This window comes from Actinomycetospora sp., assembly GCF_036497585.1.
Taxonomy (GTDB): Bacteria; Actinomycetota; Actinomycetes; order Mycobacteriales; family Pseudonocardiaceae; genus Actinomycetospora.
Map to the genome: position 1 here is coordinate 1 of NZ_DASXJD010000043.1, position 41,672 is coordinate 41,672.

Here is a 41,672-nt window from a genome sequence, read left to right on the forward strand (position 1 = left end):
CAACCGCTCCGAGCGGTTCATAACACCGGACCGGCCCACCGGTCACGGTCTACATCCCGCCGGCCGGAGCCCCCACGATCAACTCAACCCCCGACCCCATGCCTTCGGGCATCGGGCGCAGCCCGGCTAGTGCTCACGAGCGCGGAGCGCACCTACCGGGCCTTGATCTCCTGACGGGCGACCGAGCGCAGGTGCACCTCGTCGGGCCCGTCGGCCAGGCGCAGCGCCCGCGCCCAGGCGTAGGCGTAGGCGAGCGGGAAGTCGTCGGACACCCCGGCCCCGCCGTGCACCTGGATCGCGCGGTCGATCACCGCGCAGGCCATCCGAGGGCAGATCACCTTGATCGCGGCGATCTCCGTCGCCGCGCCGCGCGAGCCGACCTCGTCGATGAGGTACGCGGTCTTGAGCACCAGCAGGCGGGCCTGCTCGATCTCGATGCGGCTCTCGGCGATCTGCTGCTGCACGACGCCCTGGTCGGACAGCGGCTTGCCGAAGGCGATCCGGTCGTTCGCGCGGCGCACCATCGCGTCGAGGGCGCGCTCGGCCATCCCGATCAGGCGCATGCAGTGGTGGATGCGGCCCGGCCCGAGGCGCGCCTGGGCGATCGCGAACCCGCCGCCCTCCTCGCCGAGCAGGTTCGAGACCGGCACCCGGACGTCGGAGAACTCGAGCTCGCAGTGCCCGTGCTGGTCCTGGTAGCCGAAGACGGGCAGCGCGCGCGTGATCGTCAGGCCCGGGGTGTCCCGCGGGACGAGGACCATGGACTGCTGGCGGTGGGTCGACGCGTCGGGGTCGGTCTTGCCCATGACGATGAAGATCGCGCAGCGGGGATCGGACGCACCCGAGATCCACCACTTCCGGCCGTTGATCACGTAGTCGTCGCCGTCGCGGCGGATCGAGGTCGTGATGTTGGTGGCGTCCGAGGAGGCCACCGCCGGCTCGGTCATCGCGAACCCCGAGCGGATCTCGCCGGCCAGCAGCGGCGCGAGCCAGTCCTGCTTCTGCTCGGCGGTGCCGAACAGGTGCAGCGTCTCCATGTTCCCGGTGTCGGGCGCCTGGCAGTTGATCGCCTCCGGCGCGATCACGGGCGACCAGCCGGTCACCTCGGCGACCGGGGCGTACTCCAGGTTCGACAGGCCGGACTCGGAGGGCAGGAACAGGTTCCACAGGCCGCGCTCGCGGGCCTCGGCCTTGAGCGTCTCGAGCACGGGAGGTGTGTCGTGCTCGGCCGGCGTCCCGCGCCGCGCCTCACGCCAGGACTCGTACTCCGCCTCCGCCGGGAGGATCGACTCGTCGAGGAAGGCGCGCATGCGCTTGGTGTAATCGTCCGCCACGGCGCTGGGTGCGAAGTCCACGCAACGGAGCGTCCCACCGGTCGGCGCCGCCCGCGAGGCCTCCCGGGGCGGGCCGTCCCCTCGACCCGGAGGACCTCCCCGGAAATTCCCGGCGATCACGGGGCGCGCAACCGCACCTGCGCCCCTAGACTCGCCCGCCGTGACGCAATTCCGGATCGCCGAGGCAGCCCGGCTGCTCGGCGTCAGCGACGACACCGTGCGTCGCTGGACCGACGGCGGCGCGCTGCCCGTCGAGATCGACTCCAGCGGCCGCAAGGTCATCGCGGGGGGCGACCTGGCCGGGTTCGCGCGGGCCCAGGCCCACGCCACCCCGGATCCCTCCGGGGTCGGCCGGTCCGCGCGGAACCGCTTCGTCGGGCTGGTCACGGACATCCAGAGCGACAAGGTCATGTCGCAGGTGGAGATGCAGTGCGGCCCGCACCGCGTCGTCTCGCTCATGAGCACCGAGGCCGTGCAGGAGCTCTCCCTCGAGGTGGGCTCGCTCGCGGTCGCCGTCGTCAAGGCCACCCACATCATCGTCGAGACCCCTGGAGGCACCGCGTGAGCACGCAGCCTTCCCCCCGGACGGCGCGTCGCAGTGCCGTCCTCGTCGCGGCCCTCGCCGCCCTGCTCGGGCTGGCCCTGGCCGCCTGTGGGGGGTCGGGCTCGTCCGACCAGGCCCAGCAGGACCCGCCGAAGACGCTCACCGTCTCCGCGGCCGCCTCACTCACCGAGGTCTACCAGGGGCTCGCGCAGCAGTTCCAGGCCGCCAATCCCGGCGTCACCGTGAAGTTCAACTTCGGCGGCTCCGACCAGCTGGCCCAGCAGGTGGTGCAGGGCGCCCCCGCCGACGTCCTCGCCACCGCGAGCACCAAGACGATGCAGACCGCGGTGCAGGCCGGCAAGATCCAGGGCGAGCCGGTCGTCTACGCGACCAACAAGCTGCAGATCGCGGTCGCCCCGAACAACCCCAAGCAGGTCGCCCAGCTGGCCGACCTGACCAAGCCCGGCGTGACCTCCGTCGTCTGCGCCCCCGCCGTGCCCTGCGGCGCGGCCGCCGTCGCCGCCGAGAAGGCCGCGAACGTGACGCTGAAGCCGGTCAGCGAGGAGCAGGACGTCAAGGGTGTGCTCACCCGGGTGGAGACGGGCAACGCCGACGGCGGCCTCGTCTATGTCACCGACGTCAAGAGCGCGGCCGGCAAGGTCACCGGCGTCGACTTCCCGCAGGCCAGCGCCCAGGGCGTCACGCAGTCCTACCCGATCGGCGTGGTCACGGGCAGCGCGGATCCCCAGCTCGCGCAGTCCTGGGTGAGCTTCGTGACCGGGCCGCAGGGCAAGGCGGCGCTCCAGCAGGCGGGTTTCACCACGAAGTGAGCGGGGTCCCCCGCGTCCTGTGGGTGCCGGCGGCGCTGGCGTGGCTGCTGGTCGCGGTCCCGGTCGCGGGGCTGATCGTCCGGGTCGACCTGTCGAACTTCTTCGGTCTGGTCACCTCGCCGGCGGCGCTCGCGGCCCTGTGGCTCTCGCTGAAGACCGGGCTCGCGACGATGGTCTGCTGCCTGGTCCTCGGCGGGCCGCTCGCGATCGTCCTCGCCCGCTCGCACCTGCCCGGGCTGCCGTTCATCCGGTCGGTGGTGCTGCTGCCGCTGGTCCTGCCGCCGGTGGTCGGCGGGCTGACGCTGCTGTTCCTGCTCGGGCGGACCGGACCGGTCGGCGGCTTCCTCTACGACCGCTTCGACATCACCGTGCCCTTCTCGACGACGGCGGTGGTGCTCGCGCAGACCTTCGTCGCGATGCCGTTCCTCGTGGTGTCGCTCGAGGGCTCGCTGCGCACGGCGGGGGAGCGCTACGAGGCGGTCGCGGCGACCCTCGGGGCCTCCCCGGTGACGACGCTGTGGCGGGTGACCGTCCCCGTCGTCCTGCCCGGGCTGCTGTCCGGCAGCGTGCTCGCCTTCGCCCGCGCGCTCGGCGAGTTCGGGGCGACGATCACCTTCGCCGGCTCGCTCCAGGGCACCACGCGCACGCTGCCCCTGCTCATCTACCTGCAGTCCCAGGACGACATCGACGGCGCCGTCGCGATGTCACTCGTCCTGGTGGTCATCGCGATCGTGGTGATCGTCGTCAGCCGCACCCGGGACCTGCGGTGAGCCGCCTCGACGTCGACGTCACCGTGGTGCGGGGCTCGTTCGAGCTCGACGTCTCGCTCGAGGTCGCGAGCGGCGACGTCGTCGCGGTCCTCGGCTCCAACGGCACCGGCAAGTCGACCCTCCTCGGCGCGCTCGCCGGACTGCACCGCCCCACCCGCGGCGAGATCGTCCTCGGCGGACGCACCCTCACCTCGCCGACGGTCGCGATCCCGGTGCACCGGCGCCACGTCGGGCTCCTGAGCCAGCAGGCGCTGCTCTTCCCCCACCTGTCCGCGCTCGACAACGTCGCCTTCGGGCCGCGCTCGACGGGTGCCGGACGGCGGGTCGCGCGCGCCACTGCCGAGCGCTGGCTCGCCGAGGTCGACGCCACCGAGCTCGCGGGTCGACGCCCCGCGCAGCTCTCCGGGGGCCAGGCCCAGCGCGTCGCGATCGCCCGGGCCCTCGCGTGCGAGCCCGAGCTGCTGCTGCTCGACGAGCCGTTCGCCGCCCTCGACGTGGACGCCACCCCGGCGGTGCGCTCGCTGCTGCGCCGGGTCGTGCGCGCGACCGGGGTGACGACGCTGATGGTCACCCACGACGTCCTCGACGCCGTCGTCCTCGCCGACCGCATCGTGGTGCTCGACGCGGGCCGCATCGTCGAGTCCGGGACGACGACCGAGGTGCTCACCCGGCCGCGGTCGGCATTCGCGGCCCGGATCGCCGGGCTCGACCTGGTGCCCGGTCGGTCGTCGGCGGACGGGCTGGTGACCGGTGAGGGCACCGTCGTCGCCGGCACCCACCCGGAGCCGGTCGACGACGGCGAGCGGGCGGTCGCGCTCTTCGCGCCCGCCTCGGTGGCGGTGTTCCGCGACAAGCCCGACGGGTCCCCCCGGACGACGCTGCCGGTCCGGCTGGCCGCGATGGAGCCGCACGGGGAGCTGGTCCGGCTGCGCGCCGCCACCGTCGACGGCGGGCCGGGCTGGGTCGACGGGCTCGCCGCCGACGTGACCCCGGCGGCGGTCGCCGAGCTCGGCGTCGAGCCCGGCGACCAGGTGTGGTTCGCGGTGAAGGCCGCCGAGGTGACGGTGCACCCGGCAGGGCGCTGAGTCCGAGGTCCCGCCACCGCGGTCCCGACGCCCCCCATCGCGCACCGAGGGGAGCCTTCGTGGGCGTAGAGCGGCCGGATCCTCCCCTCGCACCCCGGCCGTGGCGCTGCTGTGAGCGGATCGGCGCTGCCCGCAGCGGAGATCGTGGCGGGGCGGGCTCGCCTGGCGCGACGGTGGGCGCATGAGCGAATCGACCTCCGGGACCTTCTCGACGGAGCTGCGGACCCACCTGCTCCGCCACCGGGTGCTCGTCCTCGACGGCGCCCTCGACGACGACAACGGCACCGCACTCGCCGGCCACCTGCTCAGCCTCGCCGCGGAGAACGACCGGGCCGACATCGCGCTCTGGATCCACTCGCCGGGCGGCTCGGTGCCCGCGATGCTGGCCATCCGCGACGTCATGCGCCTGATTCCCTGCGACGTCACGACGCTGGCGCTCGGTCTCGCGTGCAGCGCCGGCCAGTTCCTGCTCTCGGCGGGCACGTCGGGCAAGCGGTTCGCCCTCCCGCACGCCAAGATCCTGATGCACCAGGGCTCGTCGGGCATCGGCGGATCGGCGGTCGAGGTGGAGGTGCAGGCCAACGACCTGCGCCACACCCGCGACACCGTGCTCGGCCTCATCGCCGAGGACACCGGTCAACGGCCGGAGCGGGTCTTCGAGGACTCGCTGCACGACCGGTGGTTCACCGCCGAGCAGGCCCGGGACTACGGCTTCGTCGACGGGATCGTCTCGGACTTCGACGAGGTCATGCCGGTCCGCCGGCTCCGCGGGGGCATGGGGGTGGCGGCATGAGCACCTACACGATTCCGAACGTCATCACCCGGGACGCGCGCGGCGAGCGCGTCGTCGACGTCTACTCCCACCTGCTCTCCGAGCGGATCGTCTACCTCGGCACCGGCATCGACGCCGGGGTGGCCAACGCGCTGATCGCCCAGCTGCTCCACCTCGAGGCCGACGCCCCGGAGCAGGAGATCTCGATGTACATCAACTGCGAGGGCGGTGACACCGCGGCGATGCTCGCGGTCTACGACACCATGCAGTACGTCCGCGCCCCGGTGGCCACGACGTGCGTGGGCCAGGCGGTGGCCGCGGGGGCGGTGCTGCTCGCGGCGGGCGCGCCCGGACGGCGCTCGGCGCTGCCGCACACCCGGGTGGTGCTGCACCAGCCGGCCGCCCAGGGCCGGGGCGCGATCCCCGACCTCATCCTGGCCGCCGACGAGGTGGTGCGGGTGCGGGCCGAGATGGAGGCGATCCTCGCGAAGCACACCGGCCGGGACACCGACACCCTGCGCCACGACACCGACCGCGACCTCGTCCTCACCGCCGCCGCGGCCCGGGATTACGGGATCGTCGACCAGGTGATCGAGTTCCGGTAGGTGCGCTCCGCGCCGGTGAGCACTGTCCGGGGTTATGACCCCGGAAAGTGCTCACCGGCGCGGAGCGCACCTACGCCGCGAGCAGGACCGGACCCCGGGGGCCGCCCCCGCGGGCGAGGTCGGCGTGGGCGAGCCGCACGATCTCGCGCAGTGGCACCCCGAGGGCTCCGGCGGCGGCCGCGAGCATCTCGCTGGACGGATCCTTGCGGCCGCGCTCGAGCTCGGAGAGGTACTGCGGGGACATCCCGGCGCGCTGGGCGGTGTCGGCGAGCCGGTCACCCCGGGCCCGCCGCAGGTCCCGAAGGCGCCGTCCGACGACCTCCCGCCACAACGGCTCCGCCTCCTCCGCCGGCGCTCGCAGCGATGGAGGCGGTGCCGGGGCGGGAGCGCTCCGACGACGGCTCTCGAGTGGGATGACCTCGCCCATGCGGGGAAGGTAGGGGACGCCGGGGCCTCCGTGACCGGGATTCCGCTGCCGGCGAACGACGGGGCACCGCCGTGATCACGACCCGTGTGGCGTGTCCCGGCGCCGGTTGGGCGTGTCGCCACCGAGGTCGCGATCACGGTCCGGAGATCGCGCTGAGCCGCTCAGGTGTCCGACGGCCCGCCGAACAGCGGCTCGTCGACCGAGCGGATCTCCTGGCTCGGCAGCCCGCCCGGGTGCTCGCGACGCACCCGGTCCAGGGCGGACAACGCGATCCCGAGGTGCTGGCGCTTCGAGGCCTCGTAGAACTGCTGCGCGCCGGCGGAGAGCTTGGGCGATCCGTGCAGCGGCTTGTCGGAGACGCAGAGCAGCGTCGCGTTCGGGACGCGGTAGCGGAAGCCGTTCGCAGCGATCGTCGCTGACTCCATGTCGACCGCCACGGACCGGGACGCCTGCATGGCGGCCAGGGTCGTGCGTTGGTTGAGCTCCCAGTTGCGGTTGTCCGTGGTGTGCACGGTGCCTATCCGGTACTCCGCACCCGCCCCCTCGAGCGCCTCGAGCAGGAAGGTGTTGAGCCGGTGGTTGGGGATCACGGGGACGTTGAGCGGCAGCACCTCGTCGAGCACGTGGTCGAAGCGCTGGTAGCCCGTGGCCAGCACGAAGTCGCCCTTCTGCTGGTGGTTCCGCAGGCCCCCGCAGTGCCCGATCATCAGCATCGTGTCCGGGCGGAGCACCGCGACGTGGTCGGTCGCGGTCTTGGCGTTCGCCGGCCCGACCCCGATGTTGACCAGCGAGACGCCGTCGCCGTCGGGGGTGAGGTGGTGGTAGGCGGGCATCTGCGCGCCGTGGCGGTCCGGGACCACCGCGTCGGGATAGCGCTCCAGGAACGCCTCCACGTGCATCGCGTAGTTGGTGAAGAGCACGTGGCGCTGGAACGCCTCGGCGGAGGTGCCGGTGTAGTGGCCGAGCCGGTCGACCGAGAGCCCCATCCGCTCGGGCCCGAAGAGGAAGAGCTTCTTGGAGCGCACGTCGACGCGGTCCTCGTCGAGGGCGGCGAAGAACGAGGGATCGTCGAACCCCAGCGCCGGACGGGCCGGGCGCACCGTGATCCGGGCCCCGGTGCGCAGCAGCGCGGCGAGCTCGCGGTGCAGGTAGCGGCGGATGGCGTGGGTGCGGGAGAACTCGCCGGTCAGGCGCGGGTTGACCGCCGACCACGGCCGCACGACCTCGATCGTCGAGTACCAGCCGTCGTCGTCGATCGCGGCGAGGGTGTCGACGAGGCCGGCGACGGTGCCGTCGACCTCTCCCGGCGCGAGGGTCGCGCCGTCGACGCCGGCGCTCGTCGAGGTGCCCGCGGAGGTGGTCGCCGTGCCCGACGCGGCCGTGGAGTTCTGGACCGTCACGGGGCCGATCGTGCCAGCCACGCGGCGTGCCTCCCGCCCAGGACGCCCCGCGGACCGGAGGGTGCGCCGAACGTGTCGGCGCGGGCATAGTGAGGCAGACCACGATCGTCACGCCTGGAGGTTCACCCCGGTGAGCGCGCCCGCCGTCCCGTCACTGCCCTCGTACGCCTCGGGGATCTCCGACGAGCCCCTGCTCGGGGACACCATCGGCGACAACCTCGACCGCACCGCGGCCCGCGTCCCCGACGGCGAAGCGCTGGTCGACCGCGCGCAGGGGCTGCGCTACACGTGGGCCCAGTTCGTCGCCGAGGTCGACGCACTGGCCGTCGGGCTGCTCGACCTCGGGATCGAGAAGGGCGAGCGCGTCGGGATCTGGGCCCCGAACTGCGCGCAGTGGACGCTGCTGCAGTACGCCACCGCGAAGGTCGGCGCGATCCTGGTCAACATCAACCCGGCCTACCGCACCCACGAGCTGGAGTTCGTGGTCAACCAGGCCGGCATCCGGATGCTGGTCGCCGCGCGCTCGTTCAAGACCTCGATGTACGCCGAGATGATCGAGACGGTGCGGCCGAACTGCCCGGCGCTCGAGCGCGTCGTCATCACCGACACCGAGGAGTGGGCGGCGCTGTTCGTCCACGACGGCGACGGGGCGAGCGAAGCGACGGGGACCAGCGGGGTCGGCCGCGTCCGCGAGCGGGGGCTCCAGCTCTCCGCGGACGACCCGATCAACATCCAGTACACGAGCGGGACCACCGGCTTCCCCAAGGGCGCCACGCTGTCCCACCACAACATCCTCAACAACGGCTACTTCGTCGGCCGGCTGTGCGGCTACACCGAGGTCGACCGGGTCTGCATCCCGGTGCCCTTCTACCACTGCTTCGGCATGGTCATGGGCAACCTCGCGTGCTCCAGCTCGGGCGCGACGATGGTCATCCCGGCACCGGGGTTCGACCCGACGCTCACCCTCGAGGCGTGCGCCGAGGAGCGCTGCACCAGCCTCTACGGCGTCCCGACGATGTTCATCGCCGAGCTCTCGCTGCCGAACGCCGACGACTACGACCTCGAACCGCTGCGCACCGGGATCATGGCCGGGTCGCCGTGCCCGGTGGAGGTGATGAAGCAGGTCGTCGACCGCTTCGGCATGACCGAGGTGACGATCTGCTACGGCATGACCGAGACCTCGCCGGTCTCCACCCAGACCCGCGCCGACGACTCCCTGGACCGCCGGGTCTCGACCGTCGGCCGCACGTTGCCCCACCTCGAGTCGAAGATCGTCGACCCGGAGACCGGGCTGACGGTGCCGCGCGGCACCCCGGGCGAGCTCTGCACCCGCGGCTACTCGGTGATGCTGGGCTACTGGGACCAGCCGGAGAAGACCGCCGAGGTGATCGACCAGGCCCGCTGGATGCACACCGGCGACCTCGGGGTGATGGACGACGAGGGCTACGTCAACATCACCGGCCGGATCAAGGACATGGTCATCCGCGGCGGCGAGAACGTGTACCCGCGCGAGATCGAGGAGTTCCTCTACACCCACCCGGACATCCTCGACGCGCAGGTCATCGGGGTCCCCGACCAGCGCTACGGCGAGGAGCTCATGGCGTGGGTCCGGCTGCGCGACGGGGTCTCCGGGCTGACCGCCGAGCAGATTCGCGAGTTCGCCACCGGCAAGCTCGCCCACTACAAGATCCCCCGCTACGTGCACGTGGTCGAGGAGTTCCCGATGACGGTGACGGGCAAGGTCCGCAAGGTCGAGATGCGTGCCGAGGCCGTCGAGCTCCTCGGCCTGGGGCAGGGGAGCCCGACCGCCTGAGGGCCGCGGCTGGCAGGTGATCCGGGCGCGTGATCGTCTCCGGTTCCCGGTGGCGCTCGCGGGCTACGATGGACGCACGCGCTCCGGCACCTCGCCGGGGCGCGTTCTCATGGACGAGAGAACGGGTGAGCACGGTGCCGACCGGCAAGGTCAAGTGGTACGACGCCGAGAAGGGCTTCGGCTTCCTCTCCCAGGAGGAGGGGGCCGACGTGTACGTGCCGAAGGGGTCGCTCCCGCGCGAGGTGGAGGCGCTGAAGTCCGGTCAGCGCGTCGAGTTCGGCATCGCCGAGGGCCGTCGCGGACCGCAGGCCCTGCAGGTCCGGCTCGTCGACCCGCTGCCCTCGGTCGCGGAGGCCAAGCGCCGCTCGCCCGACGAGCTCCACGGGCTCATCGACGACATGATCAAGCTCCTCGAGGCGAAGGTGCAGCCCGACCTGCGTCGCGGCCGCTACCCCGACCGCCGCAACACCAAGCGGCTCGCCGAGGTGGTCCGGGCCGTCGCCCGCGAGCTCGAGGGCTGAGGGCCGCGGGGCTCACCCGCTGACGAGCACCCAGGTGGAGCGGGTCGAGAACAGGCTCCCCTGGGCCGTCACGGTCTGGCTCGCCCCGAACTGCTGGACCTCCACGCGCTGCAGCCGCCAGCGCGGGTCCGGCAGGGTGAGCCGGAACTGCCCGCGGGCGTTCGGCGGGAACACCTGGCTGCGCCCGCTCTGCTGGGCGCCGTTCTCGTCGACGTAGGTGAACGCGACCTGCCAGGGCGTCGCCAGGACGGCGTCGGGGACGGTGAGGTCGACCGCGGTGCCCGGGGGCAGCGGGAGGGCGACGACGGCGGACGGGTCGTTGCGGCAGTCGGTGACCCGCACGTCGCAGTAGACGGTGGGCTGCGCGGCTCGCGTCTGCCCGTCCGCGGCGAAGGTGACCGCGCCGGGGGAGTCGGGCCCGGAGGTCAGGACGAGGGCGACGACGACCGCGGCGACGACGACCACGATCGCGACGACGGCGGCCCACACCCACCGCGGGACACGGCGGAGCCGGGCGAGCCGCCCGGCGCCGTCGCGCTCCGGTGGGCGGGAGTCCTGGTCGGACACCGTCACGACGCCGTCCGGCGGTGCGGGATCAGCGAGCGGCCGCGCGTGGTGAGCACGGTCTGCACGGTACCGACCGCCAGGACGCCGCTGATCACGGTGAACCCGAGCCACCACGTCGGCGGGAGCAGCACCCCCAGCGCCCCGCCGAACACCCAGGAGAGCTGCAGGATCGTCTCGGAGCGCCCGAACGCCGAGGCGCGCGCGGCCTCGGGCATGTCGCGCTGCACGACGGCGTCGAGGCACACCTTGAGCAGCGCCGACGCGGTCGCCGCGACGAGCGCGACGACGGCCGCCGTCACCACCCCGACGAGGACGGCGGCGACCACCGACGCGGCGAGGCCCGCACCCAGGCCGGTGACCAGGACGGTCCCGGGCCGGTCGAAGCGTCGTCGGGCGCCGAGCGCGTTGCCCAGGAAGCCGCCGGCGCCGGCCGCGGCGCCGACGACGCCGAGCAGCAGCAGCTGGCGTCCCGGTGTGCCCTCGGTCTGGTGCTTGATCACGAACGCGGCGAACAGGGTGAGGAAGCCGGTGAGGGTCCGGATGGTGCCGTTGGCCCAGAGCGCGGTGACCACGTGCGCGCTCATCGGCACCCGGCGGACGCGGCGCCGCGTGGTCCCGGGGCGACGGATGAGGGTGGTCACCGCCTCGCCCTCGGTCACCTCCACCCACGAGGGGATCCGCAGGCACAGCCACACGCCCACCCCGCAGATGACCGCGGTCAGCCACGCGGCGCCGGGGGAGCCGAACAGGTACGCCACCCCCGCGCCGATCGCGCCGAACACCCCGGAGGCGACGAGCCCGAAGACCGTCAGCCGGGAGTTGGTGGTCACCAGCGTGATGCCCGGTGGCAGTACCCGCGGCGTGACGGCCGCCTTGAGCACCCCGAAGGACTTGGAGAGCACCAGGATCCCGAGTGCCGCGGGGTAGAGCGCCCAGGTGTCCATGAACAGCGCGAGCACGACGGCGAGCGCGCCCTGGCCCGCCGTCGACGCCGCGAGGGCCCAGCGGCGACCGCGCTGGATGCGGTCGAGCAGCGGGCCGATCACCGGCGCGATCACCGCGAACGGGGCCACGGTGATGAGCAGGTAGAGCGCGACCTTGTCCTTGGACTCGGCGCTGGCGGCGGAGAAGAAGAGCGTGTTGGCGAGGGCGATGGCGAGGGTCGCGTCCGAGGCGTAGTTCGCCATCCACGCGTAGGTCAGGGCCGTCAGCCCGGACCGGTCGGCCCCGTCGGCCGAGGCCGCCCGGTGGAAGGCGCTCACGCCCGCTCGCGTGAGGTTGCGCGTGCGCCAGGCGGCGACCCGGGTGACGGTGATCTTCTTCGGCCCGGGGTCCTCGGAGGTGTCGGCGTCGGGTTCCCGGTGTTCCGGCTCCCAGGGACCCCGGTCCCCGCTCCGCCTCCGGCCCGACTGGTCGAGCTCCGCTGCGCTCCGTCTCCGGCGACCCGCCGACCACCCCGGACGGCCCGGCCGGCCGGGGTCGGAGGAGGGCTCGGCACGGGTCACGTCCCCATCGTCGCCCACGACGCCCGGGGAAGGGCCGAGGCCGTCAGGGCGTTCTCGTAAACTGGAATCGATCGCTTCACGCTTCTGCGAAGGGCTCTGGTGTCCCCCTCCGACACGTCGCTCGTGTCCGCCCCCCTGTCGGGTCTCGCCTCGGCTCTCCTGGCCGACCCCGGTCTGCGCTCGGTCGTCGACGCCGCGGGTCGGGACGCCGCCGTCGAGGGCCCGACGGCGCTGCGCCCGCTGCTGGCGGCCGCGCTGGCGGCGGACCCGGGTGGTGACGACGGCGGCGCCGGGCGCACCGCGCTCGTCGTCTGCGCCACCGAGCGCGAGGCCGAGGAGCTGGCCACCGCGACCGGTGACCTCCTCGGCGAGGACACGGTCGCCTACTTCCCGAGCTGGGAGACCCTGCCGCACGAGCGGCTCTCGCCGCGGGCCGACACGGTGGGCCGCCGCGTCGCGATCCTGCGCCGCCTGGCCCACCCGGAGCTCGACCCGCGCGGCCGGCTGCACGTCGTCACCACCGCGACCCGCAGCCTCATCCAGCCGCTGGTGCCGGGGCTGGGCGACCTCGAGCCCGTCGTCCTGCGCGAGGGCACCGAGATCGAGCTGGAGACGCTGGCCGAGCGCCTGGTCGACCTCGCCTACGCGCGCGTGGAGATGGTCGAGAAGCGCGGCGAGTTCGCGGTGCGTGGCGGGATCGTCGACCTCTTCCCGCCCACGGCCGAGTCGCCGGTGCGCATCGAGTTCTGGGGCGACGAGGTCTCGGAGCTGCGCTGCTTCTCGGTGGCCGACCAGCGCTCACTGCCCGACGCCGCGGGCGCCCGCCCGAGCGAGGTCGTCGCGCCGCCCTGTCGCGAGCTGCTGCTCACCGCCGACGTCCGGGAGCGCGCCGCGCAGCTCTCCCGCGAACACGTGGCCACCGGGTCCTTCGGCGGGGAGCAGGCGCTCGCGGAGCTCCTGGGCAAGGTCGCGGCCGGCATCCCCACCGAGGGGATGGAGTCGCTGATCCCCGCGCTGCTGCCGGGCGACCTCGTCACCCTCCCGCAGTTGCTGCCCGAGGGCGGGCACGTCGTCGTCTGCCACCCGGAGCGCGTCGAGCGCCGCGCGGCCGACCTGGTGCGCACCGGTCAGGAGTTCCTCGAGGCGAGCTGGCTCGTCGCGGCCGACTCCACGCAGGGCCGCGCGCCCATCGACCTCGGCGCGTCGGCCTACCGCGACATCGACGCCGTCCGGTCCGCCGCCCACGCCGCCGGGCACCCCTGGTGGACGCTCTCCAGCCTCGCCACCGACCCCGAGATCGAGGACGACTCCCACACCCGCGACGGGGTCCGGGTGGTGCGCACCGGGCTCACCGGGGTCGAGTCCTACCGCGGCGACTGGGAGAAGGCCGCCGTCGACCTGCGGGCCCACGCGGCCGCGGGCGGCGCGGCGCTCGTCGTCGTCCCCGCCACCGGCACCGCCCAGCGCGCCGTCGAGCAGCTCCGCGAGTTCGTCGGCGAGGACGTGCCCGTCGTCCAGCTCGCCGACGCCGACCGCGCCTCGCCGAAGCCCGGCACCATTGCGGTCGCCCGCGGGCAGCTCGGCGACGGGTTCGTCGCCCCCGAGAGTCGGCTGGTGCTGCTCACCGAGGCCGACCTCACCGGCTCCCGCGCCGGCACCGGGTCCACCCCCACCAAGCGCGCCGCGGTCAAGCGCCGCAACGCGGTCGACCCGCTGACGCTGCAGGCCGGTGACTACGTCGTCCACGCCCAGCACGGCATCGGCAAGTTCGTCGACATGACCCAGCGGACCACCGGTACGGGCCGGGCCGCGACCACCCGCGAGTACCTCGTGCTGGAGTACGCGAGCTCCAAGCGCGGCCAGGCGAGCGACCGGCTCTTCGTGCCCACCGACCAGCTCGACCAGGTCAGCCGCTACGTCGGTGGCGAGCTGCCCACGCTGAACAAGCTCGGCGGTTCGGACTGGTCGAAGACCAAGTCGAAGGCCCGCAAGGCGGTGCGCGACATCGCCGCGAGCCTGGTGCAGCTGTACGCCGCCCGGCAGGCGGCGCCGGGACACGCGTTCGCCCCCGACACCCCGTGGCAGCGCGAGATGGAGGACGCGTTCCCCTACACCGAGACGCCGGACCAGGCCTCGGCGATCGACGAGGTCAAGGCCGACATGGAGAAGGCGGTCCCGATGGACCGCGTCGTCTCCGGCGACGTCGGCTACGGCAAGACCGAGATCTCGGTGCGGGCGGCGTTCAAGGCGGTGCAGGACGGCAAGCAGGTCGCGGTCCTGGTCCCGACGACGTTGCTGGCCCAGCAGCACCTGCAGACGTTCACCGAGCGCATGCGCAACTTCCCGGTGACGGTCAAGGGCCTCTCGCGGTTCACGCCGGGCAAGGAGGCGGACGCGACGATCCGCGGGCTGGCCGACGGGAGCGTCGACGTCGTCGTCGGGACCCACCGTCTGCTGCAGACCGGGGTCACGTGGAAGGACCTCGGCCTCGTCGTCATCGACGAGGAGCAGCGCTTCGGTGTCGAGCACAAGGAGCACATCACCGGGCTGCGCGCCCACGTGGACATGCTCTCGATGTCCGCGACGCCGATCCCGCGCACGCTGGAGATGAGCCTCGCCGGCATCCGCGAGCTGTCGACGATCCTCACCCCGCCCGAGGAGCGGCACCCCACGCTGACCTACGTCGGCGCCTACGACGAGAAGCAGGTGGCGGCCGCGATCCGCCGCGAGCTGCTGCGCGACGGTCAGGTCTTCTACATCCACAACCGGGTGGCCTCGATCGACGACGCTGCAGCCAAGCTCCGCCGGCTCGTGCCCGAGGCGCGCATCGCCACCGCCCACGGGCAGATGCCCGAGGAGCGGCTCGAGCGCACCGTCGGCGAGTTCTGGGAGCGTGAGCACGACGTCCTGGTGTGCACGACGATCGTCGAGAACGGCCTGGACATCTCCAACGCCAACACGCTGATCGTGGAGCGCTCGGACGCGCTGGGCCTGTCCCAGCTCCACCAGCTGCGCGGCCGGGTCGGGCGTGGCCGGGAGCGCGGCTACGCGTACTTCCTCTACCCGAACGACAAGCCGCTGACCGAGACCTCGCACGAGCGGCTGGCCACCATCGCGCAGCACTCCGAGCTCGGCGCGGGCACCGCGGTCGCGATGAAGGACCTCGAGATCCGGGGCGCGGGCAACATCCTCGGCGCCGAGCAGTCCGGCCACATCGCGGGCGTCGGGTTCGACCTGTACGTGCGCCTCGTCGGCGAGGCCGTGGAGGCGTTCAAGGCGCACACCGGCGCGGGCACGGACGGCGAGGAGCCGATGGCGGAGGTCCGCGTCGACCTCCCGATCGACGCCCACGTGCCGCATGACTACGTCGACACCGAGCGGCTGCGCCTCGATGTCTACCGCAAGATCGCCGAGGCCGCCGACGGCCCGGCGCTCGACGCGGTGCGCGAGGAACTGGTCGACCGCTACGGCGAGCCGCCGACACCGGTGACGAACCTGCTCGCCGTCGCCGCGTTCCGGCACGCGTGCCGGCGCTACGGCATCACCGAGGTCGCCGGGCAGGGCAACCTCATCCGGTTCGCGCCGGTCGACCTGCCCGAGTCGGCGCAGATGCGGCTCAAGCGGCTGCACCCCCGGGCCCAGCTCAAGGCGGCGTCGCAGACCCTCTCCCTGCCCAAGCCGACCGAGGGCCAGTCCGGGGCCGGCGGGCAGCGGGGCCCGGTCAAGATGGGTGCCCCGCCGCTGCGCGACCTCGAGCTGCTGGCCTGGTGCGAGCAGTTGTTCGTCGCGCTGTACGGCGAGCGATCGGCGGCGTCGAGCCCGGACGAGGTCCCGGCGGGGGCCTGACCGGGGGCTGCCGGTGACAGCAACGGCACCCTATCGGCGTGCTCCCCTTCTTCTGGCGTCAGATGCCGGGACGGCGCCGTTCACCCGCAACGGCCGGGCCGCGCCGGCGACAGCAACGGCACCCTATCGGCGTGCTCCCCTCCTTCTGGCGCCAGACGCCAGGCCGGCGCCGTCCACCCGTCGCGGCTCAGGCGAACGGCCGGAACCCGGACCCGTAGCCGATCTCGCAGAACTCGGCGTCCGGGGCCTCGCGTGCACCCAGGGGCGTACCCGCGTTCGGCGGGCGTTCACGCGCGGGTGACGCCCCTAGGGTGCCGGGCGTGACGCGACTCGCCCTGCTCGCCACCGGAGGCACGATCGCGACCCGCGCGACGGCGGACGGCCGCGCCGTCGCGGTGGACGCGGCCGAGCTGCTCGCCTCGGCCCCGGTCCCGCCGGGGGCCGAGGTCACGACGACGGACGTGGCCGGCCGGCTGTCCTTCGCCGCGGGGCTCGACGACCTCGCCGCCCTCGCCCGCACGGTGCGCGAGGCGGCGGCCGGGCACGACGGCGTCGTCGTCACCCACGGCACGGACACCCTCGAGGAGACCGCCGCGCTGCTCGCGCTCACCCACGACCGCACCATCCCGGTGACGATCACCGGCGCCCAGCGCCCCGTCGACGACCCCGCGCCCGACGGACGCGGCAACCTCGGGGCCGCCCTGCGCTGGGCCGCCCACGGTCGACCCGGCGTGACGGTGACCTTCGCCGGGCAGGTGCTGCCCGCGATCGGCGTCCGCAAGGTCCACGCCGCCGCCCTGACCGCCTTCGCCGCCCCAGGACGCGGCCCGCTGGCCGAGGTGGACGAGGCGGGCGTCCGCGAGCACGCCGTCGCCCCCGACGCGTCCCTCGGCGACCCGCCCGACACGCTGCCGCGCGTCGACGTCGTCGCCCAGTACGTCGGCGCGGACGCTCACGCCCTCGACGCCGCGGTGGCGGCCGGGGCCCGCGGGGTGGTCGTCGCGGGGTTCGGCGCGGGCAACGCCACCCCCGCCGTCGTCGCCGCTGCGACGGAGCTGCTCGGACGCGGGGTGCCGGTGGCGGTCGCGAGCCGGACCGGGGCCGGCCCGGTGGAGGGGCTCTACGCCGGCGGCGGCGCGGAGCTGGCGCGGGCGGGAGCGCTCTTCGCCGGCGACCTCTCGCCCTGGCAGACGCGGATGCTGCTCGCGGTGGCGCTCGCGACGGCGCCCGACGACCCGCTCGGGGCCGCCCGGGCGTGGACCGCGCGGGTCGGCGTCACGCCCTCCTGAGCACCTCGGAGGGGCCGCGGGAGCCCGTGAGAAGGTGGCGCGGTGACCGGGTGCCCACGGCCGCGCCGTCGTCTCGTCCCCGCACTCCTCGCCGGGCTGACCGCTCTCGGCGTCCTGTCCTCCTGCTCCTCGGCGGGCACCGAGCACGCCGCCCCGGTGCCCGGGCCGGGGGTGGCGGCCGTCGTCGGGGACCGGGTGGTGACGACGGACCTGCTCACCACGCGCGTCCGCGCCGCGGCGCCCGACCTCGGGCAGGCCCTCGCCGCGCAGTCCGGCACGCCGGGCGGCGCCCCGCTGGACCCCGCGACCCTCGCCGACGAGAGTCGCGAGCTGCTGAGCACCGCGGTGCTCCACGAGGTGATCGCCGAGGCGAGCCGCCGGGAGGGCGTCGTGGTGCCGCCGACCCAGGTCGACGCGCAGGTCGCCGCCGCCGGCGGGCCGGCGGCCGCGGCGGGGTCGGGCTACGACCCGGCCACGCTGCGCGAGCTCATCGCCGACCAGATCGCCGTCGCCGAGATCGGGCGCCGCGAGTTCGACCGCCTGGCGGTGACGGTCGACATCGGGACCTTCGGGTCGCGGGCCGACGCGCAGCAGGCCGCGGCCCGACTCGCGGCCGACCCGGGCACGGGGGTGCTCGCCGCCCTCCCGCCGGACGCGACGGTGATCGGCACGACCCTGCGCCCCGGCACGGTGAACCCCGCCGCGCGGGTGCGGACCGCCTCGTCGCTGGTCTTCGGCCTGCCCGATCGCACCGTGAGCATCTCCGGGCCTCCGCCCGGGTCACCGGGCCGACCGGCTCCGGACCCGCCGACCCAGGCGTGGACCGTCGTCCGAGTCCGCGACCGGGACACCGCGGCCCCGCCGCCGGCCGCCGACGCGGTCCCCGCCGCGCTCGTCGACGCCGCCTCATGATCCAGTTCGGCCTGCGCGCGGTCCAGCCGGTCGCGGTGCAGCTCGGTGTCCGGGTCAACCCCCGCTACGGGGTCTGGGACCCGACCCAGGAGCGGGTGGCGCCGACCGCGGCGGACGCGGGCACGATCACGCCGCTGCAGGTCTCGGTGCCGGTCCCGCCGCAGTCGCCGGCCGCCGCGGCCCCCGTCCCGGCCCCGGTGCCCACCCCGGCCCCGGTCCCGGCCCCGTGAGCGCCCCGCCGACCCCGGTCACCGTCGACCCCCGGCTGGGGGCGGTCCTGCCGGCCGGCGCCGTGCGCCTCGTCGCCACGGCCCCCGTCGTCCTGCTCGACCCGGCGCTGCCCCCCGCCCTCGCCGCCCGCTTCGCCGACGAGCTCGGCGCCGTGCCCGCGGGCCCCGCCGACGACGTCCCCGCCGGCGCGGTGCTGCTCGTCCCCGGCCTCGACCCGCACGCACCCGCCGGCGCGGAGCTGCTCGAGGCGGTCGCGGTGATGGACCGGCTCCGCTCGCCCGGCGGCTGTCCCTGGGACGCCGAGCAGACCCACGAGAGCCTGCTGCGCTACCTGGTCGAGGAGACCTACGAGCTCTACGACGCGCTGGCCGCCGGGGACACCGCGGCGACCCGCGAGGAGCTCGGCGACGTGCTGCTCCAGGTGCTCTTCCACGCGCGGGTCGCCGCGGAGTCGCCGCACGGCTTCGACGTCGACGACGTGGCCGCCGAGCTGGTCGCGAAGCTCGTCGGCCGCCACCCCCACGTGTTCGCCGAGGAGTCCGGCGTGGTGACCGCGACCGACCAGGACGTGCGCTGGGAGGAGCTCAAGGCCACCGAGAAGCGACGGAACTCGGTGCTCGACGGCGTCGCGCTCGCGCAGCCCGCCGCCGCGCTGCTCGCCAAGTACGTCAGCCGCGCGACGCGCGCCGGAGTGCCCCCGGAGCTCCTCGGCGCGGCGGTCCCCGACGGGCCGCCGGCCGCCGTCGTCGCGTCGTACCTCGCCGGTGGGGACCCCGAGGGCGAGCTCCGCGCCGCGGCGACCGCGCTCGGCGAGCACCTCCGTGCCGTGGAGGCAAGGCTGCCCACACCTGCGGACGGAACGCCCCGGCGCACCACGGCCGAGGACTGGCGAACGTACTGGGAGTGACCGAATCCTCCCGGTTCGGGGCGCCATCACCCGGCCGGGGCACCGAAAGTCATGCGTCTTCCTCTCCTCGACGCTTGACGTGAAGGTGAGGCAAACCTAAGACTGCCGCGAAGCGCGGAGGTCACCCGGCCCCGCGGACCGAGGAGGAGGCGCGGCGGTGCTGGCGACGTTCGTGATCGGGCTCCGGGAGGGGCTGGAGGCCGCCCTCATCGTCGGCATCGTCGCCGGGTTCCTCCGCCGGCGTGGCGACTCCGCGGCGCTGCGCCCGATGTGGGCGGGCGTGGGGCTCGCCGTGCTCATCTGCGTCGTCGTCGCCGTCGTCCTCGAGGTGGTCTCCGCCGACCTGCCCCAGCGGGAGCAGGAGGGGCTGGAGACGGTCATCGGCCTCGTCGCCGTCGGGATGATCACCTACATGATCGTGTGGATGCGCAAGCACGCCCGGTCGATGCGCGGTGAGCTGGAGCGGGCCGCCGAGTCCGCACTCGCCAGGGGCTCGACCTGGGCCCTCGTGGCAATGGCGTTCCTCGCGGTGCTGCGCGAGGGCTTCGAGACCACGGTCTTCCTGCTCGCGGCGTTCCAGTCCTCGACGAGCCCGGCGGCCGCCGGGGGCGGTGCCGCGCTCGGCGTCCTCGTCGCCGTGGCCCTCGGCTACGGCATCTACCGCGGCTCGGTCCACATCGACCTCGCACGCTTCTTCACCGTCACCGCGGTGTTCCTCGTGCTCGTAGCCGCGGGCCTGTTCGTCAGCGCCGTCCACACCGCCCACGAGGCGGGCTGGCTCGACGTCGGCCAGACCCAGGTCGCCGACCTCTCCGCGATCGTGCAGCCCGGCACCCCGCTCTCCTCGCTGCTCACCGGCGTGCTCGGCATCCAGCCGCAGCCGACGCTCGTCGAGGTCGTCGCCTGGTTCGTCTACCTGGTGCCGATGCTCGTCTTCGTCCTCTGGCCCGTGCGCCGGCCGTCGCGCTCCGCCGCGTCGGCCGCCGCCTGCGCGTCCGCCTGACCTTCCGCAACCCACCCCTGCGCCCGGGTTCGCGAGGACCCGTCTGCCCGGAGTGCCGCCCGAGAGGATCCCCGCCCGTGTCCCCCGTCTCGCCCCTCCCGGCGCGGCCCCGTCGTCGCGGCACCGCCGTGGTCGGTGCCCTCGCCGTCGCCGTGGTCACCGCCGGGCTGATGGCGGCCTGCTCCTCCGGCGGGTCCGACCAGGCCGCCCAGGGCGCCGAGGTCACACTCACCCTCACCGACCAGGGCTGCGCCCCCCAGCCGGCCTCGGTCGCCGCCGGTCCGGTCGACTTCACCGTGACCAGCTCCGGGTCGGCCAAGGTCACCGAGGGCGAGATCCAGAAGGACAGCCGGATCCTCGGCGAGAAGGAGAACATCACCCCGGGACTCTCGGGTGACTTCTCGCTGCGCCTCGACCCGGGCCAGTACACGGTCTACTGCCCGGGGGCGGCGCAGGACACCGCGCAGTTCACCGTGACCGGCCAGGGCGCCCAGTCCCAGGCCCCCGCCGACGCCTCGCTGGCGTCCGCGACGGCGGGCTACAAGCAGTACGTGGTCGGCGAGGTCGCGGCCCTGGTGCCCGCGACGAAGCAGTTCACCGACGCGGTGCGCGCGGGCGACGTCGCGACCGCCCAGAAGGTCTACACGCCCGCCCGCTACCACTACGAGACGATCGAGCCCGTGGCCGAGAGCTTCGGGGACCTCGACCCGGCGATCGACCAGCGCGTCGCCGACGTCGAGCCCGGGGCCGAGTGGACCGGGTTCCACCGCCTCGAGCAGGCGCTGTGGGTGAGCCACACGACCGCGGGCGTGGCCCCGATCGCCGACAAGCTCGACGCCGACGTCGCGAAGCTGCAGACCCTCGTCGGGACCGCCGACTACCAGCCCGCGCAGCTGGCGAACGGCGCGAGCGAGCTGCTGACCGAGGTCTCGACCTCGAAGGTCACCGGTGAGGAGGACGCCTACTCCCACACCGACCTCTCCGACTTCGACGCCAACATCGCCGGCGCCCAGAAGGCGTTCGAGCTGCTCGAGCCGTCGCTGCAGACCAAGGACGCGGCGCTGGCGACCCAGCTCCAGGCCCGCTTCACCGGCATCACCGACGAGCTGGCGCCGTTCCGCACCGGCGAGGCGGCCCCCGGCGTCCCGGCCTATGTCGACTACTCGACGGTGAACGACGCCCAGCGCCGCGTGCTCGCCGACCGCGTCAACGCGCTCGCCGAACCGCTGTCGCAGGTCTCCGGAAAGGTCGCATGACGAGGATCTCCCGACGCTCCCTCCTCGGGCACGCCGGTCTCCTCGCCGGGGCCGGCGTGGCCGGTGGCGTGCTCGCGGGCTGTGCGACCGAGGGCAGCGCCCCGCCGCCGCAGACCGTCCCGTTCCGGGGCACGTACCAGGCAGGGATCGACACCGCGGCCCAGGACCGGCTCGCCTTCGCGGCGTTCGACGTCGCTCCCGGCACGACCCGCGCCGACCTCGTCGCCATGCTCACCTCCTGGACGGCGGCCGCGGAGGCGATGACCCTCGGGCAGCCCGTCCCGGGGTCCAACGACGAGCAGCAGAGCCCTCCGGCCGACACCGGGGAGGCCATCGGGCTCGCGCCCGGGAACCTGACGGTCACGGTGGGGTTCGGCCCGGGCCTCTTCGACGCCCGCTTCGGGCTGGCCGCGAAGCGCCCGACCGAGCTCGCCACGCTCCCCGCCCTCCCGGGGGACTTCCTGGACCCGACGAAGTCCGCGGGCGACATCTGCGTCCAGGCCTGCTCCGAGGACCCCCAGGTCGCCTTCCACGCCGTGCGCAACCTCGCCCGGCTCGGGCGCGGCACCGTCGTCACCCGGTGGACCCAGCTCGGGTTCGGGCGGACGTCGTCGACCTCGACGGCGCAGGCGACCGCCCGCAACCTCATGGGCTTCAAGGACGGCACCCGCAACCTCAAGGTCGAGGACCCGGCGGCGATGACGCGGTCGGTGTGGGTGGCGCCCGGTGACGTGCCCGGTCCGGCGTCGTGGATGGCCGACGGGAGCTTCCTCGTCTCGCGGCGCATCCGCATGATCATCGAGACCTGGGACCGGGACGTCCTCTCGGACCAGGAGAACGTCTTCGGTCGGGCGAAGGCGAGCGGTGGACCACTCTCCGGCGGCGACGAGTTCACCCCGCCCGACTTCCACGCGACCCTCGCCGGCGGGACGCCCGCGATCCCGCTCGACGCGCACATCCGCCTCGCCGCCCCGGAGAACAACGGCGGGACGGCGATCCTGCGACGCAGCTACTCCTACACCGACGGGGTGGACGTGCGGACCGGGATGCTCGACGCGGGGCTCTTCTTCATCGCCTTCATGCGCTCGCCGTCGCAGTTCGTGCGGCTGCAGACGCAGCTGGGGGCGCACGACGCGCTCAACGAGTACATCCAGCACACCTCCTCGGCGCTGTTCGCCTGCCCGCCGGGGGTCGCGCCGGGCAACACCGGGGACTACTGGGGGCGGGCGCTGCTCGAGGGGTAGGCGGTCCTCACACGCCGGCGCGGAGTTGTCGACGGGCCCGGCGAGAGCCGCGGTGACCGGGCCGTAATCTGCCTCCTCGATGAGCGCGAGCGTCGACTCCCTCCGCGGAGCGCCGGAGCCGTCCGACGACGGCGAGGCGACCGACCGCTTCCGCGCGCCGACCCCCGACGACGCCACCGACCGGTTCCGTTCCCCGGTCGCCGGTGACGAGCCCGCCGTGCCCGAGGACGGGTCGGGGTCCGACGAGGCGACGACGACGGACGACGCGGCCTCGGTCGACGCGGCGCCGCCTGCCGAGTCGCCGCCCGGCACGTCGCAGGGCGCCGGGGCGCCGGGTGCCGGGTCCCAGGGCGCCGGGTCGCAGGGCGCCGAGTCCCAGGGCGCCGGGCGCTCGCGCCGGCTCTCCCGCGGGCTGCGGGTGCCCGCGGCGTCGACCTCGGGCGGAACGGGTCCGACGACGGGGGAGCGGGCCGGGTCCGCGCCGGCCCCCTCCGCGACCGCCGCCTCGTCGTCCCGACCCGCCCCGGTCGCCGCGGCGCTGGCCACCGCGCCGCCGCTGGGGGCCCGCCCGCCCACGGCGGGGCCGCCCCCGCCGCTGCCCGTCGGCGGCCCGCCCGTGCCGTCGCCGTCGTCGTCACCCACCCCGCCGCGGCGGACCGCCGCGCTCGGGCGGCTCGCGCTGGTCGTCGTGCTCGTCGCGGCCGTCATCGGCACGATCGTCGTGCTGGCGAACGGCACCGAGTTCGGTCGCACCGACGCGGGGCCCGAGGAGATCCCGGCCCTCGAGGTCGCGCCCGCCCAGGTCGACCTCGGGACGGTCGGGCAGCCGACCGCGCTCGCCCCGCCGTCGGCCCTGCTCCCCGGCACGAACACCACCGGCTCGGGTGGCCAGGGCGCGACGAGCGTGTCGTCGTGGGCCGACGACCTCGGCCCGCGGACGAACATCCCGCCGGTCGCGCTGCAGGCCTACGGGATGGCGGAGCTGACGATGCGCCGGGCCGACCCGCAGTGCCACCTGTCGTGGGTCACGGTCGCCGGCCTCGCCCGCATCGAGTCCAACCACGGGCGCTACCGCGGCGCGCACATCGAGCCGAACGGCGACATCGAGCCGCGCATCGTCGGCGTGCCCCTCGACGGCACGAGCGGCAACCGCACGATCAGCGACACCGACGGCGGCCTCCTCGACGGCGACCCGACCCTGGACCGCGCCGTGGGCCCGCTGCAGTTCATCCCGTCGACGTGGGCGAAGTGGCGCGCGGACGGCAACGGCGACGGCCGCGCCGACCCCGACAACATCTTCGACGCCGCGCTCGCCGCCGGCCGCTACCTCTGTGCCGACGGCCGCAACCTCGCCTCCGGGGAGGGCTGGCGCTCGGCGGTGCTCTCCTACAACAACTCCGACGACTACGGCCGCCGCGTCTACGCCGCCGCGCAGGCCTACGCCAACTCGACGGCGCCGTAGGTCAGGGCGCCGCGAAGATCAGGGAGTCGGTGCACGCCACATGGAGATCCGCTCGGCTTGCAGTGACTCCCTGATCATCGAACGCCCGCTCTCACGCCCCCCGACGCAGCGCGATCGAGGCGCTGACCTCGCCCAACGCCTCCTGGTACTCCGGCCGCGGGTCCATCGCGGCCGCCATCCGCAGCTGCGCGCGCGCCTCCTCGAGCCGCGACTGCCGCTGCAGCGTGCGGCCGAGGGCGAAGCGGGCGTAGTGGTCGGCCGGGTCGATCTCGAGGACCCGCAGGAAGCCCGCCTCGGCCCGGCGGAACTGCGCCGACGCCAGGTACGCCCGCGCCGCCAGCAGGTGCACCGACGCGGCCTCGGGCTCGACCTCCAGCAGCGGCGCGAGCGTCTTCAACGCGTCCAGCGGACGACGGTGCTCGAGCAGCTGCTCGGCCCGGCGGAACGCGGTCACCATGCCGCCGCCGGCGGCCGTCGGGTCGGGCGGCGCACCACCTCCGGCTACGTCGTCCGGTACCGATCCGCCCCGCTCCGTGCCCCGCGACGACGACATTCCCGCACGGTAGGTCCCCGGCGCGCGGGACGCGAGACCGGACCGAGTCAGCCACCCGGGTGGCAGCCCCGCGCACGGAGGGCGACGTGGCGCACGCCGTGGCTCACCCCGCGCGGAACACCTGGCCGCTAGCATCGGCGCCCGTCCGAGCGCTATCGCACACCAGTCACAGCAGGAGGAGGCCGTTCCGTGGCGGTCATCGAGCAGGTCGGTGCGCGGGAGATCCTGGATTCCCGGGGGACCCCGACGGTCGAGGTGGAGGTGGCGCTCGACGACGGCACCCTCACCCGGGCCGCGGTCCCGTCGGGGGCGAGCACCGGCGAGCACGAGGCCGTCGAGCTGCGGGACGGTGACCGGAGCCGCTACCTCGGCAAGGGTGTCGAGAAGGCCGTGGGCGGGGTCCTCGACGAGATCGGGCCCGGCCTCGTCGGGATGGACGCCACCGAGCAGCGGGTGGTCGACCAGAAGCTCATCGACCTCGACGGGACCCCGGACAAGTCCCGCCTCGGGGCGAACGCGCTGCTGGGCGTCTCCCTCGCCGTGGCCCGGGCGGCCGCCGAGTCCGCCGAGCTCGACCTCTTCCGCTACATCGGGGGCCCCAACGCCCACGTGCTGCCGGTGCCGATGATGAACATCCTCAACGGCGGGGCCCACGCGGACTCCGGCGTCGACGTCCAGGAGTTCATGATCGCGCCGGTCGGGGCGGACACCTTCCGCGAGGCGCTGCGCTGGGGCGCCGAGGTCTACCAGGCGCTGAAGGCGGTGCTGAAGAAGAACGGCCTCTCCACCGGGCTCGGCGACGAGGGCGGGTTCGCGCCGTCGCTGCCGAACAACCGCGAGGCCCTCGACCTGATCAGCACCGCGGTCGGGCAGGCCGGGCTCACCCTCGGGCGCGACGTCGTCCTCGCGCTCGACGTCGCGGCCAGCGAGCTGTTCTCCGACGGCACCTACACCTTCGAGGGCCAGAAGCGCAGCGCCGCCCAGATGAGCTCGTACTACGGCGAGCTGCTCGACGCCTACCCGCTCGTCTCCATCGAGGACCCGCTCTCGGAGAACGACTGGGAGGGCTGGAGCCGACTGACCTCCGACATCGGCGACCGCGTCCAGATCGTCGGCGACGACCTGTTCGTCACCAACATCGAGCGGCTCGAGGAGGGCATCGAGCGCCGGGCGGCGAACGCGCTGCTGGTCAAGGTCAACCAGATCGGCACGCTGTCGGAGACCCTCGACGCGATGAGCCTGGCCCAGCAGTACGGCTACCGCTGCATGATGAGCCACCGCTCGGGCGAGACCGAGGACACCACGATCGCCGACCTCGCCGTCGCCACGAACTGCGGCCAGATCAAGACCGGCGCCCCGGCCCGGTCGGAGCGCGTCGCCAAGTACAACCAGCTGCTGCGCATCGAGGAGGCCCTCGGCGATGCCGCCCGCTACGCCGGCGACCTCGCGTTCCCGCGCTTCGACCCGGAGAGCTGACCGGAGAGCCTGGGGGAGAGACCGTGCCGACCCGGCCCCGTCCGACACCGCCGTCCGACCCGGCCCCGCGCCGCGGGTCGGGCGGTGGTCGCGCGGCGACGGCCGCGAACGCCCCGCGCCCGACGGCGGGTGCGCCGACGGGTGCGGGGGCGACGACGACCGCGGCGGCCCCGCCCGGTCAGGCCACGACGACGCGGCCGCGCACCCGGGTCCGGGCCCGGCAGGGTCCGCGACGCGACGCCCGGCGCACCGCGCTGCGCCGTCACCCGCTCTCCGCACGACGCACCGCCGCCCCGGCCGCAGCCCAGGCGGCGGCCCGCGCCGCCCGCGCGACCCGCGGCGCGCTGGGGCTGTCCACCGCCCGCCGGGCCGCGCTGCTCGCCGTCGTGGTCTGCGCGCTGGCGCTCACCGTCGCGGTGCCGCTGCGCAACTACGTCTCGCAGCGCCACGAGCTCGCCGCGGTGGCCGAGCAGCAGCACCGTCTCGACGCCGAGGCCGCTCAGCTGCGCGGTGAGCGGGCCGCGATGGACGACCCGGCGCACGTCGAGGCCCTCGCGCGGGCCCGCCTGGGATACGCGCGGCCCGGCGAGACGCCCTACCGCGTCGAGTTGCCCGGCGACGCCGCCGCGAGCGCGGCTGCCGCCGGGACCGGCGCCGCGATCGCGCCGTCCGAGGCCGACCTGCCCTGGTACACCCGGGTGGCGCGGGGCACGCTCGGCACGGCGCCGTGACCGGTCGTGGGTGAGCCGCTGCGCGAGGGCGACCGGGAGGCCGTGGCCGCGCAGATCGGTCGCGCGCCGCGAGGGCTGCGGGCGGTCGCGCACCGCTGCCCGTGCGGGCTCCCGGACACCGTGGTGACCGCGCCGCGCCTGGAGGACGGCACCCCGTTCCCCACGCTCTACTACGCGACCTGCCCCCGGCTGACCTCGCGGATCGGGACCCTCGAGGCTGACGGGCTCATGCGCACCCAGACCGAGCGCCTGGCGACCGATCCAGGCTTCGCCGCCGCCTACGAGGCCGCGCACCTCGCCTACCTCGCCGAGCGGGACGCGATCGAGCCGCTCGGCACCGACATCAGCGCCGGCGGCATGCCCGACCGGGTGAAGTGCCTGCACGTCCACGTCGCGCACGCGCTCGCGGTCGGTCCCGGGGTGAACCCGGTCGGCGACGAGACGCTCGCGCTGCTGCCCGCCTGGTGGGCTGCCGGCCCGTGCGTCGGGCCCGACTCGGCGGGGACGACGGGCACCGGGGAGGCGCCGAGCGCCCCCGCGGAACCGTCCGCAGGGGAACGGACCCGGTAGCGGTCCCGGCCCGCGTCGCCGGCGTGCCGACCCCGCTCCCGGATTGCCGGAGGGGTTGCGACGACGCCACGATGGTCACCGCCGGGAGGTGGGCCAGCAGGCCCCGCGACCGGCCCGGTTCTCCGGTGGTGCGGACGGCCCACCGGGACGCGGGGTCTCCGCCGGACCCCGTGGCCAGGAACCGGTGGGACCGGTCACCGGGCGACGACACCCGCCGTCCGCCGCCCGGTGACCGGTCCCCCGCCTCGTCGCTCTCCCCGGCGCCCGGCGGCCCCCGTCGGGCGTCCTTGCTAGCGTCCCCGACGGACCAGGCCACCGCCTCGAAGACGTCAGGCTCGAGCACCTCAGGAGGGCCCCATGCCGCGGGTCGCGGCCATCGACTGCGGGACCAACTCGATCCGGCTGCTCGTCGCCGACGTCACCGTCCGCGAGGACGGCTCCCAGTGGCTGCGCGACGTGCACCGCGAGATGCGCATCAACCGGCTCGGGCAGGGCGTCGACGCCACGCGGCGGCTCGCCCCCGAGTCGCTGGCGCGCACCCGGGAGGCGCTGCTCGCCTACCGCGAGATGCTGCGGCGCACCTCCACCACCACCGTCCGGCTGTGCGCCACCTCGGCCACCCGGGACGCGGAGAACCGCGAGGAGTTCTTCGGGATGGTGCGCGACATCCTCGGCGTCGAGGCCGAGGTGATCACCGGTGAGGAGGAGGCGCGGCTCTCCTTCGCCGGCGCCGTCGCCGACCTCGACCCGGACGAGGGCCCGTTCGTCGTCGCGGACGTCGGCGGCGGGTCGAGCGAGCTGGTCACCGGGACCTGGGACGCGGTCACCGCGGAGGTCGCTGCGGCCTACTCGTCGAACGTCGGGTGCGTGCGGGTGGCCGAGAAGTTCCTCCACGACGACCCGCCGACCGCCGAGCAGGTGCGCGAGGCCGAGGAGTTCACCCGCGCGGCGCTGGCGCCGGCCTTCGACGCGGTGGAGGTCGGGCAGATCCAGACCTGGGTGGCGGTCGCCGGGACGGCCACCACGATCGCCGCGATCGCCATGGACCTGCGCACCTACGACGCCGAGCGCATCCACCTGGCCCGTCTCGGCCTCGACGACGTGCGCGCCACCTGTCGTCGCCTGGAGGCGATGCCCCGCGCCGAGCGGGCGGCGCTGGGCCCGATGCACCCCGGGCGGGTCGACGTCATCGGGGCCGGGGCACTCGTGGTCCGGGTGCTCGCCGACGAGTTCGCCGAGCGCGAGGGCATCACCGAGCTCGTGATCTCCGAGCACGACATCCTCGACGGCATCGCCCGGGAGTGCGCCCTGGCGCAGGCCGGGGGCCGTCCGGTGCGCGCCCGCGGCGACGGCGCCGACGCGGACACGGGGGAGTGACCACGAGCGCGTCGGCCGCCCTCGCCGCGCTCGACGCCGAAATCGCCGACTGCCGAGCCTGCCCCCGCCTGGTGGCCTGGCGAGAGCAGGTGGCCCGCGAGAAGCGGGCGGCGTTCCGCGACTGGACCTACTGGGGCAGGCCGGTGCCGGGCTTCGGGCCCGCCGACGCGCGGCTGGTCGTCGTCGGGCTCGCCCCCGCCGCGCACGGCGGCAACCGCACCGGGCGGATGTTCACCGGCGACCGCAGCGGCGACGTCCTCTACGCCGCGCTGCACGCGGTCGGGCTCGCCTCCCAGCCGCACGCCACCCACGTCGGCGACGGGCTGGAGCTCTTCGGGGTGCGCATCGTCGCGCCGGTCCGTTGCGCGCCGCCGGCGAACAAGCCGACCCCGACGGAGCGGGACACGTGCCGGCCGTTCCTGGAGCGCGAGCTCGCGCTGCTCGACGAGGCCCGCGCCGTCGTCGTCCTCGGCGCCTTCGGGTGGCAGGCGCTGCTGCCGGTGCTCGATGCGGGGTGGGTGGTCCCGCGGCCGCGGCCCGTGTTCGGGCACGGGGCGCACGTGGTCCTGGAGCCCCGCGTCGAGCACCGCGCCCCGATGCAGCTCTTCGGCTGCTACCACGTCAGCCAGCAGAACACCTTCACCGGCCGCCTGACCCCGGCGATGCTGGAGGAGGTCCTCGCGCGGGCCGCCGGCGCGGCGGGCCTGACCCAGTAGGGTCCGCGAAGCGCCCCTGTAGCCCAATCGGCAGAGGCAGGCGACTTAAAATCGCCGCAGTGTGGGTTCGAGTCCCACCGGGGGCACGCGGATGCGGGTGATCGACGACGACGCTCCGATCACCCTCGGTCCACCGCGCCGGCACCGTCCGGCGGCCTGCCGTTCACCCGGGTTCACCTGCCCGTCGCTGCGTGGACAGACGGCCGACCTCCCCTCCTCACCCGGCCAGGCCAGGATCGTCACACCCGACCGAACACGGCCGCACGTCCCGTGACCGCTCGCGTCCCGGCTCGGACCGCTCGGCGTTCACCGCGTGGTGCTGCTCCGAACGGGCGAGATAGATGCGTCAGAATTCGGGCAGGAGGTGAGCGGGGTGGCTGACTTCGAGGACGTCGGGCTGCCCGCGGATCCCGACGATCCGCGTGGCCCGGACGACCTGCGCGGGCCCGCCGGAGCGGTCGTCCGGCCGCCGTGGCAGGAGCTGGAGACGATCCGCCCGCTCACCCTGCGGGCGTGCCGACGGATCGTCGTGGTCGCCCCGCACCCGCGCGACGAGATCCGCGCGGCTGGCGGACTGCTGCGCCGGCTCGGCTCGCGCCACGCCGAGGTCGACGTGCTCAGCCTCACCGAGCGCCCCACCCGCACCTGCCCGACCCCCTCGGCGGGGCACGACACGGTGCGGGACGGCCGGCTGCGCGACGACGCCGCGCCGTGGCCCGTCGATCCGGACGCGCCCGACCCGCTGGCGTCGTTCACCCTCGACGACCTCCTCGCCGGTCGCCTGGACGACCTGGTCGACCTGGACGTCGTCGACGACGAGGACGACCTCGAGGTCGGGGCGGGGGAGGACGGGCCCGCCGACCCCGACGAGGTGGCCGCCGAGGCCGCCTACCGGGCGCTGGGCCTGTCCGTCGTGCGCCGGCACCGGCTCGGCCTGCCCGACGGCGGGGTCGCGGGGGCCGAGGCCGACGTCGTGGCGGCGATCAGTGAGATCGTCGGGTTCGTCGAGGACCCGCCCGGGCTCTGCGTGCTGGCGCCCTGGTCGGGCGACGGCGACGACGACCACGAGGCGGCCGGGCGAGCCGCCGAGATCGTCACGGCGGCCTACCGGGTCCGGCTCGTGCGCTGGCTGGACCGGGCGTGGAGCTGGGCCGGCCCCGACTCGGACGAGGTGCCGTGGCGCCGGGCCCGCCAGATCCCGCTGAGCGACACGGTCATCGCGCGCAAGCACGCCGCGAGCGAGGCGTTCAGCGCGGCCCTGGGCATCGGGGGCGCGCTCCACGACCTCGAGCTGCCCGACGGCTCGGCGCCCGGCCCGCGCGAGGTCTTCCTGGTGTGAGTGCCCGTCCCGCGAGCGTCGCCACGGGCCGTCGTCGTCCCCCGCCGGGGCCGGCCGTTTCCGCCGTACGGTGGCGCGTCGGGCCGACATGCTCCCGGGTGGCTAGGCTTCACCGGGTGACCGGCAGGGCGAACGGCGACGGCGTGGAGGTGGCCACGTCGCGCCCCGAGGAGTACGCCGCGGTGCCCTCCGGCGCCGAGGGGGCGGACGGGGCGCACGCCGACGGGGTGGAGTGGTCCGGCTACTCCGGATATCCCGACGGGGGGATGGCGGGCGCGGCCGCTCGGGTGCGCGACAGCCTCACGGGCGAGACGTCCGGCGGGGACCTCCCGCAGGTCCTGCACACCGCGCCCGCCGCGGTCGCCCTCATCGACCTCGACGCCGGCACGGTCACCTACGCCAACGGCTCGGCCCAGGAGCTCACCGGCGGCCGGGCCACCCTCCCGCTCGACATCGACGCCTGGAGCGAGGCGGCGGGCCTCACCGACCTGTCCGGGCGCCCGATGCGCGACACTGCGTCCCCGCTGTCGCGGGTTGCGCAGGGCATGCCGGTCTCCGGCGAGCCGGTCGCCGTCGCGGACGCCTCCCGCAAGGGCTCCGAGGCCACCGAGGAGGAGCGCGAGGAGGCCGAGGGCCGCCTGCTCTGGGTCACCGGGTTCCCCCTGTCCGAGGCCGACGACGACGAGCGGCGCCGGCTCGCGCTCGTCGTGTTCCTCCAGCTCTCCGGCGCCGGGGCGCAGCGTCACCTCGAGATGATGCGCGACCGCGCGGTCGTCGCCACGGAGCTGTCCTTCACGATCTCCGACCCGGCCCGGGACCAGAACCCGCTGGTGTGGGTGAACCCGGCGTTCACCCGGCTCACCGGGTACGACCTCGATGAGGTCCTCGGCCGCAACTGCCGCTTCCTGCAGGGACCCAACACCGACCCGACGTCGATCTCGCGCATCCGCAGCGCGCTGGCCGACGAGCGGCCGATCACCGAGGTCCTGCTCAACTACCGGCGCGACGGCACCGCCTTCTGGAACCAGGTCTCGATCTCGCCGGTGTTCGACGGCTCGGGCAACGTCGTCAACTTCGTCGGGGTCCAGGCCGACGTCACCGAGCGCGTCATGGTCGAGAACGAGCGCCGGGCCGCGCTCGCCGCCGCCGAGGAGACCCGCGAGCAGCTGCGCCTGCTCACCGACTCGACGGCTGCCATGACGGCCTCGCTCGACGCGGGCGGCGCGGCGCGGGCGCTGGCGCGCATCGTGGTGCCGGCGCTGGCCGACTACTGCTGCGTGGACCTGCTCGACGAGGTCGGGCTCCCGTCGTCGTCGCACCGCGTGGCGGTCAACCACCGCGACGACTCCAAGACGGAGACCGTCGGCACGCTCGGGCGCTGGATCACCCCCACCGAGGACGGCGCCGACCCGGTCGACCGGGTGCTCGCCGGCGGTGCGCCCTCGCTGCTCCCGGAGCTGCCGGTTCGCCCGGAGGGGCTGCGCGACGAGCCGGACCTGATGGCCCGCTACGAGCAGCTGCGGCCGCGCTCCGCGATCGTGGTGCCGCTGCGGGCGCGGGGCCAGGTGCTGGGCGCGCTGACGCTGGGCACCGAGCTGCCCTACGGCCGTCGCTACTCCCAGCGCGACCTCTACCTGGCGAGCGACCTCGCCGCGCGCGCCGGGCTCGCCGTCGACAACGCCCGGCTCTACGCCCGCGAGCACGGCGCCGCCGAGACCCTGCAGCGCAGCCTGCTGCCCGCCGTCCCCGAGGTCCCCGGCCTCACGGTCGCCTCGCGCTACCTCGCGGCGACCGACGGCGCCCAGGTCGGCGGGGACTGGTACGACCTGCTGCCGCTGCCCGACGGCGCGGTGGGGGTGGCGGTCGGCGACGTCGTCGGGCACGACCTGCGGGCCGCCGCGGCCATGGGCGAGCTCCGCGGTGTGCTGCGCTCCTACGCCTGGGAGGGACTGGGGCCCGACGCGGTGATCGACCGCTGCAACGACCTCGTCCACGGGCTGGGCATGGCGGCGATGGCGACGGCGGTGTTCGGGCGCCTCGAGCGGGCGACCGACGACGACGGCTGGGTCCTGGGCTACTGCAACGCCGGGCACCCGCCGCCCCTGCTGCGCCGCGGCGACGGCACCGTCGAGCTGCTCACCGGCAACCTCTCGCCGCTGATCGGCGCGACGCGGGAGGCCTCCCGGGACTGCACTGAGGTGCACTGCCGGCCGGGCGACGTGCTGGTCCTGCACACCGACGGGCTCATCGAGAGCCCGGGCAACGACCCCGACGAGCGCACCGACCTGCTCGCCCGCACGCTCGCGGCCGAGACCGACGTCGAGGACGTCGGCGCGCTGTGCGACCAGGTGCTCGAGGTGCTCGGCGCCGACGGCCTGCGCGACGACGCGGTGCTGCTGGCGATCCGGCTCGGGGCCTGAGGCCGGGACCCCCGACGCGCGAAACGGCCGGGGGACCCGACGTCGGGTCCACCGGCCGTGGCGTGCGCTCGCGTCGCCGCGCGCCCTACTGCGGCGGCGGGGGCGGGGGCTGCTCGCCCTGCGGCGGGGGCGGGTTCTCCCCGCCGTGCAGGAAGTCCTTGGCCTTGTCGCCGGCCTGGTCGAACTGCTCGTCGTGGCCCTCGAACTTGCCCTTGAGGGCGTCGCCACCCTTGTCGACGAAGGAGTCGGCCTTCTCCGGGTTCTTCCCGGCCCACTCCTTGGCCTTGTCCACCATGTCGCCGAGCCCTGCCACGGCGTCCTCCTGAGGTCGGGGATCCTGTCGGCGGCAGGGTTCCCCGCCCGGGCGGGACGACACCAGGTCCGAACGTCCCCCGTTCGGTGACCGAATCGTGACCCGCACCACTGGTAAACGTCTTTTTACCCGGCCGGGAACCTCATGCGGGGGTCGCGCGTTGGGCAGGGTGGAGCGGTCGAGCGGCCGCTCCACGCACGTGAGGAGGACGAGTGCGCACCAGCAGCAACCCGGCGTTCCGCAACCTGCCGACCTCGCCGGGCGGGTATGCGCGGTTCGGGGACACGCCGGCAGGTCTCGGGGGCGGCTTTGGTGACTCGCCCGGGGGCCCGGCGCCGCGGGCGGGGGCCGCCGACCGGCCGCTCACCGTCGACGACGTCGTGCAGAAGACCGCGCTCAACGCCGTCGTCGCCATCGCCGTCGGGGTGCTCGTCGCGATCAGCGGGCTCTACCTGCTCGGGATCGTCGGCTTCGTCGTCGGCCTGGTCGTCGCGCTGATCATCATCTTCAAGCAGAGCACCAACCCCGCTCTGGTCCTCACCTACTCGGTGGCCGAGGGCATGGCGCTGGGGGCGATCACCGGGGCGCTCGAGTCCTCGAGCAACCAGTACGCCGGCATCGGGTTCCAGGCGATCCTCGGTGTCGTCGGTGTGTTCATCGGGATGCTCGTGGTCTACAAGACCGGCGCCATCCGGGTCACGCCACGGCTGACCAAGATGGTCATCGGTGCCGCCATCGGCGTCCTCGTGCTGATGCTCGCCAACCTCGTCGTCAGCTTCTTCACCCACGAGGGCCTCGGGCTGCGCTCGGGGGGCACCCTGGCGATCATCTTCAGCCTGGTCTGCATCGCGATCGGCGCGTTCATGCTGCTGCTCGACTTCGACCAGGCCGACCAGGCGGTCAAGGCCGGGGTGCCGGCGCGCTTCGCCTGGTACCTCGCCTTCGGCTTCATGACGACGCTGGTGTGGCTCTACATCGAGATCCTGCAGCTGCTCAGCTACTTCCGCGACTAGCGAGTCGCGCCACCCCGACGGGCCGTCCCTGAGACCTCCGGGGCGGCCCGCCGTCCGTCCGGGCCCTGCCCCCGCGCCCGCCCCGCCGTGCCAGCAACGGCGCGTTCCTGGCGTTGGGTGCGTGAACGGCGCCGTCCGCGCATCGGATCGGGGTCGGCCGCGATGCGTGAACGGCGCCGTCCTGGCGTCGGATGCCAGGAACGTGCCGTTGCTGCCGCTAGGACGTTGTGGCCAGGGCGTTGTGGCCGGGCCGGGCTCAGGACAGGCGCTCGAGGACCATCGCCATGCCCTGACCGCCGCCGATGCACATCGTCTCCAGCCCGATCGTCGCGTCCTCGGCGCGCAGTCCGTTGAGCAGCGTCGTCGCGATCCGGGCCCCGGTCATGCCGAACGGGTGCCCGACCGCGATCGACCCGCCGTGCACGTTGAGCTTGGCCTCCATCGCCGAGTCGGACAGCCCGATGCCGTGCGCGGAGGGGATCACCTGCGCGGCGAAGGCCTCGTTGATCTCCACGAGATCGACGTCGTCGATGGAGAGCCCCGCCCGGTCCAGCGCCTGCTTCGAGGCCCCGATCGGGCCCAGGCCCATGATCTCCGGGGACAGGCCGGTCACCCCGGTCGAGACCACCCGGGCCAGCGGGGTGATCCCCAGGTCCGCGGCGCGGGTCGAGGACATCACCACGAGCGCCGCGGCGCCGTCGTTGAGCGGGCAGGCGTTCCCGGCGGTGATCCGGCCGTCCGGGCGGAACACCGGCTTGAGGTCGGCGACCGTCTCGTAGGTGGTGCCCGCGCGCGGTGAGTCGTCGGCGGCGACCACAGACCCGTCAGGGGTCGTCACCGGGGTGATCTCCCGCTCCCAGAAGCCGTCCTTCGACGACTGCTCGGCGAGGTTCTGCGAGCGGACCGCGAACCGGTCCATCTCCTCGCGGGACACGTTCTCGGCCAGGGCGACGTTCTCCGCGGTCTGCCCCATCGCGATGTAGGCGTCGGGCAGCAGGCCGTCGGCCCGCGGGTCGTGCCACTCGGAGGCGCCCGACGCCGCCGCCTCCGCGGTCCGGGCCTGCGCCTCGGTGAACAGCGGGTTCTGCGTGCCGGGCAGCCCGTCCGAGGAGCCCTTCTCGAACCGCGACACCGCCTCCACCCCGGCGGCGACGAACACGTCGCCCTCCCCGGCGCGGATCGCGTGCGCGGCCATGCGGACCGTCTGTAGCGACGACGAGCAGTACCGGGTGATGGTCGTGCCGGGCACGGTGTCCAGGCCCAGCCGGACCGCGACGATCCGGCCCATGTTGTAGCCCTGCTCGCCGCCGGGCAGGCCGCACCCGAGCATGAGGTCCTCGACCTCCTCGGGCGGTAGCGACGGCACCTGGTCGAGCGCGGCCCGCACCATCTGCGCCGCGAGGTCGTCGGGACGCATCCCGGCGAGGGTGCCCTTGCGGGCGCGACCGATGGGGGAGCGGGCGGCGGAGACGATCACGGCGTCGGGCGTCCCGGAGTTCTGGGCCATGCCACGACCCTAGGCGCGCCGCCGGTGCGGGTCGCCGGTCGTGGTCCCCACACCGGTGATTCGCCGCACAACGCGTCCGGCCGCGACCGCGACCGGCAGGATGGGCGACATGCAGTACGTCGAGCACGTCGGCGACCTCGTCGGTCACACCCCGCTGGTGAAGCTCAACCGCGTCGTCCCGACGGGGCCGGACGCGCCGTTGGTCCTCGCCAAGGTCGAGTACTTCAACCCCGGCGGCAGCGTGAAGGACCGCATCGCCGAGAAGATGGTGACCGCCGCGGAGGAGTCCGGGGAGCTCAAGCCGGGCGGCACGATCGTCGAGCCGACCTCGGGCAACACCGGCATCGGCCTCGCGATCGTCGCCCAGCAGCGCGGCTACCACTGCATCTTCGTGGTCCCGGACAAGGTCAGCGTCGCCAAGCAGGACGCGCTACGGGCGTACGGGGCCGAGGTCGTCGTCTGCCCGGCCGCGGTCGAGCCGGAGCACCCCGAGTCCTACTACTCGGTCTCCGACAGGCTGGCCCGCGAGACCGAGGGCGGCTGGAAGCCCAACCAGTACGCGAACCCGAACAACCCCGCCTCCCATATCGAGTCGACCGGCCCCGAGATCTGGGACCAGACCGACGGCCGGATCACGCACTTCGTCGCCGGGGTCGGCACCGGCGGCACGATCTCGGGCACCGGGCGCTACCTCAAGGAGGTCTCGGACGGGCGCGTGCAGATCATCGGGGCCGACCCGCTCGGGTCGGTGTACTCCGGCGGCGACGGGCGGCCCTACCTCGTCGAGGGCGTCGGCGAGGACTTCTGGCCCACCACCTACGACCGACAGGTCGCCGACCGCATCGTCGCGGTGTCGGACGCGGACTCGTTCCACATGACGCGCCGGCTCGGCCGCGAGGAGGCGCTGCTCGTCGGCGGCTCCTGCGGGATGGCGACCGTGGCGGCCGCGCGGATCGCCGCGGAGCTGGGTCCCGACGACGTCGTGGTCGTCCTGCTCCCCGACGGGGGCCGCGGCTACCTCTCCACGGTGTTCAACGACCAGTGGATGGCCTCGTACGGCTTCATGCAGACGAACACCGCCGAGTTCACCGTCGGGGACGTGCTGCGCGGCAAGGACGGGTCGATCCCGGACCTGGTGCACGGGCACCCGAACGAGACGGTCTCCGACATCGTCTCGATCATGCGCGAGTTCGGCGTCTCGCAGATGCCGATCGTCAAGGCCGAGCCGCCGGTGATGATGGCCGAGGTCCGGGGTGCGGTCACCGAGCGGGACCTGCTCGACCGGCTGTTCACCGGGAAGGCCTCGCTGACCGACCGCGTCGAGGACCACCTGGCGCCGCCGTTGCCCACCGTCGGCATCACCGAGCCGCTGTCGCAGGCGATGACGGCGCTGCAGGGCGGCGACGGGCTGCTGGTCATCTCCGACGGGCGCCCGGCGGGCATCGTCTCGCGGGCCGACGTGCTCGCGTTCCTCGCCGGCCGGTAGGGGAGACTTGCGGCGTGAGTGACCGAGGCTTCGCCACCCGCGCCATCCACGCCGGGCAGGACCCGGACCCGACCACGGGCTCCGTCGTCGTGCCCGTGCACGCGACCTCGACGTTCGCGCAGGACGGCGTCGGCGGGCTGCGGTCGGGCTACGAGTACGCGCGCACCGGCAACCCGACCCGCACCGCACTGGAGACCCAGCTCGCGGCGCTCGAGGGCGGGCGGTTCTGCCGCGCGTACGCCTCCGGGATGGCGGCCGAGGACACCCTGCTGCGCGCCACGCTGCGTCCCGACGACCACCTGGTCATCCCGATCGACGCCTACGGCGGCACCTTCCGGCTGGTCTCGACGGTGCTCGCCGACTGGGGCGTGCACTACTCCGCGGTCGACCTGTCCGACCTCGACGCGGTCCGGGCGGCGATCCTGCCCGAGACGAAGCTGCTGTGGTGCGAGACGCCGACCAACCCGGTGCTCTCGATCGCGGACGTGGCCGCGCTGGCCGGGATCGCCGGTGAGCACGGGCTGCGCCTGGTCGTCGACAACACGTTCGCCTCGCCCTACCTCCAGCAGCCCCTGGCGCTCGGGGCCAGCGTCGTCGTGCACTCGACGACGAAGTACCTGGGCGGGCACTCCGACGTCGTCGGGGGTGCGCTGGTGACCTCGGACGAGGAACTGGCCGCCGACCTCGCACGGTTGCAGAACGGCATGGGCGCCGTGCCCGGGCCGTTCGACTGCTTCCTGACCACCCGCGGGATCAAGACGCTGGCGCTGCGGATGGAGCGCCACTGCGACAACGCCGAGCGGGTGGTGGAGGCCCTGGAGGCGCACGACGCCGTCGGGTCGGTGCTCTACCCCGGGCTCGCCTCCCACCCCGGCCACGAGACGGCGGCCAAGCAGATGCGCCGGTTCGGCGGGATGGTGTCGATCCGGATGGCCGGGGGCGACGCCGCGGCTCGGGCGCTGTGCGCGGCGACGGAGGTGTTCACGTTGGCCGAGTCGTTGGGCGGGGTCGAGTCGCTCGTCGAGCACCCGGGGGCGATGACCCACGCGTCGACGGCCGGCTCGCCGCTGGAGGTCCCGTCCGACCTCGTGCGCCTCTCGGTGGGCATCGAGGACGGCGACGACCTGGTCGACGACCTGCTGCAGGCCCTCGGCCGGCTCTGAGCCGGCTACCCGCGGCGGGCGTCCGCCTGGTCGTTCGCGGTGCCGTGCGGGGCGGTGTGACCCGGCACGACCAGGCCCGGCACGGTGCAGCCCCCGATGAACACCGGGCCGTGGTGCGTCTCGACGACGGCCCCCGGGTCGTCGCAGCCGGCCTGCGAGACGGTGAAGACGGCGGCCCCCGTCAACGCGGCGGCCACGACCAGGGGGGCGAGCAGACCGACGCGGGCGGCCCCGCGCACCGGTCGGCGGGCGCCCCCGCTCCGTGTTCCGGTCATCGCTGCCCTCCCGGCCCCGCTCACGCTCTCAACACATGCTACCGACCACATCCGTCGTCACCGGTGGTTCGGTTCGACCCGTCCGACCGGCGAGCCGGGGGCGTCGCCGACCGGACCGCCCCGGAGCTCGCCGCGGAGGCGGTTGCCCGCCCGTCGCGGCCGCGAACCGGTCGCCGACGTCGTCCGCGCGCCGGGAACCACGGCCCGCACGGCGCGACCCCGCCGCCGCCCGACCACCCGAGGGCGGGCACCATCACGGCCGTGGCGCAGACCCTGGTGACCCGCGACGACGTCGAGGCGGCCCGGGTCGTGCTCGACGGTGTCGTGCGGCGCACCCCCGTGGAGCCGTCGCGGGTGCTGGCGGGGTCGGCCGGGGGGCCGGTGCGGCTCAAGTGCGAGAACCTGCAGCGCACCGGCAGCTTCAAGATCCGGGGCGCCTACCGTCGCATCCAGCGTCTCGACGACGACGAGCGTGCCCGGGGCGTCGTCGCGGCGAGCGCCGGCAACCACGCTCAGGGCGTGGCGCTCGCGGCGGGACTGCTCGGCACCCACGCGACGGTCTTCATGCCGGCCGGGGCGCCGCTGCCCAAGCTCGCGGCCACCCGCGGCTACGGCGCGGACGTCCGGCTCGTCGATACCTTCGACGCGACGCTGGGGGCGGCCGCGGAGTTCGCCGAGCGGACCGGGGCGGTGCTGATCCACCCCTTCGACCACCCGGACGTCGTCGCCGGCCAGGGCACCGTCGGGCTGGAGATCCTCGAGCAGGTCCCGGACGTGGCCACCGTCGTCGTCTGCACCGGCGGCGGCGGCCTGGTGGCGGGGATCGCCGCCGCGACGGCCGGCGCCGGCGTGCGGGTCGTCGGGGTCCAGGCCGAGGCCTTCGCCGCGTGGCCGCCCTCGCTCGCGGCCGGCGCGCCGGTCACCGTCAGCGGCGCCACCATCGCCGACGGCATCGCCGTGCCGCGGCCCGGGGATCTGACGTTCGCGCAGGTCAGCGCACAGGTCGACGAGATCGTCACGGTGAGCGAGGAGGCCCTGTCCCGGGCGGTGCTGCAGAGCCTGGAGCGCGGGAAGCTGCTCGTCGAGCCGGCGGGCGCCGCCGCGGTGGCGGCCGTGGCCGAGTACCCGGGGCGGTGGCCATCTCCGGTGGTCGCCGTGCTCTCCGGCGGCAACGTCGACCCGCTCACGCTCGACGAGATCGTCCGTCGGGGCATGGCCGCCGCCGGGCGCTACGCGACGTTGCGCGTGCGCCTGCCCGACCGCCCCGGCTACCTCGCCGACCTGCTCGCCCACCTCGGCCGGCTGGGTGGCAACGTCGTCGACGTCGAGCACCGCCGGCTGGCCGCCTCGCCCGACCTGGGCCCGCTGACCCTCGGCTCGGTCGAGGTGGCGCTCACCCTCGAGGCGCGCGGGCACGACCACCGGACCGCGATGGTCGAGGCCCTCCGCGAGGCGGGTTACGCCGTCGCGGAGGGCGCCGCGTGACCGGTGGCGCCGGGGCTCAGGGGCGGTAGGGCTCCGCGGAGACCAGGGTGACCTCCATCGACCCGCCGTCGGGCAGGTCGTAGCTCACGGTGTCGCCCGTCTTGGCGCCGATGAGCGCCGAGCCCAGCGGGGAGTTCGGGGAGTAGACCTCGAGGTCGCCGTGCGAGCCCTCCTCGCGGGAGCCCAGCAGGAACGTCTCGGTGTCGTCGTCGCCCTCGAAGCGGACGGTGAGCACCGTGCCCGGGACGGCGGTCCCCGACTCGGTGGGGGTCTCCCCGACCTTCGCGGTGTGCAGGAGCTCCTGCAGGTGGCGGATGCGGGCCTCCATCACGCCCTGCTCCTCGCGGGCCGCGTGGTAGCCGCCGTTCTCCTTGAGGTCGCCCTCCTCGCGGGCGGCGTTGATCTTCTGCGCGATCGCGGGACGCTGCCCCACCAGGTCGTCGAGCTCGGCCTTGAGGCGGTCATGGGCGTCCTGGGTGAGCCAGGTCACCTGGGTCTGCGTCTCGGTCACGGCGATCAACTCCTCGGAGGTCCGGTCCCGCAGGTCGCGGGGCGGCTGCCTGTCGGCTGAAGAACCCGCGGGCCCGGGGGCGCCGGGGGCGGGGACGTCCACAGACGGAAAAACACGACCCGCGGCATGCGGGCCGTGTCGGGGGACACTAACACGGTCGGGGCCCCCGGGAACCGGTACGAACGATGCCCCCGGGAGGTTCCCCGATCTCCGGAGAATCTCACAGGGCCTTCGCCACCTGCGACGATCGTGTGATCGGGGGCTCGCGGCACCCGGTGCGGAGCAGGCTGTCGGGGGTCCGGGGGATGATGGTGGAGTGGAGTCATCCGAGGGCCTCACCGAGGCGTCCCCGTTGCGACTGATGTCGGTGCACGCGCACCCGGACGACGAGTCGAGCAAGGGTGCCGCGACCTG

Annotated in this window: 38 protein-coding genes, 1 tRNA gene and 1 pseudogene; 30 read left to right on the forward strand and 10 right to left on the reverse strand. The window is 74.5% G+C overall.

Annotated elements, in window-relative coordinates; translation table 11 throughout:
- Positions 1–152 precede the first annotated feature (152 nt).
- Positions 153–1,355, reverse strand: a complete 1,203-nt coding sequence (locus tag VGH76_RS04095; RefSeq protein ID WP_331555337.1) for an acyl-CoA dehydrogenase family protein — start codon at positions 1,353–1,355, stop codon at positions 153–155.
- A gap of 139 nt (positions 1,356–1,494) precedes the next feature.
- Here VGH76_RS04095 and VGH76_RS04100 point away from each other — a divergent pair, with 139 nt between their 5' ends.
- From VGH76_RS04100 to VGH76_RS04125, 6 genes are all read left to right on the forward strand, one after another.
- A complete protein-coding gene (locus VGH76_RS04100; RefSeq protein ID WP_331555338.1) occupies positions 1,495–1,899 on the forward strand; it encodes a TOBE domain-containing protein in 405 nt (134 codons plus the stop codon).
- Positions 1,896–2,708 carry a molybdate ABC transporter substrate-binding protein gene (gene modA / locus VGH76_RS04105; protein WP_331555339.1) on the forward strand — a complete coding sequence of 271 codons (813 nt, stop codon included), beginning with the start codon at positions 1,896–1,898 and terminating at the stop codon, positions 2,706–2,708. Before VGH76_RS04100 ends, modA begins: the two co-directional genes overlap by 4 nt.
- Entirely contained in the window at positions 2,705–3,478 is a 774-nt protein-coding gene (locus VGH76_RS04110) for an ABC transporter permease (RefSeq protein WP_331555340.1), read from the forward strand. The genes modA and VGH76_RS04110 overlap by 4 nt, the downstream gene beginning before the upstream one ends.
- Positions 3,475–4,563 (forward strand): sulfate/molybdate ABC transporter ATP-binding protein, encoded by a 1,089-nt coding sequence (locus VGH76_RS04115; protein ID WP_331555341.1) that lies wholly within the window; start codon positions 3,475–3,477, stop codon positions 4,561–4,563. Before VGH76_RS04110 ends, VGH76_RS04115 begins: the two co-directional genes overlap by 4 nt.
- Before the next feature lie 181 nt (positions 4,564–4,744).
- Positions 4,745–5,356: an ATP-dependent Clp protease proteolytic subunit gene (locus VGH76_RS04120; RefSeq protein WP_331555342.1), complete on the forward strand. Its 612-nt coding sequence runs from the start codon at positions 4,745–4,747 to the stop codon at positions 5,354–5,356.
- Positions 5,353–5,940 carry an ATP-dependent Clp protease proteolytic subunit gene (locus VGH76_RS04125; RefSeq protein WP_331555344.1) on the forward strand — a complete coding sequence of 196 codons (588 nt, stop codon included), beginning with the start codon at positions 5,353–5,355 and terminating at the stop codon, positions 5,938–5,940. The genes VGH76_RS04120 and VGH76_RS04125 overlap by 4 nt, the downstream gene beginning before the upstream one ends.
- Positions 5,941–6,010: 70 nt before the next feature.
- On the opposite strand, the gene VGH76_RS04130 is transcribed toward VGH76_RS04125, so the two are convergent.
- A complete protein-coding gene (locus tag VGH76_RS04130) occupies positions 6,011–6,367 on the reverse strand; it encodes a helix-turn-helix transcriptional regulator (RefSeq protein WP_331555345.1) in 357 nt (118 codons plus the stop codon).
- A gap of 161 nt (positions 6,368–6,528) precedes the next feature.
- Positions 6,529–7,767 carry an AMP nucleosidase gene (locus tag VGH76_RS04135; RefSeq protein ID WP_331555346.1) on the reverse strand — a complete coding sequence of 413 codons (1,239 nt, stop codon included), beginning with the start codon at positions 7,765–7,767 and terminating at the stop codon, positions 6,529–6,531.
- A gap of 130 nt (positions 7,768–7,897) precedes the next feature.
- Here VGH76_RS04135 and VGH76_RS04140 point away from each other — a divergent pair, with 130 nt between their 5' ends.
- Both VGH76_RS04140 and VGH76_RS04145 read left to right on the forward strand, forming a co-directional pair.
- Positions 7,898–9,580 (forward strand): AMP-binding protein, encoded by a 1,683-nt coding sequence (locus VGH76_RS04140; RefSeq protein WP_331555347.1) that lies wholly within the window; start codon positions 7,898–7,900, stop codon positions 9,578–9,580.
- 134 nt (positions 9,581–9,714) lie between these two features.
- Positions 9,715–10,101, forward strand: a complete 387-nt coding sequence (locus tag VGH76_RS04145; RefSeq protein WP_169182663.1) for a cold-shock protein — start codon at positions 9,715–9,717, stop codon at positions 10,099–10,101.
- A gap of 12 nt (positions 10,102–10,113) precedes the next feature.
- Here VGH76_RS04145 and VGH76_RS04150 read toward each other — a convergent pair whose 3' ends face one another.
- Both VGH76_RS04150 and VGH76_RS04155 read right to left on the reverse strand, forming a co-directional pair.
- Entirely contained in the window at positions 10,114–10,674 is a 561-nt protein-coding gene (locus VGH76_RS04150) for a DUF2771 family protein (protein ID WP_331555348.1), read from the reverse strand.
- Entirely contained in the window at positions 10,671–11,930 is a 1,260-nt protein-coding gene (locus tag VGH76_RS04155; protein ID WP_414637665.1) for an MFS transporter, read from the reverse strand. Before VGH76_RS04155 ends, VGH76_RS04150 begins: the two co-directional genes overlap by 4 nt.
- 366 nt (positions 11,931–12,296) lie before the next feature.
- On the opposite strand from VGH76_RS04155, the gene mfd reads away from it, so the two are divergent.
- The 9 genes from mfd to VGH76_RS04200 all read left to right on the forward strand — a co-directional run bounded on the left by mfd (position 12,297) and on the right by VGH76_RS04200 (position 24,323).
- Positions 12,297–16,019 (forward strand): transcription-repair coupling factor, encoded by a 3,723-nt coding sequence (gene mfd / locus VGH76_RS04160; protein WP_331555350.1) that lies wholly within the window; start codon positions 12,297–12,299, stop codon positions 16,017–16,019.
- A 320-nt stretch (positions 16,020–16,339) separates the two neighbouring features.
- Positions 16,340–17,308 (forward strand): asparaginase, encoded by a 969-nt coding sequence (locus VGH76_RS04165; RefSeq protein WP_331555351.1) that lies wholly within the window; start codon positions 16,340–16,342, stop codon positions 17,306–17,308.
- A 42-nt stretch (positions 17,309–17,350) separates the two neighbouring features.
- A complete protein-coding gene (locus tag VGH76_RS04170) occupies positions 17,351–18,220 on the forward strand; it encodes a hypothetical protein (protein WP_331555352.1) in 870 nt (289 codons plus the stop codon).
- Positions 18,217–18,450 (forward strand): hypothetical protein, encoded by a 234-nt coding sequence (locus VGH76_RS04175; RefSeq protein WP_331555353.1) that lies wholly within the window; start codon positions 18,217–18,219, stop codon positions 18,448–18,450. The genes VGH76_RS04170 and VGH76_RS04175 overlap by 4 nt, the downstream gene beginning before the upstream one ends.
- Positions 18,447–19,358 carry a MazG family protein gene (locus tag VGH76_RS04180; RefSeq protein WP_331555354.1) on the forward strand — a complete coding sequence of 304 codons (912 nt, stop codon included), beginning with the start codon at positions 18,447–18,449 and terminating at the stop codon, positions 19,356–19,358. Before VGH76_RS04175 ends, VGH76_RS04180 begins: the two co-directional genes overlap by 4 nt.
- A 157-nt stretch (positions 19,359–19,515) precedes the next feature.
- Positions 19,516–20,361, forward strand: coding sequence for an iron uptake transporter permease EfeU (gene efeU / locus VGH76_RS04185; protein WP_331555355.1), 846 nt, complete (start codon positions 19,516–19,518; stop codon positions 20,359–20,361).
- Positions 20,362–20,438: 77 nt separating this feature from the next.
- Positions 20,439–21,617, forward strand: coding sequence for an iron uptake system protein EfeO (gene efeO, locus VGH76_RS04190; protein WP_331555356.1), 1,179 nt, complete (start codon positions 20,439–20,441; stop codon positions 21,615–21,617).
- Positions 21,614–22,861, forward strand: a complete 1,248-nt coding sequence (efeB, locus tag VGH76_RS04195; protein ID WP_331555357.1) for an iron uptake transporter deferrochelatase/peroxidase subunit — start codon at positions 21,614–21,616, stop codon at positions 22,859–22,861. The genes efeO and efeB overlap by 4 nt, the downstream gene beginning before the upstream one ends.
- Positions 22,862–22,940: 79 nt before the next feature.
- Complete coding sequence (locus VGH76_RS04200) at positions 22,941–24,323, forward strand: hypothetical protein (RefSeq protein WP_331555358.1); 1,383 nt, start codon at positions 22,941–22,943, stop codon at positions 24,321–24,323.
- A 91-nt stretch (positions 24,324–24,414) separates the two neighbouring features.
- Here the strand turns inward: VGH76_RS04200 and VGH76_RS04205 are convergent, their stop codons facing one another.
- Complete coding sequence (locus VGH76_RS04205) at positions 24,415–24,780, reverse strand: tetratricopeptide repeat protein (RefSeq protein WP_331555373.1); 366 nt, start codon at positions 24,778–24,780, stop codon at positions 24,415–24,417.
- 285 nt (positions 24,781–25,065) lie between these two features.
- Here VGH76_RS04205 and eno point away from each other — a divergent pair, with 285 nt between their 5' ends.
- From eno to VGH76_RS04245, 8 genes are all read left to right on the forward strand, one after another.
- Positions 25,066–26,352: a phosphopyruvate hydratase gene (gene eno, locus VGH76_RS04210; protein WP_331555359.1), complete on the forward strand. Its 1,287-nt coding sequence runs from the start codon at positions 25,066–25,068 to the stop codon at positions 26,350–26,352.
- A 23-nt stretch (positions 26,353–26,375) separates the two neighbouring features.
- Positions 26,376–27,083 (forward strand): septum formation initiator family protein, encoded by a 708-nt coding sequence (locus tag VGH76_RS04215; RefSeq protein WP_331555360.1) that lies wholly within the window; start codon positions 26,376–26,378, stop codon positions 27,081–27,083.
- Positions 27,084–27,101: 18 nt separating this feature from the next.
- Complete coding sequence (locus tag VGH76_RS04220) at positions 27,102–27,653, forward strand: DUF501 domain-containing protein (protein WP_331555374.1); 552 nt, start codon at positions 27,102–27,104, stop codon at positions 27,651–27,653.
- 357 nt (positions 27,654–28,010) lie between these two features.
- Complete coding sequence (locus VGH76_RS04225; RefSeq protein ID WP_331555361.1) at positions 28,011–29,030, forward strand: Ppx/GppA phosphatase family protein; 1,020 nt, start codon at positions 28,011–28,013, stop codon at positions 29,028–29,030.
- A complete protein-coding gene (locus tag VGH76_RS04230) occupies positions 29,027–29,746 on the forward strand; it encodes a uracil-DNA glycosylase (protein ID WP_331555362.1) in 720 nt (239 codons plus the stop codon). Before VGH76_RS04225 ends, VGH76_RS04230 begins: the two co-directional genes overlap by 4 nt.
- A 12-nt stretch (positions 29,747–29,758) precedes the next feature.
- Positions 29,759–29,832: transfer RNA gene (locus VGH76_RS04235), tRNA-Leu, on the forward strand.
- Between the two features lie 287 nt (positions 29,833–30,119).
- Positions 30,120–31,085, forward strand: coding sequence for a hypothetical protein (locus VGH76_RS04240; protein ID WP_331555363.1), 966 nt, complete (start codon positions 30,120–30,122; stop codon positions 31,083–31,085).
- A 116-nt stretch (positions 31,086–31,201) separates the two neighbouring features.
- Positions 31,202–33,505: a SpoIIE family protein phosphatase gene (locus VGH76_RS04245; protein WP_331555364.1), complete on the forward strand. Its 2,304-nt coding sequence runs from the start codon at positions 31,202–31,204 to the stop codon at positions 33,503–33,505.
- Positions 33,506–33,590: 85 nt separating this feature from the next.
- Here the strand turns inward: VGH76_RS04245 and VGH76_RS04250 are convergent, their stop codons facing one another.
- Positions 33,591–33,818 carry an antitoxin gene (locus VGH76_RS04250; protein ID WP_331555365.1) on the reverse strand — a complete coding sequence of 76 codons (228 nt, stop codon included), beginning with the start codon at positions 33,816–33,818 and terminating at the stop codon, positions 33,591–33,593.
- 212 nt (positions 33,819–34,030) lie between these two features.
- Between VGH76_RS04250 and VGH76_RS04255 the strand changes: the two genes are divergently transcribed.
- Positions 34,031–34,831: a Bax inhibitor-1/YccA family protein gene (locus VGH76_RS04255; protein ID WP_331555366.1), complete on the forward strand. Its 801-nt coding sequence runs from the start codon at positions 34,031–34,033 to the stop codon at positions 34,829–34,831.
- Positions 34,832–35,087: 256 nt separating this feature from the next.
- On the opposite strand, the gene VGH76_RS04260 is transcribed toward VGH76_RS04255, so the two are convergent.
- Positions 35,088–36,338, reverse strand: a complete 1,251-nt coding sequence (locus tag VGH76_RS04260; RefSeq protein ID WP_331555367.1) for an acetyl-CoA C-acetyltransferase — start codon at positions 36,336–36,338, stop codon at positions 35,088–35,090.
- Positions 36,339–36,447: 109 nt separating this feature from the next.
- On the opposite strand from VGH76_RS04260, the gene VGH76_RS04265 reads away from it, so the two are divergent.
- Together VGH76_RS04265 and VGH76_RS04270 are read left to right on the forward strand one after the other, a co-directional pair.
- Positions 36,448–37,824, forward strand: coding sequence for a cystathionine beta-synthase (locus VGH76_RS04265; RefSeq protein WP_331555368.1), 1,377 nt, complete (start codon positions 36,448–36,450; stop codon positions 37,822–37,824).
- Positions 37,825–37,838: 14 nt separating this feature from the next.
- The gene (locus VGH76_RS04270) at positions 37,839–38,987 is read left to right on the forward strand and encodes a cystathionine gamma-synthase (protein ID WP_331555369.1); all 1,149 of its coding nucleotides are present in this window, start codon (positions 37,839–37,841) and stop codon (positions 38,985–38,987) included.
- Positions 38,988–38,992: 5 nt separating this feature from the next.
- Here the strand turns inward: VGH76_RS04270 and VGH76_RS04275 are convergent, their stop codons facing one another.
- Entirely contained in the window at positions 38,993–39,262 is a 270-nt protein-coding gene (locus tag VGH76_RS04275) for a hypothetical protein (RefSeq protein WP_331555370.1), read from the reverse strand.
- Positions 39,263–39,523: 261 nt separating this feature from the next.
- Between VGH76_RS04275 and ilvA the strand changes: the two genes are divergently transcribed.
- Entirely contained in the window at positions 39,524–40,747 is a 1,224-nt protein-coding gene (gene ilvA / locus VGH76_RS04280) for a threonine ammonia-lyase (RefSeq protein ID WP_331555371.1), read from the forward strand.
- Between the two features lie 16 nt (positions 40,748–40,763).
- Here the strand turns inward: ilvA and greA are convergent, their stop codons facing one another.
- Positions 40,764–41,258 (reverse strand): transcription elongation factor GreA, encoded by a 495-nt coding sequence (gene greA, locus VGH76_RS04285; protein ID WP_331555372.1) that lies wholly within the window; start codon positions 41,256–41,258, stop codon positions 40,764–40,766.
- Positions 41,259–41,574: 316 nt separating this feature from the next.
- On the opposite strand from greA, the pseudogene VGH76_RS27895 reads away from it, so the two are divergent.
- Positions 41,575–41,672 (forward strand): annotated as a pseudogene (locus tag VGH76_RS27895) (mycothiol conjugate amidase Mca); the annotation flags it as partial.

Coding starts and splice junctions, on each gene's coding strand:
- VGH76_RS04200 (WP_331555358.1), top strand. CDS start 22,941: ATGAGCGCGAGCGTCGACTCCCTCCGCGGAGCGCCGGAGCCGTCCGAC.
- VGH76_RS04260 (WP_331555367.1), bottom strand. CDS start 36,338: ATGGCCCAGAACTCCGGGACGCCCGACGCCGTGATCGTCTCCGCCGCC.
- VGH76_RS04125 (WP_331555344.1), top strand. CDS start 5,353: ATGAGCACCTACACGATTCCGAACGTCATCACCCGGGACGCGCGCGGC.
- VGH76_RS04130 (WP_331555345.1), bottom strand. CDS start 6,367: ATGGGCGAGGTCATCCCACTCGAGAGCCGTCGTCGGAGCGCTCCCGCC.
- VGH76_RS04225 (WP_331555361.1), top strand. CDS start 28,011: ATGCCGCGGGTCGCGGCCATCGACTGCGGGACCAACTCGATCCGGCTG.
- efeB (WP_331555357.1), top strand. CDS start 21,614: ATGACGAGGATCTCCCGACGCTCCCTCCTCGGGCACGCCGGTCTCCTC.
- VGH76_RS04120 (WP_331555342.1), top strand. CDS start 4,745: ATGAGCGAATCGACCTCCGGGACCTTCTCGACGGAGCTGCGGACCCAC.
- VGH76_RS04175 (WP_331555353.1), top strand. CDS start 18,217: ATGATCCAGTTCGGCCTGCGCGCGGTCCAGCCGGTCGCGGTGCAGCTC.
- VGH76_RS04275 (WP_331555370.1), bottom strand. CDS start 39,262: ATGACCGGAACACGGAGCGGGGGCGCCCGCCGACCGGTGCGCGGGGCC.
- VGH76_RS04205 (WP_331555373.1), bottom strand. CDS start 24,780: ATGGTGACCGCGTTCCGCCGGGCCGAGCAGCTGCTCGAGCACCGTCGT.
- VGH76_RS04265 (WP_331555368.1), top strand. CDS start 36,448: ATGCAGTACGTCGAGCACGTCGGCGACCTCGTCGGTCACACCCCGCTG.